This window comes from Clostridium sp. NSJ-145, assembly GCF_021044725.1.
GTDB lineage: Bacteria > Bacillota > Clostridia > Clostridiales > Clostridiaceae > Clostridium > Clostridium disporicum_B.
Genome location: NZ_JAJNOS010000007.1, coordinates 57,672 through 115,342 on the forward strand (window position 1 = coordinate 57,672; position 57,671 = coordinate 115,342).

55 protein-coding genes and 1 other annotated feature (2 of these 56 cut by a window edge) are annotated in these 57,671 nt (G+C 28.4%); of the genes, 7 read left to right on the plus strand and 48 right to left on the minus strand.

Features of this window, described 5'->3' with window-relative positions:
- From LQE93_RS07715 to LQE93_RS07910, 40 genes are all read right to left on the minus strand, one after another.
- On the minus strand, positions 1-600 hold the 5' portion of the coding sequence (locus LQE93_RS07715; RefSeq protein ID WP_186837552.1) for an ATP-binding protein. 1,086 nt of this gene lie to the left of the window's left edge; 600 of the gene's 1,686 nt are visible here — the first part of the coding sequence; the start codon lies at positions 598-600; its stop codon lies beyond the left edge, outside the window.
- A gap of 3 nt (positions 601-603) precedes the next feature.
- Complete coding sequence (locus LQE93_RS07720) at positions 604-1,302, minus strand: response regulator transcription factor (protein ID WP_186837551.1); 699 nt, start codon at positions 1,300-1,302, stop codon at positions 604-606.
- Positions 1,303-1,325: 23 nt separating this feature from the next.
- The gene (gene pgeF, locus LQE93_RS07725) at positions 1,326-2,063 is read right to left on the minus strand and encodes a peptidoglycan editing factor PgeF (protein ID WP_055263199.1); all 738 of its coding nucleotides are present in this window, start codon (positions 2,061-2,063) and stop codon (positions 1,326-1,328) included.
- A gap of 195 nt (positions 2,064-2,258) precedes the next feature.
- Positions 2,259-2,711, minus strand: a complete 453-nt coding sequence (gene nrdR / locus LQE93_RS07730; protein ID WP_055263197.1) for a transcriptional regulator NrdR — start codon at positions 2,709-2,711, stop codon at positions 2,259-2,261.
- Between the two features lie 60 nt (positions 2,712-2,771).
- Positions 2,772-3,050, minus strand: a complete 279-nt coding sequence (locus LQE93_RS07735; RefSeq protein ID WP_055263195.1) for a YlmC/YmxH family sporulation protein — start codon at positions 3,048-3,050, stop codon at positions 2,772-2,774.
- A 90-nt stretch (positions 3,051-3,140) separates the two neighbouring features.
- The gene (gene sigG / locus LQE93_RS07740; RefSeq protein WP_055263193.1) at positions 3,141-3,914 is read right to left on the minus strand and encodes an RNA polymerase sporulation sigma factor SigG; all 774 of its coding nucleotides are present in this window, start codon (positions 3,912-3,914) and stop codon (positions 3,141-3,143) included.
- 80 nt (positions 3,915-3,994) lie between these two features.
- Positions 3,995-4,702 carry an RNA polymerase sporulation sigma factor SigE gene (gene sigE, locus LQE93_RS07745; protein ID WP_055263191.1) on the minus strand — a complete coding sequence of 236 codons (708 nt, stop codon included), beginning with the start codon at positions 4,700-4,702 and terminating at the stop codon, positions 3,995-3,997.
- 8 nt (positions 4,703-4,710) lie between these two features.
- The gene (locus LQE93_RS07750) at positions 4,711-5,514 is read right to left on the minus strand and encodes a sigma-E processing peptidase SpoIIGA (protein WP_055263189.1); all 804 of its coding nucleotides are present in this window, start codon (positions 5,512-5,514) and stop codon (positions 4,711-4,713) included.
- Positions 5,515-5,701: 187 nt separating this feature from the next.
- Positions 5,702-6,826: a cell division protein FtsZ gene (gene ftsZ, locus LQE93_RS07755; RefSeq protein WP_055263187.1), complete on the minus strand. Its 1,125-nt coding sequence runs from the start codon at positions 6,824-6,826 to the stop codon at positions 5,702-5,704.
- 413 nt (positions 6,827-7,239) lie between these two features.
- Positions 7,240-8,295, minus strand: coding sequence for a type IV pilus twitching motility protein PilT (locus LQE93_RS07760; protein ID WP_055263185.1), 1,056 nt, complete (start codon positions 8,293-8,295; stop codon positions 7,240-7,242).
- 101 nt (positions 8,296-8,396) lie between these two features.
- A complete protein-coding gene (gene sigK, locus LQE93_RS07765) occupies positions 8,397-9,092 on the minus strand; it encodes an RNA polymerase sporulation sigma factor SigK (RefSeq protein WP_055263183.1) in 696 nt (231 codons plus the stop codon).
- A 128-nt stretch (positions 9,093-9,220) separates the two neighbouring features.
- Positions 9,221-10,846 (minus strand): penicillin-binding transpeptidase domain-containing protein, encoded by a 1,626-nt coding sequence (locus LQE93_RS07770; RefSeq protein WP_084758924.1) that lies wholly within the window; start codon positions 10,844-10,846, stop codon positions 9,221-9,223.
- Positions 10,847-10,901: 55 nt separating this feature from the next.
- A complete protein-coding gene (gene udk / locus LQE93_RS07775; RefSeq protein WP_055263181.1) occupies positions 10,902-11,519 on the minus strand; it encodes a uridine kinase in 618 nt (205 codons plus the stop codon).
- Between the two features lie 21 nt (positions 11,520-11,540).
- Complete coding sequence (locus LQE93_RS07780; protein ID WP_231072910.1) at positions 11,541-12,776, minus strand: peptidase U32 family protein; 1,236 nt, start codon at positions 12,774-12,776, stop codon at positions 11,541-11,543.
- A 3-nt stretch (positions 12,777-12,779) separates the two neighbouring features.
- Positions 12,780-13,424 carry an O-methyltransferase gene (locus tag LQE93_RS07785; RefSeq protein ID WP_055263177.1) on the minus strand — a complete coding sequence of 215 codons (645 nt, stop codon included), beginning with the start codon at positions 13,422-13,424 and terminating at the stop codon, positions 12,780-12,782.
- 17 nt (positions 13,425-13,441) lie between these two features.
- On the minus strand, positions 13,442-14,455 hold the full coding sequence (gene mltG, locus LQE93_RS07790) for an endolytic transglycosylase MltG (protein WP_231072912.1): 1,014 nt from the start codon (positions 14,453-14,455) through the stop codon (positions 13,442-13,444).
- Between the two features lie 87 nt (positions 14,456-14,542).
- Complete coding sequence (gene typA, locus LQE93_RS07795; protein ID WP_055263173.1) at positions 14,543-16,369, minus strand: translational GTPase TypA; 1,827 nt, start codon at positions 16,367-16,369, stop codon at positions 14,543-14,545.
- A 207-nt stretch (positions 16,370-16,576) separates the two neighbouring features.
- A complete protein-coding gene (locus LQE93_RS07800) occupies positions 16,577-18,244 on the minus strand; it encodes a ribonuclease J (protein WP_055263171.1) in 1,668 nt (555 codons plus the stop codon).
- A gap of 64 nt (positions 18,245-18,308) precedes the next feature.
- The gene (locus LQE93_RS07805; RefSeq protein WP_148315727.1) at positions 18,309-18,773 is read right to left on the minus strand and encodes a Fur family transcriptional regulator; all 465 of its coding nucleotides are present in this window, start codon (positions 18,771-18,773) and stop codon (positions 18,309-18,311) included.
- Between the two features lie 20 nt (positions 18,774-18,793).
- Positions 18,794-19,066, minus strand: a complete 273-nt coding sequence (locus LQE93_RS07810) for a DUF1292 domain-containing protein (RefSeq protein WP_055263167.1) — start codon at positions 19,064-19,066, stop codon at positions 18,794-18,796.
- Between the two features lie 52 nt (positions 19,067-19,118).
- Positions 19,119-19,538, minus strand: a complete 420-nt coding sequence (gene ruvX, locus LQE93_RS07815; RefSeq protein WP_055263165.1) for a Holliday junction resolvase RuvX — start codon at positions 19,536-19,538, stop codon at positions 19,119-19,121.
- A 43-nt stretch (positions 19,539-19,581) separates the two neighbouring features.
- Positions 19,582-19,839: an IreB family regulatory phosphoprotein gene (locus LQE93_RS07820; RefSeq protein WP_032118073.1), complete on the minus strand. Its 258-nt coding sequence runs from the start codon at positions 19,837-19,839 to the stop codon at positions 19,582-19,584.
- A 130-nt stretch (positions 19,840-19,969) separates the two neighbouring features.
- The gene (gene alaS / locus LQE93_RS07825; RefSeq protein WP_055263163.1) at positions 19,970-22,618 is read right to left on the minus strand and encodes an alanine--tRNA ligase; all 2,649 of its coding nucleotides are present in this window, start codon (positions 22,616-22,618) and stop codon (positions 19,970-19,972) included.
- Between the two features lie 64 nt (positions 22,619-22,682).
- Positions 22,683-22,857: a binding site (T-box leader), on the minus strand.
- A 63-nt stretch (positions 22,858-22,920) separates the two neighbouring features.
- Positions 22,921-23,949 carry an AI-2E family transporter gene (locus LQE93_RS07830; protein WP_331000413.1) on the minus strand — a complete coding sequence of 343 codons (1,029 nt, stop codon included), beginning with the start codon at positions 23,947-23,949 and terminating at the stop codon, positions 22,921-22,923.
- Positions 23,946-24,434, minus strand: coding sequence for a PRC-barrel domain-containing protein (locus tag LQE93_RS07835; protein ID WP_231072921.1), 489 nt, complete (start codon positions 24,432-24,434; stop codon positions 23,946-23,948). The genes LQE93_RS07830 and LQE93_RS07835 overlap by 4 nt, the downstream gene beginning before the upstream one ends.
- A 128-nt stretch (positions 24,435-24,562) precedes the next feature.
- Positions 24,563-25,639 (minus strand): tRNA 2-thiouridine(34) synthase MnmA, encoded by a 1,077-nt coding sequence (gene mnmA / locus LQE93_RS07840; protein WP_186837546.1) that lies wholly within the window; start codon positions 25,637-25,639, stop codon positions 24,563-24,565.
- An 18-nt stretch (positions 25,640-25,657) separates the two neighbouring features.
- Complete coding sequence (nifU, locus tag LQE93_RS07845; RefSeq protein ID WP_042395324.1) at positions 25,658-26,101, minus strand: Fe-S cluster assembly scaffold protein NifU; 444 nt, start codon at positions 26,099-26,101, stop codon at positions 25,658-25,660.
- Position 26,102: 1 nt separating this feature from the next.
- Positions 26,103-27,287, minus strand: a complete 1,185-nt coding sequence (nifS, locus tag LQE93_RS07850; protein WP_055263155.1) for a cysteine desulfurase NifS — start codon at positions 27,285-27,287, stop codon at positions 26,103-26,105.
- Positions 27,288-27,740 carry an RrF2 family transcriptional regulator gene (locus tag LQE93_RS07855; protein ID WP_055263153.1) on the minus strand — a complete coding sequence of 151 codons (453 nt, stop codon included), beginning with the start codon at positions 27,738-27,740 and terminating at the stop codon, positions 27,288-27,290.
- A gap of 186 nt (positions 27,741-27,926) precedes the next feature.
- Positions 27,927-29,195 (minus strand): replication-associated recombination protein A, encoded by a 1,269-nt coding sequence (locus tag LQE93_RS07860; RefSeq protein ID WP_231072922.1) that lies wholly within the window; start codon positions 29,193-29,195, stop codon positions 27,927-27,929.
- A 152-nt stretch (positions 29,196-29,347) separates the two neighbouring features.
- The gene (locus LQE93_RS07865) at positions 29,348-30,157 is read right to left on the minus strand and encodes a CAP domain-containing protein (RefSeq protein WP_231072924.1); all 810 of its coding nucleotides are present in this window, start codon (positions 30,155-30,157) and stop codon (positions 29,348-29,350) included.
- Between the two features lie 287 nt (positions 30,158-30,444).
- Entirely contained in the window at positions 30,445-33,096 is a 2,652-nt protein-coding gene (gene adhE / locus LQE93_RS07870) for a bifunctional acetaldehyde-CoA/alcohol dehydrogenase (RefSeq protein WP_055263149.1), read from the minus strand.
- Between the two features lie 303 nt (positions 33,097-33,399).
- Complete coding sequence (locus LQE93_RS07875) at positions 33,400-33,984, minus strand: hypothetical protein (protein ID WP_055263147.1); 585 nt, start codon at positions 33,982-33,984, stop codon at positions 33,400-33,402.
- Between the two features lie 141 nt (positions 33,985-34,125).
- The gene (locus LQE93_RS07880; protein WP_055263145.1) at positions 34,126-34,587 is read right to left on the minus strand and encodes a MarR family winged helix-turn-helix transcriptional regulator; all 462 of its coding nucleotides are present in this window, start codon (positions 34,585-34,587) and stop codon (positions 34,126-34,128) included.
- Positions 34,588-34,722: 135 nt separating this feature from the next.
- A complete protein-coding gene (locus tag LQE93_RS07885; protein ID WP_231072926.1) occupies positions 34,723-35,640 on the minus strand; it encodes a tetratricopeptide repeat protein in 918 nt (305 codons plus the stop codon).
- Between the two features lie 43 nt (positions 35,641-35,683).
- A complete protein-coding gene (locus LQE93_RS07890; RefSeq protein WP_231072928.1) occupies positions 35,684-36,013 on the minus strand; it encodes a hypothetical protein in 330 nt (109 codons plus the stop codon).
- A 14-nt stretch (positions 36,014-36,027) separates the two neighbouring features.
- Positions 36,028-37,155, minus strand: a complete 1,128-nt coding sequence (locus tag LQE93_RS07895) for an SEC-C metal-binding domain-containing protein (RefSeq protein WP_055263139.1) — start codon at positions 37,153-37,155, stop codon at positions 36,028-36,030.
- Between the two features lie 122 nt (positions 37,156-37,277).
- Positions 37,278-37,658 (minus strand): zinc ribbon domain-containing protein, encoded by a 381-nt coding sequence (locus tag LQE93_RS07900; RefSeq protein ID WP_186838902.1) that lies wholly within the window; start codon positions 37,656-37,658, stop codon positions 37,278-37,280.
- A gap of 176 nt (positions 37,659-37,834) precedes the next feature.
- Positions 37,835-38,779: an SPFH domain-containing protein gene (locus LQE93_RS07905; protein WP_231072930.1), complete on the minus strand. Its 945-nt coding sequence runs from the start codon at positions 38,777-38,779 to the stop codon at positions 37,835-37,837.
- 1 nt (position 38,780) lies between these two features.
- Positions 38,781-39,209, minus strand: coding sequence for an NfeD family protein (locus tag LQE93_RS07910; protein ID WP_055263133.1), 429 nt, complete (start codon positions 39,207-39,209; stop codon positions 38,781-38,783).
- Positions 39,210-39,536: 327 nt separating this feature from the next.
- Between LQE93_RS07910 and LQE93_RS07915 the strand changes: the two genes are divergently transcribed.
- Positions 39,537-41,441, plus strand: coding sequence for an NAD(+) synthase (locus tag LQE93_RS07915; RefSeq protein ID WP_055263131.1), 1,905 nt, complete (start codon positions 39,537-39,539; stop codon positions 41,439-41,441).
- 21 nt (positions 41,442-41,462) lie between these two features.
- Here the strand turns inward: LQE93_RS07915 and LQE93_RS07920 are convergent, their stop codons facing one another.
- The 6 genes from LQE93_RS07920 to LQE93_RS07945 form a co-directional block, all read right to left on the minus strand.
- Positions 41,463-42,059, minus strand: a complete 597-nt coding sequence (locus LQE93_RS07920) for a hypothetical protein (RefSeq protein ID WP_231072932.1) — start codon at positions 42,057-42,059, stop codon at positions 41,463-41,465.
- A gap of 39 nt (positions 42,060-42,098) precedes the next feature.
- A complete protein-coding gene (locus LQE93_RS07925; RefSeq protein ID WP_055263127.1) occupies positions 42,099-42,749 on the minus strand; it encodes a deoxynucleoside kinase in 651 nt (216 codons plus the stop codon).
- A 51-nt stretch (positions 42,750-42,800) separates the two neighbouring features.
- Positions 42,801-44,714, minus strand: coding sequence for a hypothetical protein (locus LQE93_RS07930; protein WP_231072934.1), 1,914 nt, complete (start codon positions 44,712-44,714; stop codon positions 42,801-42,803).
- Positions 44,715-44,803: 89 nt separating this feature from the next.
- On the minus strand, positions 44,804-45,667 hold the full coding sequence (locus LQE93_RS07935) for an NAD(P)/FAD-dependent oxidoreductase (RefSeq protein ID WP_231072936.1): 864 nt from the start codon (positions 45,665-45,667) through the stop codon (positions 44,804-44,806).
- A gap of 14 nt (positions 45,668-45,681) precedes the next feature.
- Positions 45,682-45,996, minus strand: coding sequence for a thioredoxin (gene trxA, locus LQE93_RS07940; protein ID WP_032118049.1), 315 nt, complete (start codon positions 45,994-45,996; stop codon positions 45,682-45,684).
- Positions 45,997-46,146: 150 nt separating this feature from the next.
- A complete protein-coding gene (locus tag LQE93_RS07945; RefSeq protein WP_186838899.1) occupies positions 46,147-47,856 on the minus strand; it encodes an ABC transporter ATP-binding protein in 1,710 nt (569 codons plus the stop codon).
- Between the two features lie 177 nt (positions 47,857-48,033).
- Here LQE93_RS07945 and LQE93_RS07950 point away from each other — a divergent pair, with 177 nt between their 5' ends.
- From LQE93_RS07950 to LQE93_RS07960, 3 genes are all read left to right on the plus strand, one after another.
- Positions 48,034-50,646 carry a cation-translocating P-type ATPase gene (locus LQE93_RS07950; RefSeq protein WP_231072938.1) on the plus strand — a complete coding sequence of 871 codons (2,613 nt, stop codon included), beginning with the start codon at positions 48,034-48,036 and terminating at the stop codon, positions 50,644-50,646.
- A 132-nt stretch (positions 50,647-50,778) separates the two neighbouring features.
- Positions 50,779-52,107, plus strand: a complete 1,329-nt coding sequence (locus LQE93_RS07955; RefSeq protein WP_055267576.1) for a putative DNA modification/repair radical SAM protein — start codon at positions 50,779-50,781, stop codon at positions 52,105-52,107.
- Between the two features lie 2 nt (positions 52,108-52,109).
- Positions 52,110-52,850, plus strand: coding sequence for a TIGR03915 family putative DNA repair protein (locus LQE93_RS07960; protein ID WP_070205703.1), 741 nt, complete (start codon positions 52,110-52,112; stop codon positions 52,848-52,850).
- Between the two features lie 42 nt (positions 52,851-52,892).
- Here LQE93_RS07960 and LQE93_RS07965 read toward each other — a convergent pair whose 3' ends face one another.
- Positions 52,893-53,273, minus strand: coding sequence for a hypothetical protein (locus LQE93_RS07965; protein ID WP_055267574.1), 381 nt, complete (start codon positions 53,271-53,273; stop codon positions 52,893-52,895).
- A 268-nt stretch (positions 53,274-53,541) separates the two neighbouring features.
- On the opposite strand from LQE93_RS07965, the gene LQE93_RS07970 reads away from it, so the two are divergent.
- From LQE93_RS07970 to LQE93_RS07980, 3 genes are all read left to right on the plus strand, one after another.
- Positions 53,542-54,951: a cation:dicarboxylate symporter family transporter gene (locus LQE93_RS07970; RefSeq protein WP_055267572.1), complete on the plus strand. Its 1,410-nt coding sequence runs from the start codon at positions 53,542-53,544 to the stop codon at positions 54,949-54,951.
- A gap of 110 nt (positions 54,952-55,061) precedes the next feature.
- Complete coding sequence (locus LQE93_RS07975; protein ID WP_055267570.1) at positions 55,062-55,643, plus strand: restriction endonuclease; 582 nt, start codon at positions 55,062-55,064, stop codon at positions 55,641-55,643.
- Complete coding sequence (locus LQE93_RS07980) at positions 55,633-56,154, plus strand: restriction endonuclease (RefSeq protein WP_055267567.1); 522 nt, start codon at positions 55,633-55,635, stop codon at positions 56,152-56,154. Before LQE93_RS07975 ends, LQE93_RS07980 begins: the two co-directional genes overlap by 11 nt.
- A gap of 27 nt (positions 56,155-56,181) precedes the next feature.
- On the opposite strand, the gene LQE93_RS07985 is transcribed toward LQE93_RS07980, so the two are convergent.
- Positions 56,182-57,671, minus strand: the 3' portion of a protein-coding gene (locus LQE93_RS07985; protein ID WP_055267565.1) for a sensor histidine kinase. Its footprint extends 496 nt past the window's final position; 1,490 of the gene's 1,986 nt are visible here — the last part of the coding sequence; its start codon lies off the right edge, out of view; it ends in the stop codon at positions 56,182-56,184.

A 57,671-nucleotide genomic window follows, 5' to 3' on the forward strand; every position in this document is an offset into this window, starting at 1 on the left:
CTTAGCTCTATTGTATAAGTCTCCATTCAAAATCTTAGCAGTAGCCTCTTCTAATTCCTTTATTGGGTATATTATAATCTTTGTTAATTTAACAGATAACCATAAAGCTAAAATAGCTACTATAATTATAATAAATATATAATATTTATAAGTTCCTGATAAAAATACCATTATTGCACTTGTTGGCACAGAACTTCTAACTACAGTATTTTCATCTATTTTGGTCGCGTAATATACTAGATTAACTGTAGAGGTACTACTATACCTTACGCTTGAACCCTCATTATTAATAAAAGCCTGATGAATCTCTTCTCTATCAATATGATTATCAGAAAGTGATCCCTTACTTTCTGAGTCATACAAAACATTACCTTGTCTATCTATTATAGTAAATCTAACTTGATTATTATCTATTCTAAATTTACTGAAATCAACATCATTCTCTTTAATTTCTTTAATAAATAACTCATTATATACAGATAAAATACCCTTAGTTCTATCTATCTCTTGTATATTTATTAATTCTTTAAATGCTAAACATACTAATACTAGAGAAAATATTACAGTTGCAAGAGATGAGATTATAATTCTCTTTTTCATATATTATAGATCTGGGTTAAATCTATACCCTACTCCTCTTATAGTCTCAATAAATTTAGGGTTTTTATCATCATCTTCTATTTTCTTTCTTAAATATCTAATATGAACATCTACTGTTCTAGTTTCCCCTATATATTCATAACCCCAAATCTTATCTAAAAGCATTTCTCTTCTTAAAATTTTACCTCTATTTTTAATTAACATTTCTAATAATTCAAACTCTTTTAATGTTAAATCTATTTTTTTACCCTTTATTCTTATTTCCCTTTTTTCAAAATTTGCAGATAAATCCCCGAACACCATAATATCGCTTTGTTCTTCTTTAGCACCTACTCTTCTTAATACAGCCTTTACTCTTGCCAAAAGTTCTCTTACTGAAAACGGCTTTGTTATATAATCATCCGCCCCTAACTCTAGTCCTAAAATTTTATCAAACTCTTCACTTTTAGCAGTAAGCATAATAATTGATATATTTTTCACTTCACTCTTTGTTCTTATCTCTTTACATACATCATACCCATCTTTTCCTGGAATCATCAAATCTAAAAGTATTAAATTAGGTCTTTCATTTATAGCTAAATTAACTGCATCTATTCCATTATTACATGTTATTACATCATACCCTGAAGATAACAAGTTATATTTTATAAGTTCTACAATATGTTCTTCATCATCTACTACTAATATTTTTTCATTAGCCATTAAGTATTCCCCCTGAACTTTTATTATTTCTTGTAAGCAAAAGTAAATAACCTTCCATACGTTCCAACACTTTTTCTATAAGAAAATAATTTTATGTCTTTTTCACAATAAGTACACAGATTAATTGTATAAATATTATCTTCTTTAATATTTATATTTCTTAAATCTTCTAAGATACAACGCTCCATACTAAGATTTCTACCTTTAAATAGCTCATTTTCATTTATTTTAGTCTTATTTAAAAAGCTTTCTTTTAACTCTTCAGATACCTCATAACAGCACTGTCTTATATGAGGTCCAATATAAACTTTAATATTCTCTATTTTAACATCATATTCTTGAATCATTTTTTCAATAGTCTTTTTTGTTATCGAGTTAAAAGTTCCCTTCCAACCACTATGAATCGCAGCTATGACACCTTCTCTTTCATCTACTAAAATTACCGGAACACAATCTGCTGTAAAGGCTCCAATAATAACTTTTTCTTCTTTTGTTATTATAGAATCCCCTTCATACTCTCTAAATTCTTCTGCATCACCTTCAAATACAAATACATTATCACTATGTATTTGATGAAGATACACAACTTCATTAACATTAAAATCTTCCTTTAATGAATTTATATTTTTTTGCCCTTCTTCAGTATTTCTATTAAAACTTCTAGAATCCTTAGCTGTTGAAAATACAACATCAACCTTCTCCCCTTCAATAACTAAAAAATCCTTAAAAACTTTTAAATTATTTATATTTATTTTTTTCATAAAAATCCTCACTTTTAATATACTTGTGCATATTTTAACATTTTTTATATTTGTTTTCTATTCAATTATATATTTTTTACTTAATTTTAACTTTAAGTAAAAATGATAATATAAATTTTAATTTATATATAATTATTATCTTTGCCATAAACAATATAAAAATAGACTTTCTAAATTGAGAAAGTCTATTTTTTATTATTTAGTCATTAAATTTTTTATTTCTTCTAAAAATGTATTTATATCTTTAAACTGTCTATATACAGAAGCAAATCTTACATATGATACTTCATCTATTTTTTTCAATCTTTCCATTATCATTTCACCAATCAACTTTGTCTCTACTTCTGTCAGCATTTTATTAGATATAGACTTTTCTATATCTTCAGCTATATCCTCAATTTGCCTTCTAGAAATAGGTCTTTTTTGACATGCAATAATTAGCCCATTGACGATTTTTTCTTTATTAAAGTTTTCTCTTGTTGAATCTCTTTTTATAACTAAAATTGGAATATCCTCAATTTTTTCATAAGTTGTATACCTTTTGCTACAGTTTGCACACTCTCTTCTTCTTCTAATAGTTGTATTATCATCTGTAGATCTAGAATCAACTACCTTGCTTTCGTCAAATCCACAAAAAGGGCACTTCATATTTATCAAACCTTTCTCATATGTACTTTACTATATTATATTATCTTTTAATAAAATTTGCTAGATTCTATTTTGCTCTAACTCCCTTTGAATATCACTTCCATCAATCAATAAAACATCAACACCTAATTTAATCACTTTTTCCCATGGCACTTCTATATCTTCTTCTTTTCCAAACCAACTTTTAGTAGGCGATGGTAATGTTAGTGATATAACTCTTTGCTCATTTACATCCACCCTAAAATCTTTAACATATCCTAGCTTAGAACCTGTAGATATATCGATAACCTCCATACTTCTTATAGCATTTGTTGAAAATAAAACTAAATCTTCATCCATAATTACCCCTCCTATTCTACTTAATTATTTATATGATTACTAATATAAATTTATTATAAAAATAGCGAAAAAATAGGACTCAAAAGAGTCCTAAATATATTTTCTCATATGTTTTAATGCAGTTTTTTCTAATCGTGAAACCTGAGCTTGAGAAATGCCTATTTCATCTGCAACTTCCATTTGAGTTCTTCCATTAAAAAACCTTAATGTTAAAATTAATTTTTCTCTATCATTTAACTTTTTCATAGCCTCTTTAATAGATATATTTTCTAACCAACTGTCATCACTATTCTTTGAATCACTAATTTGATCCATAACGTATATAGCATCACCACCGTCATGATAAATCGGTTCAAACAATGATACTGGATCTTGGATTGCATCAAGTGCAAAAACTACATCTTCTCTAGGGATATTAAGTTCCTTTGCAATTTGAGAAATAGTTGGTTCTTTATTATTATCTTTAACTAATCTATCTCTAACTAATAAAGCTTTATATGCTATATCCCTTAAAGATCTACTGACTCTTATAGCATTATTATCTCTAAGATACCTTCTAATTTCTCCTATTATCATCGGAACTGCATAAGTTGAAAACTTAACATTTTGTGATAGGTCAAAATTGTCTATAGCCTTCATAAGTCCTATGCATCCGACTTGGAATAAATCATCTACATTTTCGCCTCTATTATTAAATCTTTGTATAACACTTAATACTAACCTTAAATTTCCTTTAATAAATGTTTCCCTAGCAGTTTTATCGCCTTCTCTCATCTTTAGAAGGAGTTCCCTCTTTTCTTTTTCTTTAAGTACTGGTAACTTCGAAGTATTTACTCCACAAATTTCAACCTTGTTAATGATCAAAATCTTCAACTCCTCTTTAAGAAATAACATACTGCATTTTTAATTATTTCCGATAGAGGTATCTTTTATACTAAGACAAACTATATCATTTTATTGATTTCTTTTTTTAATCTATTTATAATCTTCTTTTCTAGTCTAGAAATATATGACTGAGATATTCCAAGCATATCAGCTACTTCCTTCTGTGTCTTCTCTCTATAACCATCTAATCCAAATCTTAATTTTACAATTTCTTTTTCTCTTTCATTTAAATTTTTTAAAGCTAAAAATAATAATTGTTTATCAACCTCATCTTCAATTAAGTTGTAAACAGTATCATTTTCAGTTCCTAAAATATCTGATAACAATAATTCATTTCCATCCCAATCTATATTCAGAGGTTCATAAAATGATACTTCAGCTTTCACTTTACTGTTTCTTCTCAAGTACATAAGTATTTCATTTTCAATACATCTTGAAGCATATGTTGCTAATTTTATTTTTTTATCAGGATTAAAAGTATTAACTGCTTTTATTAATCCTATAGTTCCAACTGATATCAAATCTTCTACACCTACACCTGTATTTTCAAATTTTCTTGCTATGTAGACTACAAGTCGCAAGTTTCTCTCAATTAATATATCTCTTATTTCACTCCCACCGGTCATTAATTTTTCAACTAATTCTTCCTCTTCATCTTTCTTTAATGGTGGTGGTAATGCATCGTTTCCACCTACATAAAATACTTTTTTAGCAAATAAATTAAACTTAGATAAAATTTTATTTAATAGTAAAATTATTTTTCTCATACTTCCTCCTATATAACCCCTCTTGATAATAACGCTTGATAATCATTGTCTTTACTTAAAACCATTGGACTCTTGCAAATTATTGCATCAATTCTTTGCCACTCATCATTTAAACTGTTCCTTATCATTATCTTATCGCCCTTAATTCCTTCAAGTTGTCCACATTCTGTTATCGTATTATAATTTATTATATATTTATCATTTTCTTTAATATCAATTTCTTTTAAATACCTATCCTCAATTATTATACACGGTAAATTACTTACTACTTCTCTAAGTTCATTTCCAGTATCTAAAAATGCTTTTAAAATTAATATATTTCCACCAATATTAATATATATATCATATATAAAATTATTAATTGTAGCTCTATCTTTCAAGTAGTCATTAATCCTTACTAAAACTATATAAAATACCATAATAGATAATAGTATCCACTTAATAGAATAGTTGTTAATACTAAAGCCTTCTCCTAATACATAAGTATTTTGCATCATTACAAGTCCAAAACATAAACCACATAACATAAAAGAATTAATGAAAAACACTATAGTTCCTTTAATTATATTTGTAATTCTTCTTGGTCTTATAACCATTGCAATCATCAACATAGCAACTAATATTTTGAATACTAAAGATGATAACATTTTAATATCTATAAACAACACTAGGGTATATATGGCTCCTATTATTGCCGCTAGATAAATATTAATATTTCTATATTGATATTTTAATAACTTGGTAGTAATCAATAATAAAAATAAGTTTATTATAAAATTTTCTACAACTATAACATCTACATAAATTTCCATACCACCCCTCCTCATTTAATAAAATTATACTTCTAAGTTAATTATTTTTTTGTCATAATTAAGTTCAAATATTAATTTTTTAGTCTAATTTTTTTTACAATAAAGCACATTATTTTTATTACATAAAAATAAAAAGCTACCAAAACTTAATTTGATAGCTTTTAAACACTTCATTTTATTTATTATATTATCTTCTTGATCTTAAGAAACTTGGTATATTAACACTTTCTCTGTCAATATCTAATAATGGATCCACCTTTGAAACGACTTCTTCTTTAACAACTTCCTCTACTTTTTGAGTAATTGGTGTTTTTATTTCCATTTTTGGCTCGCTAGCTTTTAATGATGATTTAGCATTATCATCCTCAAAACCTGTTGCAATTACAGTTAATCTTATTTCATCATTTAAAGTTTCATCAATAACTGCCCCGAATATAATATTTGCATCCATATCTGCAGCTTCTCTAACAATTTCAGCAGCTTCATAAACTTCTATAGCTCCTAAATCAACTCCACCTGTAAAGTTAATTATTACGCCAGTAGCCCCATCAATTGATGTTTCTAATAATGGTGATGATATTGCTTGTCTTACTGCATCTTGAGCCTTATTATCTCCTTTACCATATCCAACACCCATATGAGCTAACCCTTTATTCTTCATTACAGTTTCAATATCTGCAAAGTCAGCATTTACCACACCAGGAATTGTTATTAAGTCAGAAATAGCTTGTACCCCTTGTCTTAATACATCATCTGCTAATCTAAATGAATCTAATAATGTTGTTTTCTTATCTGCCATAGCTAATAACTTTTCATTAGGTATTATAACTAATGTATCAACTTTTTGCATTAAGTTTTCTATTCCCATTTCAGCATGTCTCATTCTTCTTTTACCTTCAAATGGGAACGGTTTAGTAACAACTCCAACAGTAAGTATATCCATAGACTTAGCTATTTCTGCAACCACAGGGGCAGCACCTGTTCCTGTTCCTCCGCCCATACCAGCAGTTATAAATACCATATTAGCGCCTTTAATCGCTTCAGCAATTTCTTCTCTACTTTCTTCAGCAGCTTTTTTACCTATTTCAGGATTAGCTCCAGCACCTAATCCTTTTGTTAACTTTTCTCCAATTTGGATTTTAGTATTAGCATGAGATAACAATAATGCTTGTTTATCTGTATTAACAGCAATAAATTCTACATTTCTTAATCCTTCAAGTACCATTCTATTGACAGCATTACCTCCGCCGCCACCGCAACCTATGACCTTTATATTAGTTAATTCTTGCATATCTAATTCAAAATCTAACAAAACAATTCCTCCTTTAAAAATCTCTATTAGTAAAGTTTAAATAATTCCATAAAAATACTCAACAGCATAAGTTAAATTATACCTATATTAACTTTAAAAACTTATCCTATTATAATTTTACATCATTTTATATACATTTAACAATAGAAAAAATATATTTATTGAAGAATTTTGTAGGTTTTAGCAGACTTTAAGTATATCTTACCAATTTAACAAAAAACTCCACGAAAATTACTATAAACTATTCTTTAATTAAATACATTAAGTAGTTCTAAAATACAATTTAAATGAATATATTTTTCTACTCAATTAATTTATTCAACATACATTATTTATTTCCTTTATATTTTTTCAAAAAATTTCAAAAAAATAAAGGAGGAACAACTCCCTCCTAATATTTTACTTTTTAAATTTTAAATTATCATAAGCCTTTTTAACGTTTCTCTATCAACTGCGTAACTAATAGCTGACTCCGATGTTATTTCACCTCTTTTATATAAATCTGCTAAAGCCATATCCATTGTTTTCATTCCGTATTTACTTCCTGTTTGAACCGCAGATTCAATTTGATGAGTCTTTCCTTCTCTTATAAGGTTTTGAATACCCGGAGTAGTAACCATAACTTCTAAAGCTGCAGTTCTTCCACTTCCATCAGCCTTCTCTATAAGTTGCTGAGATACTACTGCTTGCAGAACTGACGCCAATTGAACTTTAACTTGTTGTTGTTGATATGGAGGAAATACATCTATTATTCTATCAATAGTCTTTGCTGATCCTATTGTATGAAGCGTTGAAAGAACTAAATGTCCAGTCTCAGCTGCTGTGATAGCAATAGAAATAGTTTCAAGATCTCTCATCTCACCTACTAAAATAACATCTGGATCTTCTCTTAATATCGCTTTAAGAGCATTTTTATAGCTTTTGCTATCCTTTCCAATCTCTCTTTGATTAATTATACAAGATTTATGTTTGTGTAAGTACTCAATAGGATCTTCTAAAGTTATTATATGTCCTTGTCTTGATGAATTTATTTCATTTATCATAGCTGCTAAAGTTGTGCTTTTACCACTTCCTGTTGGTCCTGTAACTAAAATCAATCCTCTTTGTTTATTTGAAATATCTTTTAATACCGATGGATATTTAAGTTCATCAAGAGTCGGTATTTTCAAAGCTATTACTCTTATTGCTATCGCATCACTATTTCTTTGTTTAAATATATTGGCTCTAAATCTTCCTACTCCAGTTAAAGAATAGGATATATCATATTCTCCAATCTCCAGGTATTCTTCGTATTTCTCTTCTAATATCTCTCTTGCAAATTTCTCTATATCTTCAGGCAATAAATTTTCATTACCTATTTTAATTAACTTACCATTTTTTCTTACAGTAGGAGGTACTGCTACAGTTAAGTGTAAATCTGAAGCTCCCAACTCTAATGTATTAACTAATAGTTCTTTTAAAAAATACATATAACTCCCCCTTATAGGCTTAAAATATCTAGCCGTTATATATATTCTATAAAATATATGGTAATAATTCAATGTATTTTAATTTTTTATAATATTTTGTATTATTTAGTTGATAATTCTTTTTTTAACTTCTTTAAAGCTTTTTTCTCAATTCTAGATACATAAGATCGTGAAATTCCCAAATCTCCAGCTATCTCTCTTTGAGTTCTACATCTTCCATCAATCAATCCATATCTCATTTTTAAAATTTCTGATTCCCTATCGGTTAATACTGTACTCATTTTAGTATATAAAGCTTTTATCTGTAAATTAACTTCTACTTTATCAAGAACAGAGTCTTTATCACTACTTAAAACATCTATTAAACATATTTCATTTCCTTCTTTATCCACTCCAATAGGGTCTTGTAATGATGTTTCACTATTCTGCTTTTTATTATTTCTAAATAGCATTAAAATTTCATTTTCTATGCATCTAGAAGCATATGTAGCTAATCTGGTCCCTTTTGATGCATCAAAAGAATCTATAGCTTTAATTAGACCCACTGTTCCAATAGAAATTAATTCATCAATATCTTTGTTTGGAAAAGAATATTTTTTTACTATATGAGCTACAAGTCTCAAGTTTCTTTCTATAAGAATGCTCTTTGCTCTTTTGTCCCCTTCTTTCAACAACTCTAAATACTTCTCCTCTTCCTTTTCGTCCAAAGGCTTTGGAAATGTATTATTTCCCGAAATATATCCAGTTAAAAGAATATTGTTAGAAAAGAATTCCATAATATTAGAAAATAATATCACTCCATTTTCCTCCTAGCAGTGCTTATTATATAATATGATGTTTTCTAAAAATATTGCTTCATTTAATTTTAAATTTTATGAATAAATAATAGACGGCTTAAATAAGCCGTCTATTATACTATTTTTATTTAATTATTTGAATTCAGAGAATTAATTATTTGCCTAAAGATTGGAGCTCCAGTATTACCTCCACCAAGTTCTCTTCCATCTGGATGACTATCTCCAATATTAGGTGCAACTACGAGCAAAGTATATTTTTTACCATCCATTTCAAAGTATCCAGCAAACCAACCATGATTAGTTTTTCCACCTTCACCTGTAGAAGTACCAGTTTTTCCACCTTGTTTTATTCCTTCTACCTTAGCTTCATAACCAGTACCTTTCCAAATTACATTTGTCATACTATCCTGAACTATTTTTGCTGTTGTCTCACTAAATACTCTATTTCCTTCAATATCAATATGCTCAACCTCATTATCATCATTATCTATAATTGAATCTATAATTGTTGGTTTAATATAAATACCATCATTTACAACCGCATTTATAGCTCCAGCTATTTGCAATGGAGTAACTGTTACACATTGTCCTATTGAAAAATTACTTATTCCATCTTCATAAGTGGCTTTAATCCCTGCTGCCTCTTCTTTATTTTCACCTGAAAGACCTAATACCTTTTGATATAAGCCTAACTTTTCAGTGTATTTTATCATATTTTCATAGCCTGCTAATTCTCCAACCTTAGCAAATATATCATTACAAGATACTTGTAATGCTTCATCTACTGTTAAAGTTCCATGTGCATATGGTTCACCTAGCTTAGTACAAATTTTACCTTCACAAGTAAACGTACTTGACGAAGAAATCTTTCCTAAATCTAAACCTATAGCTTCTGTTAATACTTTAAATATTGAACCTGGTTCATATCCTATGGTGCCTATTCCCAAGTTTACATTTGCTTTACTTTCATCCTTTTGTACCATAGCTCTAATTTTTCCTGTTTCACTCTCTAATAAAACAACACCTATATTATCTAAAAAACTATAAGAATCATCTAGAATTACTTTTCTTATTTTTTCTTCCCACTCTTTATTTATTGTAAGTTTTAAGTTTTTATTATTTTCTCCATAATTTAATACACTTTCAGTGTAATTTGCTTTTTGATCTAAATTAAAGCTAATTGAAGGATATTCATTATTCTCAACTATATCTAATATTTCTCGTTGAAATGATCCTTCCACTGCATTATCTTCAGTAATATTAGATATAAAATTTTCTATTCTCCACCCCTCATCACGATCTATCATATCATAAACATATAAATATATACCCTTAATATTATCTAACTTTTTAATTTTATTATATGTCTCTTCGGTTATTTCATCATAATAAGTTTTACCATTTAAAGCTATTATATCTGAATAATTAAAATCAGGATCCTCTGATTTCATAATAAAATTTAATGCTAATAAATCTTCTAGTGTTTCTTCATAATTATTAAGTTGAAAAGGCTTAGAATCAATTACTAAAACATATTTTTTCTTATATCTTAATAAATCTTTTCCATTTGTATCTAAAATTCTATAATTAAGTTCTGCTAATGTTTCTATCTGGTGATTTTGTAACTCCCCTTGAACTTGGGTAGATGGTCGTACTTGAAGAAAATATAATCGTACTGATAATAAAATTAGTACTGATGCATATATAATTAAAATAAAAATTATTCTTCTCTTATCTATAACATGTTTATACAAAAATAAAACACCTCCCTTTGAATAAATTCTATCCAAAAAAAGGTGTTTTATACAATTACTTCAATATATCCTTAATTTTAGTCATAAGAAGGTCTATAGCCACATAATTATGTCCACCTTCTGGAACTATGATATCTGCATATCTTTTACTTGGTTCAGTAAACTGCATATGCATAGGTCTAACCATAGTTAAATATTGATCTATAACTGACTCAACAGTTCTTCCTCTTTCATTTATATCTCTAACAAGTCTTCTTAATATTCTTATATCAGCATCAGTATCTACATATACTTTTATGTCTAATAAATCTCTTATTCTCTCATCTTCTAAGATAAGAATTCCTTCAACAAGTATAATATCTCTTGGAGCTATTGTTGTAGTTTCTTTTGCTCTATTATGTACAGTAAAGTCATAACTTGGTTTTTCAATAGAATCACCATTTATAAGTGACTTTAAATGCTCAACTAATAAATCATTGTCAAAAGCCATTGGATGGTCATAATTTGTTTTAACTCTTTCCTCCATTGATAAATGACTTTGGTCTTTATAATACATATCTTGTTGTATCATCGCTATACAATCTTCTGAAAAAGTAGAATATAACGCGTCAGCTATAGTACTTTTTCCGGATCCTGTTCCCCCAGTAATCCCTATTAACACAGGTCTTCTCATTAATAGTCCTCCTCTATGATTCTACAAAGTAAGTTTCTTACTTGCTTTAACTAGCATATCATTTTTCTTAAGTGGTTTATTAACCTTAGCTTTAAACATCATATGTGCTCTATTAGCTACATCAGTCTTTACGTTCTTATCCATATCAAACATTTCTGTTAGTGTTACTTTAAAGTATGGATCTTCAGCTCTTAGAACTTCAACTTCATCATTTTCAAAAACTCTATTTTTTTGAAGTATTGTTGCTACCCCAGTTTCTTCATCATATTCCTTTACCATACCTACTAAATCATAATCTCTTAAATATGATGATTCATCATAATTTTCCTCACCATTTATCCCAAGATAGAATCCTGTATGGTATTTTCTATGACTTATTTTTGTTAAGATATCCATCCATTCATCTTTAAATTCATATTCATATGGATTTTTTAAATATGAATCAACAGCTTCTCTATAAGCTTTAACAACTGAAGCTACATAAAACTCACTTTTCATTCTTCCTTCTATTTTAAAAGAATAAATTCCACTTTCAATAAGTTCTGGTATATGTTTGATCATACATAAATCTTTAGAATTCATTATATAAGTTCCATTATCATCTTCTACCACAGGATAGTATTCATTTGGTCTTGTTTCTTCAACTAAATAATATTTATATCTACAAACATTACCGCATATCCCTTTGTTCGCATCTCTACCTAACATATAATTAGATATTAAGCATCTTCCTGAATATGCTACACACATAGACCCATGAACAAAGGCTTCAATATCACATCCATTAGGCATATAAGATGTAATAGTCTTTATTTCCTTAAATGTTAACTCTCTTGCTAAAACAATTCTTTTAACTCCAAGTTCATACCAAAACTTAACAGCTCTCCAATTTACAGTATTAGCTTGTGTACTTAAGTGGATTTCAAGTTCTGGTGCTACTTCTTTACATATAGCCACAAGCGAAGGGTCTGCAACAATTACTGCATCTACGCCTATTTCATAAAGTTCTCTAATATAGCTTTCTGCCCCTTCTAAATCATGATTTCTTGGGAAAACATTTAAAGTTACATATAACTTTCTTCCTCTATCATGACAATATTTTATACCTTCCATTATTTGTTCTGTAGTAAAATTATTTGAAAAAGCTCTAAGATTAAGCCTTCCTCCACCTATGTAAACTGCGTCTGCACCATAGTCTACAGCAATTTTTAATTTTTCTAGATTACCAGCCGGAGCTAGTATTTCAGGTTTTCTCATTTTTTACCTCCTTCTAGTAATAGCAATTCCATCTCCCATAGGTATTACTGATGTTACTAAATTTTTATCATTTGAAACCATCTCTAAATATGTTCTCATTCTTTTAACTATAGTTATTTTTCTACGTTTAACTAAATCATCTGATGCAACCATACCTCTAAATAACACATTATCTGCTATAATAATTCCATCTTCTTTTAAAAGTCTTAAACAGTGAGGAAGGAAATGGTTATAATGACCTTTCCCTGCATCCATAAAGATAAGGTCATATGGCTCTTCTAGTCTTTCTAAAACATCTAAACAATCTCCAGCTTCAATAGTTATATTCTTCTCTAAACCAAAGCTTTCGATATTTTTCTTAGCGAACCCAATCATTTCCTCGCTTCTCTCAATAGTTGTTATATGTGGATTAGTTCCTGCAGCTTCATACATTAATATAGCAGAATAACCTATAGCGGTACCAAGCTCTAATATTCTTAAAGGCTTTTTCATCCCTACCATAAATTCAAGAAATTTTATTGTTTCTTTCTGTGCTATAGGAACTTTATTTTCCTCAGCAAAATCTTCTAATTCTTTGATTTTGCCTTCACTTTCAGGTATTAATGACCTTATATATCCTTCCATGTAATCATAGGTAATTCCACTCATTATATTCCTCCTACTAGTTAATATCCAAGTTCTTCTTGCTTCTTCATAAAATCTTCATCATTATTTGTAAAATAATGCTTATTATCACTTTCTAAAACATAAAATAGATAATCTGTATCTTCTGGCTTTAATGCTGCAATAATAGACGGTGCTCCTGGATTACTTATTGGTCCAATCGGTAATCCTTTGTAAAGATATGTATTATATAAAGAATCTATCTCTAAATCTTTATAATAAAGTTTATCCTTATGATATCCGTGAGCATATAATACAGTTGCATCAATACTCAATGTCATATTTTCATTTATTCTATTGTATATAACTGATGCAATAGTAGGTCTTTCTTCATCTACTCTTGCCTCTTTTTCAACCATTGATGCAACAGTAATTATGTTTTCAATATCATCATTATTGACTTCAACACCCAGGTTTGTTATTATTTCATTCCAAACCTCATCAAATCTATTCAATAAAGTTTGAACTATCGCTTCTGGTTTTATACCTTTTTCAAATTTATATGTATCTGGAAATAAGAAACCTTCTAGGTTATATCTTTTTTCACTATTTTCTTTTATGTATGATGGTAGAGGATATTCTTTTACAGCATTAATAAACTGGTCACTTTTACATATACCCTCATTTTCTAATTTTTCTGCTATGTCATCAATTGTAAAACCTTCAGGTATTGTAAAGTTTATGTAGCTATCTTCTGATTCTCTTTTTAATAGTTCAATAATATCCTTAATAGACATATCTTTATTCATTATGTACTGACCAGGTATAATATCTAAATTAAGTCTATTAATTTTAGTGTAAGCTTTTATAATTACTGTATTTTTAATAACGCCTTCTGATTTTAGTTCATTTAATAAGCTATAAAAACTTTCACCTTCATCTATCGTTACCTGATAATCTGAAACTATTTTTAAAGGTTTATCTATTACAGATTTAAATGCAACTATACCTACGATAATAAAACATAAGATTGTTACCATTGCAATCTTAATTAACCTTTTAGATTTAAAATTCATAAATACCCCCTATATATAAGTAAATAGCCCCTAAAGGCTATTCACTATTATAATACTTTTTTATGAAATTTTAAAGAAATTTAGCTATTATTTTTTACTTCTGCTTATTAATCTCTTTCTTTCAGCAGCATTTAATGCTCTTTTTCTCATTCTTACACTAACAGGAGTAACTTCAACTAATTCATCATGATTTATAAACTCTAATGATTGTTCTAATGTTAATTGAGTAACTGGTACAAGTTTAACTGCATCATCTGAACCAGACGCTCTTGTATTTGTTAACTTTTTACCTTTACATACATTTATATCTATATCTTCTGCTCTTGAACACTCTCCAACAATCATACCTTCATATACTGGTGTTCCAGGAGTTATAAATAACTTACCTCTTTCTTGAGCATTAAATAATCCGTAAGCAATTGCTTCCCCTTGTTCAAATGAAACTATTGAACCTCTGCTTCTTGTTGGAATATCTCCTTTGTATGGACCATATCCATTAAATACGTGGTTCATTATACCATTACCTTTTGTATCAGTCATAAATTCACTTCTGAATCCGATAAGACCTCTAGCTGGTATATTGAATTCTAATCTAGTATAACCATTTACAGCTGATGTCATATTAACCATTTCACCTTTTCTTGGTCCCATCTTTTCCATAACAGGTCCCATGAACTCTTCTGGTACATCTATAGTTAAGTATTCCATTGGTTCCATCTTTTTACCGTCAATAGTTTTAAATATAACGTTTGGTTTAGAAACTTGAAGCTCAAATCCTTCTCTTCTCATTGTTTCTATAAGTATAGATAAGTGTAATTCTCCTCTTCCTGAAACTTCGAAGCAATCAGGAGTTATCTCATTTACTCTTAAACTTACATTTGTTTCAAGCTCTTTCATTAATCTATCTCTTAAATGTCTTGATGTAACGAAGTCACCTTCTCTACCTGCAAATGGTGAATCATTTACCATAAAGTTCATGTTTAATGTTGGCTCATCAATTTCTATGTATGGTAAAGCTTCTGGATTTTGTGAATCTGCTATAGTTTCACCTATATTAGCATCAACAACACCACTTAAAGCAATTATATCTCCTAAAGATGCTTCTTGAACCTCTTCTCTTTGTAATCCATTATATCCAAATACACCTGATACCTTATAAGTAGAAGTTGTACCATCTTTTCTTACTAATGCAACTTGTTGATTTTTTCTTACTTTTCCTCTGTGGATTTTACCTATAGCAATTTTCCCTAAGTACTCATTAGTATCTAAACTTGTTACAAGCATTTGGAAAGGTCCATCAATATATCCTTTTGGACATTCAACATTTTCTATAACAGTCTTAAATAATGGTTCCATTCCCATATTTGTATCTTCAACATTGTATCTAGCAAAACCTTCTCTTGCTGATGCGTATATTATTGGGAAATCTAATTGCTCATCATCTGCACCTAATTCTAAGAATAACTCAAATACTTCATCAATAACCTCTTCTGGTCTTGCATTCGGTTTATCTATTTTATTTATAACAACGATTGGTTTTAATTTTAATTCTAATGCTTTCTTTAAAACGAACTTTGTTTGTGGCATAGGTCCTTCATATGAATCTACTACTAATAAAACTGAGTCTACCATATCAAGTACACGCTCTACTTCTCCGCCGAAATCAGCATGCCCTGGAGTATCTACAATATTTATCTTTATTCCATTGTACATAACTGCAGTATTTTTAGAAAGGATTGTTATACCTCTTTCTTTTTCTAAATCATTTGAATCCATAACTCTTTCATCAACTTTTTCATTAGATCTAAATACGTGACTTTCCTTAAACATAGCATCAACTAATGTAGTCTTACCATGGTCAACGTGAGCTATTATAGCTATATTTCTAATATCATCTCTACTTATTAATTCCATATATATTTCCTCCAAATTTGTAATAATAATTTTAAATTATATTGTCAGAAGTTTTAAAAGAGTAACTTCAAATTATTTAAATTATTATCTTTGCTTTAATGTAAACCTATAAATATTTTACCCAAAAAGAAAATTGGATACACATGTATCCAATTTCCAAATCTATAAGCTATTCTACTATCTATTTGACCTCTTGTCAACTTCCAGTTATATTTCCATTATTATTGGTAAAATCATCGGTTTTCTCTTAGTCTTTTCATATAGATAACTTCTAAGTTCATCTCTTACTCTCGACTTTAATGTAGCCCAATCATTTATCTTCTTTTCTTCACACTCTAATAATATAGATTTAACTATATCTCTCGCTTCATCCATCAATGGTTCAGATTCCCTTACATAAACAAATCCTCTAGATATAATGTCTGGTCCTGCAACAATTGCTTTATTTTCCTTTGATAATGTTACTACTACTGTTAAAATACCATCTTGAGATAAATGTTTTCTATCTCTTAAAACTATATTTCCAACATCACCAACGCCTAATCCATCAACAAACACTTGCCCTGCAGCCACTGATCCATTTTTCTTTATAGAGTTTCGTGTAACCTCGATTACATCTCCTATATCAGCAATAATAAGATTGTTTTCTGGCAATCCTACTGACATAGCAAGCTCTCCATGCTTCTTTAAATGTCTATATTCACCATGAACTGGTATAAAGAACTTTGGTTTTACTAATGCTTGCATTAACTTTAACTCTTCTTGATAAGCATGACCTGATACATGAATTTGTGCTAAAGATTCGTAAATAACATCTGCACCGTTTTTGAAAAGCTGATTAATAACTCTAGATACAAGCTTTTCATTTCCTGGAATAGGTGTCGCAGATATAATCACTGTATCTCCTTGTTTTATATTTACTTTTCTATGATCTGATGAAGCCATTCTTGAAAGAGCTGACATCGGCTCACCTTGACTTCCTGTAGTAATAACAACTAATTCATTATCATTATATTTGTTAATATGATCTATACCTATAAGTGTTTCTTTATCTACATCTATATAACCAAGATCCATAGCAACTTGCATATTATTTTCCATACTTCTTCCAGAAACAGCAACTTTTCTGCCGTAAATTTTACCGGCCTCTATTATTTGCTGAATTCTATGGATATTTGAAGCAAAAGTTGCTATTATAATTCTTCCTTTAGCTTTACCAAATATTTTAACTAAACTTTCACCAACCACTTTTTCAGACATAGTATATCCAGGTCTCTCAACATTTGTTGAGTCTGCCATCATTACAAGTACACCCTTTTTACCTAATTCTGCAAACCTTGCAAAATCCATTGGTTCACCATCAATTGGTGTATAATCAACCTTAAAGTCTCCTGTATGAAGCACCACTCCAAGTGGTGTATGAATTGCTATAGCAACTGAATCTGCTATAGAGTGATTTGTTTTGATAAATTCTACTGAAACAGAATTTAGTCTTATGACATCTCTAGGTTTAACCCTAATCAATTCTGTTGTGCTTAATAATCCATGTTCCTTAAGCTTTGTTTCTACTATCCCTAAAGTTAGTTTTGTTCCATATACCGGTACATTTAATTGCTTTAAAAAGTATGGTAATGCTCCTATATGGTCTTCGTGCCCGTGGGTTAGAAAAATCCCTGTAACTCTTTCTCTATTTTTAAGAAGATATGTTATATCTGGAATAACTAAATCAATTCCAAACATATCTTCATCTGGAAATCTTAAGCCACAATCTATTATAACAATATCATTTTTGTATTCGATAGCTGTTAGATTTTTTCCTATCTCGTTTACTCCGCCTAAAGGAATAATCTTAACTTTAGCTTTTTCGTTTTTCATATGTCCCCTCCTTCATCTCTTTCTTGTATATGTATCAATCACGCTTTTAAGCGAGAGTTCCCCCTTATTTTAAGTCTTCGTTACAGTCGCAACACTCTGAACAAATTCCAAAAAACTTTACACTATGATCTAATATCTTGAATTTATAAGTTTTTTCTATTCTTTCTTCAAGTTCTTCTAATAAATCATCTTGAACTTCATAAACTCTTTTACACTTATTGCATACTAAGTGATGATGTCTATGCTCCTCATCACTATGAACTAATTCATATCTACTACATCCATCATTTAAATCTAATTTATATATAACATTAACTTCTTCTAAAAGTAATACTGTTCTGTATACTGTTGCTAAACCTATATCAGGACATCTTTTCTTTACTTCATCATAAATCTCTTCTGCAGTTAAATGTTGACCTTCTTTTTCTATTATTATATCAAGTATAGCTCTTCTTTGAGGCGTTAATTTATATCCCTTTTCCTTTAAATTTTCTTTTAGTTCATTTATATTAATACTTATTCCTCCCATCATAACACCTCTTCATATATTTATTCATCAATAAAAATAGTATTATATGCTTCTTCTACAGCTGCTAGTTCTACTTCATTATCTATTAGTTCAAAAGCTTCTTCTCCATCTTCATCCTTAGTTACTTTTAAAGCAAATGGATTTTCATCTGGATATGCTTCATCTTCTACTATAACATATTCACATTTCTCATCGTTATCTGGATTAACCACATCAAAAAAAGCTATTACCTTTAAGTTTATTTCATTTCCATCTTCATCGTATAATTTAATGTTTTCTAATTCTTTTTCCATTTTTTTCTCCTTTGAATCATTTTAAATTTTATTTTAATGTATTGTCATTTTTTTATTTACTAAGTCTTAACTTGTCAAGATAACCTTGAAGTATGTATATTGCAGCTATCTTATCAACAATCTTTTTTCTCTTTCCTCTTGAAAGATCTGCTTCTAGCATTGCTCTATGTGCAGCAACAGTAGTTAGTCTTTCATCCCACATTTCTATAGGCAAGCCAGTTTTCTCTTTAATTACTTCTGCTAGAGCAATAACTCTCTCCCCAGACTCTCCTATAGTTCCATTCATATTTTTAGGTAATCCAATAACTATAGTTTCTACACCATATTCCTTACATATCTTATGAACTTCTTCTATATCTTGTTCTTTTTTTGTCCTTCTAATAGTTGTAATTCCTTGTGCTGTCCATCCTAGGGGATCACTTAAAGCTACTCCTATAGTCTTTGAACCAACATCTAGCCCTAATATTCTCATTAAAAACTCCTTAAATTAAAAGTGCCCGATTAACGGGCACTTTCTACTTTATTTCTAAATAAGATTTTATTACTTCTTCTAGTATTTCATCTCTTTCAAGCTTTCTAAGTAAAGCCCTTGCTCCGTTGTAACTTGTAATGTAAGAAGGGTCTCCTGAAATTAAATATCCAACTAATTGATTTACAGGATTATAGCCTTTTTCTTTTAATGCCTTATATACATCTGTTAATATAGACTTTGTTAAATCTTCTTTATCAACACCTAAGTTGAATTGCATTGTTCTGTCAAGATTGTTTTCCATACTGTGCTGCTTATTTGCAGCTCACCCCCTTACGTTTTTTACAACTATTAATAGTATTATCACTTTTAGATTATTTATTCAAATATTGTTAACTTAATTATATAACAAAACTTTATAAAAGTATACTATTTTACTTAACTAAATTTTCTATTACTTCGTAAGCAACTTCGATAGCTTGTGAAATATTACTTGGATTCTTACCACCAGCTTGAGCCATATCCGGTCTTCCTCCACCGCCGCCACCAACAACAGCTGCAACTTCTTTTATAATCTTTCCACAATGGATTCCATTAGCTAATACATCTTTAGTTGCCATAGCCACTAAATTAACCTTATCTCCACCATTACTTAATAAGATTACCACACCACTACTCATCTTACTTCTAATTTTATCAGCTAAATCTCTTAAAGCATTTCCATCAACGCCTTCTAATCCATAAGCTATAGCTTTAATTCCAGATATATCTCTTGCAGAATTTAATATATCATCTTCTGCACCTGAAGTTAGTTTAGCTTTTAATTCAGCTATTTCCTTATCTTTTTCCTTTATTTCATTTCCTTGAGATGCAATCTTCTTTAAGATATCTTTCTCATTACATTTTAGTGTTGAACACGCTTCTTTTAATAGTCTTTGTTTTTCTTCCATATATCTTATAGCATTTTTACCTGTTAAAGCTTCAATTCTTCTTATTCCAGCTGCAACACCAGTCTCAGATATAATTTTAAAGAAACCAATCTCTCCAACATTACTAACATGAGTACCACCACATAATTCTTTTGAGAACTCACCAGCTGATACAACTCTTACCTTATCTCCATACTTTTCATCAAACAGTGCAGTTGCACCTGATGCTTTAGCTTCGTCAATTGTCATTAACTTAGTGCATACAGAATCAACTTCCATTATCTTTTCATTAACTAAATCTTCAACTTTTTCAATTTCTTCAATTGTTAACCCTTGGAAGTGAGTAAAGTCAAATCTTAATCTTTCATTATCAACATATGAACCTGCTTGATGTATATGTGATCCTACTATTTCCTTTAAAGCTGCTTGTAACATGTGAGTTGCAGTATGGTTTTTACAAACACTATTTCTTCTAACCTTATCAACCTTTAAAGTTACAACATCATTAATTTTTATAGTTCCATTTTTAACTTCAACATAATGAATAGTTTTTCCACCAACATTTTTCTTAGTATTATAAACTAATGCTGTTCCATTTTCTCCTTCTATTATACCTGTGTCACCTATTTGACCACCCATTTCTGCATAAAAAGGAGTTTTATCTGTTAGAATATAACCTTTATTTCCTTCTGATAATTCTTCAACAAACTCTTCATCTGTTGCTAGAACTACAACTTTTCCTGTTCCTATAGTATCAGTATATCCAATAAATTCAGTTTCTACATCTGCTTTAACTTTATTTATTGGAACTTCTTCACTTCCCATATACGAAGTTTCGCCTCTTGCACTTCTAGCTCTTTCTCTTTGAGCTTCCATTTCCTTCTTAAACTCTTCTGAATCAACAGTCATCTCTTTTTCTTCTAAAATCTCTTCTGTTAATTCTATAGGGAATCCATAAGTATCATAAAGCTTAAATGCTTTTTCACCACTTAAAACTTTAGTTCCTATCTCTTCTAACTCCGCAATATAACCTGATAATATATTCATACCAGCATCAATTGTCTCATTAAATCTTTCTTCTTCTAAAGTTATTATCTTCGTAATATACTCTTTATTTTCTACTAGTTGAGGATATGATCCACCGTAATTTTCTATTACAGCATCTACAACTTCCTTTAGGAATAAGCCTTTAATTCCGATAAGTCTTCCATGTCTAGCAGCTCTTCTAAGTAATCTTCTTAAAACATAACCTCTACCTTCATTACTTGGTTGAACACCATCAGATATAAGCATTGTAACAGCTTTAACGTGATCTGTTATAATTCTTAAAGATACATCAGTGTTACTTTCTTTTCCGTATTCAACACCAGATAGCTTAGATACTCTATTTAGTATATTTTTAACTGTATCTATTTCAAATATGTTATCAACACCTTGCATTATAGTTGCAATTCTTTCTAATCCCATACCTGTATCTATATTTTTATTCTTTAATGGAGCATAGCTTCCATCTTCTTGTTTATCAAATTGAATAAATACTAGGTTCCAGAATTCAACTATTCTATCTGCATCAGATGCAGCTACGAAATCTTCAACATTTGTAACTGGTGCTACGTCTACACCTCTATCAAAATGTATTTCAGTACAAGGCCCACATGGTCCAACAGTTCCAACTTCCCAGAAGTTATCATCCTTACCTAATCTAAAAATTCTATTTGGGTCTATATCAGTTTTAGAAGTCCAAATATCATAAGCTTCATCATCTTCTAAATAAATAGTTACGTATAGTTTTTCTTTAGGTAACTTTAAAACTTCAGTTACAAATTCCCATGACCATGGAATAATTTCATTTTTAAAATAGTCTCCAAAGGAGAAATTTCCTAACATTTCAAAGAAAGTACCGTGTCTTGATGTCTTACCAACATTTTCAATATCACCGGTTCTTATACACTTTTGACATGTAGTTACTCTCTTACTTGGTGGGGTTTGTATACCTGTAAAATATGGCTTAAGCGGTGCCATACCAGCATTAATCAATAATAAACTATTATCGTTCTTAGGTACTAATGGAAAACTTTCCATTCTTAAGTGTTCTTTAGATTCAAAGAACTTTAAAAATTGCTCTCTTAAATCATTTGCTCCTATGAATTGCATATAATTTCCTCCATTTTTACTATTATTATAATTTTATAAAATAAAAAAGTCTTCATCCCTAAAAACAAGGGACGAAAACTTGAATTCCGCGGTACCACCCTAATTATGTACTAAATTGCACATCACTTAAAGCATAAAGACTCCAAGATAGCTTCAATATGATAAATAAGAAGTTTGCACCAACCACTTCCTCTCTTTATATTTATTACATACCTACTCATTCTTTTCATCGTCTTTTATATTTATTTGTTTATTCCTAGGCAAATTATAGTTTATTTATAGCATTATGTCAATTCTTATCCTTAAAATAAGTAATAATTAATATCATCATATATCACTTTTATTATAACCAATATAGGAACAGCTAAGATCATTCCAGCAGCTCCTCCAATTTTACCACCTAATATAAGCAATATAATAATGATTATAGGATGAAAATTTATACATACCCCAGTAATTTTAGGCGCAAGCAAATCTCCTTCAATCTGTTGAATTACAAATGCGCCTATTAGAGCTAATATAGCTTTTGTAGGTGATTGCATTAATGCTATAAATACTATAGGAGCTCCCCCTATAATTGGGCCGAAATAAGGGATGATATTAGCTATTGCATTAAGTATAGCTAATATAAGTGGCAATTTTATTCCTAAGATTATTAACATTATAAAAGTTAGCACACCAATAATTCCTGATAATAATAACTGACTGATAATATACCTACTTAGAACCTTGTCAATATTAGCATTTATTTTTCTAATTAATATCCTTTTATCTGTTGGGAATATTAATAACAATTTGTTATATATAAGCTCCCCATCAGCCAAAAAATAATATGCCACTACAGGAACTATAGCAAATCCAACTAAATTTTCTAAAATAGAAGCTATATTGTCTATTAAATTTCCTGATAAAGATGCTAAAAACAAATTTATTTTTTCATTTATTTGAATGTATGCAGTTTCAAACAAACTCAAATCACTTAAATTAAGTTTATTAGCCATATTCATTAAATACAATTCAACATTATCTAACATAACTCCAAAATTTCCACTTTCATAAATTATAGTAGGAACTATAAAATATATTATAGTAGTAAATAAACCTATGGATAAGATAATTATAATTAAAGATGATATTCTTTTAGAAATTTTAAACTTATCACAGAAATAGTTTCTTAGAGGCTTTATTGCATAAGCTATAATAAAAGATATTAATATTAAATTTACAACAGAACGTACTGGATCATAAAAAAAATAAATTGATAAAAGTAATATAAAAATAAGTACTATACATATTTTTATTAATATAGATTTATATTTTCTTTTAATCACGATATTATTCCTCCTAAGTTATGAGGTAATGTTTTAAGCCTAATATAGTCCTTCCCTTTATAGAGAATAAACTTTTCGCATAAAACACATCCACTAGATAAAATGATTTCTTTCCCTTTAAACATTGTATCTATAACTCCAGAGCTTATTATCATACCTTTAACAGTAAATGTATCCTTATCTATTATAAGATCCTCCAAAACACCCTTCATAACATTTTTATTATCTATAACATCCATAAATTTAATATTATTAAATGTTAGACCTTTATAACTTTCAATAGAAGAAACTATAAGTACATCCTCTAAAGAGAGTATACTTTCTTTTTTAATAAAATTCTTTTTACTAAAAATAGATAAACTTGAGATAATAAAACCTATAATACTGCCCTCATAAAAATCTATAGCTATATCACTTATTGCCCCTAGATACTTTCCATTTGTATCATAGACTTTCATCAAATAAAAATCTCTAGTTTTAAACATAGATTTTCTCCTTTTAAATATTATTTTTTTATTATTGCCTTATCTAAATAATATTATTACTAACAACTAGCTATTTTTTCTAATAAAAAAAGAAGTCATATAAAATGACTTCTTACAAGCTAAATGTATTATAGAATCTCTTCTATTATTCCACCACCAACAACTATATTACCTTGATAGAAAACAACAGATTGACCTTTAGTTATAGCTCTTTGTTTATCTTTAAAGCTAACTTTAACCCTATTACCTTCTAATTGTGATATAACGGCTTCTGCTGGTCTTCCTGAATATCTAACCTTCGCTTCAACAGTTAGTTCGCCCTCTAATTTATCAAAAGGAATAAAATTAACATCTTTGGCAACAAGATCTGTTTTAAATATATCTATCTCTGGTCCTAGAACTACTTCATTAGTTTGTGGATTTATATCAGTTACAAAAACCGGTCTTCCAAGTGCTATTCCTAACCCTTTTCTTTGACCTATAGTATAATAAACTATACCTTTATGTTTACCTAATATATTACCATTCTTATCAACAAAATTTCCTGGAACAACCTCTAAAGGTCTAGCTTCTGAAATATATCGTCCGTGATTATTGTCTGGAATAAAACATATTTCTTCACTATCCTTTTTATTATGTACCGCTAATCCGATTTCTTTAGCGATCTCTCTAATTCTGTCTTTTGTATATTCTCCACAAGGCATTAATGTATGTGCTAATTGATCTTGAGTAAAATTATATAATGCATATGTTTGATCTTTTCTATCATCATCAGAACGAATTAAAAGATACCTTCCATCTTTCTCTTCTATCTTTGCATAATGACCTGTTGCTACATAATCAGCACCAATCCCTTTTGCTTTTCTTAATAACTCATCAAATTTCAAATGTTTATTACAAGCTATACAAGGATTAGGAGTCTTTCCATCTATATATTCTTGAACGAAATAATCAATAACTTTTTCCTTAAAACTATCTCTAAAGTTCATTACATAGAAAGGAATACCTATTTTATCCGCAACTCTTCTTGCATCATCAACAGCAGAAAGTGAACAGCATCCACCTTCTCTCTCTGTATACTCATTATCTTCTTGCCATATTTGCATTGTTACACCAATAACATCATAACCTTGCTCTTTTAAAAGGTAAGCAGCAACGGAACTATCTACTCCGCCGCTCATACCTATAACTACTTTCTTTTTCATTAACTCACACCTTAAATTTTATTCATGACCATGAACAGCATCATGTAATTCATCGTGATCTGTTTCTTCAAATTCCCATCCTTCTGTGCTTAATCCAGCATTTTTTCTGTAGTCATTTATAGCTTTATGAATAGCTTCTTCAGCTAACACTGAACAGTGCATCTTAACTGGTGGAAGTCCATCTAACGCTTCAGCAACAGCCTTGTTTGAAAGTTCCCAAGCTTCTTCTAAAGTTTTACCTTTAATCATTTCAGTTGCCATTGAAGATGAAGCTATAGCAGATCCACAGCCAAAAGTTTGGAACTTAACATCTTTTATTATATTATCTTCAACCTTTAAGTAAACTCTCATTATATCTCCGCACTTAGCATTTCCTACTTCTCCAATACCATTTGCGTCTTCAATTTCTCCTACATTTCTTGGATTTCTAAAATGGTCCATAACCTTATCTGTATATATCATATTATTTTTCTCCCTTCTTCACAAAATCACTCCATAATGGTGACATATTTCTAATTCTTTCTATAATTCCAGGTAATACCTCAATAACATAATCAACATCCTCTTCTGTTGATCCATCTCCTAAAGTTAATCTTAATGATCCATGAGCTTTTTCATGTGGTAATCCTATCGCTAATAATACGTGCGATGGATCTAATGATCCTGAAGTACAAGCACTTCCACTTGATGCACATACACCCTCAAAATCTAGAGATAAAAGTATAGATTCACCTTCTATAAATTCAAATCTTACATTTACATTACCAGGTAATCTTTTATCTCCTCTTGGTCCATTTAAATATGAATATGGAACTTTTTCTAATATTCCGTCTATTAGTTTATCTCTTAATGAAGATAATTTCTCCATATGACATTGTAAATCTTCAGTTGCTAACTCTATAGCTTTTCCTAATCCTACTACAGAAGCAATATTTTCAGTACCAGCTCTTCTAGCTCTTTCTTGCCCACCGCCATGGATTAAGTTGTCAATCTTTATTCCTTTTCTTATGTATAATGCACCTATACCTTTAGGACCGTATATCTTATGTCCTGCTAAAGATAATAAGTCTATATTCATTTCTTTAACATCAACAGGAATATTTCCTACTGCTTGAACTGCATCCGTATGGAAGAATACCTTTCTTTCTCTACAGATTTGACCTATTTCCTTTATAGGTTGAATAGTTCCAATTTCATTATTAGCAAACATAATTGATACTAAAATAGTTTTATCAGTTATTGCATTTTTTAATTCTTCTAAATCTATAAATCCTTCTTCATTTACATCTAAATATGTTACATCAAAACCATTTTTCTCTAAATATTCACAAGTGTGAAGAACAGCATGATGTTCTATCTTTGTAGTTATTATATGATTACCTTTTTTTCTATGTGCTGAAGCAATTCCTTTTATCGCCCAGTTATCTGCTTCAGATCCACCTCCTGTAAAGTAAACCTCATTAACATCACAATTAAGAGCTTTAGCCACTTGACCTCTAGCCTTATCTATAGCCATCTTCGTTTCTCTTGAAATCCCATAAAAAGATGATGGATTTCCAAATTTTTGAGTAAAATATGGCATCATTTCTTCTAAAACCTCTGGCTTAACATATGTAGTAGCCGCATAATCCATATATACTGTTCTCATTTACTGTTCACTCCTCTTTAAAACTAAAGTTTCATTCTTTTCTTTTATTCTATTGTAGTCATCTACTATATCTTGTAATGTTATGTTTTCCATAACTTCATCTATACTATTTTTAATCTTTGTCCATAAAAGCCTTGTAGCACAACAATCAATGTTATCACAAGATACCCCTTCAATACAATCAGCAATTTCTATAGGTCCCTCAAGAACATACATTATATCAGAAACTTTTATGTCTTTTGGCTCCCTCCCAAGGACGTACCCCCCTTGAGCACCTCTTATACTATTTATAAGCTTTGCCTTTCTCAAAGGAGAAAAAAGTTGTTCTAAATAATATTCAGAAATACCTTGTCTCTGAGAAATAGTTTTTATTGATAGAGGGGATTTACCATGGTTTATAGCAAGTTCTACCATAGCTTTTACTCCATATCTTCCTTTTGTAGATAGTTTCATTTTCTCACCCCTTATTCTGACTCTTTTGCTCTGCTTTATATTTATATCATACTAACTTACTCTGCTTTTGTCAACTATACTAATTAGTTTTTTAAATTTTTAATTAATAATAAGTTTTTCATATACTTTTTTGTCAAAACTTTTATTTTAAATATAAAAAATGCTTATTTTATTAATCTATAGCCATTATTTTTCCTTAATCGCTCTCCAATAATCTTTAGTAGCTTTTTCAAATTTATTATCTCCATATTTGTAATAGCTTCTATCTTTAATGTTATCAGGAAGATATTGTTGTTCTACATAATGCTTAGGATAATTATGAGGATATTTATACTCTAACCCTCTCCCCAACTTAGAAGCCCCACTATAATGAGCATCCTTCAAATGCATAGGTATATCCCCTATAGTAATATCTTCTAAATCTCTAAGTGCAGCATCTAATGCCAAATACGCCGAATTTGATTTAGGACTTGTTGCCAAAAGTATAGTTGCTTCAGCTAATGGTATTCTGGCTTCTGGAAAACCTAGCTCCCTTGCTGAATCTACTAATGATTTTACAATTAAAGCTGCTTGTGGATAAGCAAGCCCTATATCCTCAGATGCTATAACTTGAAGCCTTCTACAAATAGAAATCAAATCACCTGCTTTAACTAATCTAGCTAAATAATGAATAGCTGCATCTGGATCACTACCTCTAATTGATTTCTGAAAAGCACTTAAAACATCATAATGAGCATCTCCATCCATATCATAGGATATAACTTTATTTTGTGTAGAATCTTTAACTACATCAATATCTATTAATATAACCTTATCTTCATTAGGTTTAGTAGAATTGAGAGCTACTTCTAACCCATTTAAAGCTTTTCTAACATCACCATTACAATATGATGCAAGGTACATCTTCGCCTCATCTGTAACTTCCAACTTTATTTCGCTATAATCTTTAATTTTAATATCTATAGCTCTATTTATAGCTTTTTTGATATCCTCTTCACTTAAAGGTTTAAATTCAAAGATAGTCGATCTAGACAACAACGCTTTAAATATGTAAAAATACGGATTTTCTGTTGTTGATGCAATAAGGGTAATTCTTCCATCCTCTATATACTCTAATAAGGATTGTTGTTGCTTCTTATTAAAGTTTTGTATCTCATCTAAATATAAAAGCACTCCATTTATCCCCATGAATGTATCCAATTCTTTTGTTATATCTTGAATATCCTTCAAGGATGCATTTGTAGCATTTAATTTATAAAACCTTTTACCAGCTTTCTCTGCTATAATATTGGCTACTGTAGTTTTCCCAACACCTGGTGGCCCATAGAAAATCATATTAGAAATACGTCCACTTTTTACTATTCTATCTAAAATCTTGTTTCCACCCAATATATGTTGTTGTCCATAAACCTCACTTAACTTTTTTGGCCTAACTAAATCCGCTAACGGTTTCATTCTAACACCTCAAATTTATTTAAATTAAAAATTTTAAACTCCTATCATCACAAAAGTATAACATAATTTATATTATATATTAAAATCTATAATAAAAAATAGGAGCTATTACAAAATGTATAGCTCCTTAAATAATTAAAGTTAATATTTATCTATCTATAAAACTCTTGTGTTGCATAAACTGTATTACCAATCTTATATACCCCTACTCCAATAGAAGTAAAATTAGTTGATAATATGTTAGCTCTATGACCTGATGAATTCATCCAGTTAGTCATAAATTGATTAGCTAATGTAGCTGCATCAGAAACGCCACCTATATAAGCTATATTTTCTCCCCACGAACTATAACTTACACCATCCCTTTGCATTTGAGCTGTTATAAGTTCACCTTCTGGATTATTATGGTCAAAGTATCCCCTATCTCCCATATCTTGAGATTTTATTCTTGCATAACGCTCCATCGTACTATTATAAGCTAGTGGAGCAAGTCCATTTTTACTTCTTTCTTCATTCACTTTATTAAAAATCATACTTTCTACTTCAGCCATAAAATCAGAAGAGTAGCTTGGAGTTTGTGTTTCAATGTTTGGTTCAGAGAATTCAATAGTATTCTGCTCTGATTCTACTACTTGTGTGGATTCCTCAGTATAATTCTCTATAGCATCATTAGATGCTTCCATTTCTTTTTCTACATAATTTTGGATTGGCTGCGAATTTTCTATCATTGCAGTTTGGACATCACTATCATTGGTAATTTCTACACTTTCAACCTCTACATTTTCTTGAGATTTATCATCATCTTTTTCTATCGAATTATTTTCTTCTATACTTTTCTCTTGAATAACTTTTTTATCAGCTAAATTGCTTGAATCATCAACCTTTGAACCTAATACAATAGCAGCACCCAATCCCCCTATTATACAAATCGATATAATCGCGGCTATAAGTTTATTTTTCATTGTACCACCCCTTTATATTTTTTCGAACAACATAATACTTGTCCAATATTTTATTAGTAAAGTACTTTTACTTCACTTAACATAGCCAATTACATTTATACCATAAAGCTGCTATTATCTTAATAGTAGATTCCTGTTTAACATTGAATAATCTCTCTTTATTTTCATAACTTTCTTTAATTACTATATGTAACCTCTATTCTTTTACAATAAAAATAGGACCTTAGCATTTCTACTAAGATCCCTATTGAAAGTAATAAATTTTTTACATCATTATTTATAAAGTACTATTTTTGTTTCTTTTCTTTTTTCTTTGTATTTTCTACTGCTGCTTCTGCCATAACATTAGCCTTTTCTCCATAATATGAAGTAATATACATTTCTTTTAACTCACTCATTAATGGATATCTTGGATTTGCACCTGTACATTGATCATCAAATGCTTGCTCTACCATTTCATCTAATGTTTCCATAAATTTAACTTCACTTACTCCAGCTTCTTGAATTGTCTTTGGCATATTAACCTTTGCTTGTAATTCGTCTATTGCCTTTAATAATAATTCAACTTTTTCAGCTTCAGTATTTCCGCCTAATCCTAAGTGATCAGCAATTCTTGCGTATCTCCATGCTGCATTTGGATACTTATATTGAGCAAATGCTGCTTGCTTAGTTGGTGCATCAGTAGCATTAAATTTGATAACTTCTTTCATAACTAAAGCATTAGCCATACCGTGTGGTAAGTGATGGAATGCACCTAGCTTATGAGCCATTGAGTGATTAATTCCTAAGAATGCATTACTAAATGCCATACCTGCCATACATGAAGCATGAGCCATCTTTTCTCTAGCTTTAACATTAGTAGTTCCCTCGTTATAAGCATCTGGTAAATATTTAAATACTAATCTTATTGCTTCTAACGCTAATCCATTAGTATATTCTGAAGCCATAATTGAAACGTAAGCTTCAATTGAATGAACTAATACATCTATACCAGCACAAGCTGTTAACCCTTTTGGTGATGTCATCATTAATTCAGCATCAACTATAGCCATATCAGGTGTTAATTCATAGTCAGCTAATGGATATTTAACTCCAGTTTCTTCATCAGTTATTACTGCGAACGGTGTTACTTCTGATCCAGTACCAGCTGAAGTTGCTATAGCAACCATCATTGCTTTTTGTCCCATTGTTGGGAATTTGTATATTCTCTTTCTGATATCCATAAATGTCATAGCCAAATCATGGAAGTTAACTTCTGGATGTTCATACATAACCCACATAATCTTTGCAGCATCCATAGCTGATCCACCACCTAATGAAATAACAACATCTGGTTGGAAGCTTGTCATTTCTGCAGCTCCAGCTCTAGCACATCTTAAAGTTGGGTCTGGTTCAACATCTGAGAATATTTTATATTGAATTCCATTCGCTTCTAATATTTCAGTAACTTTATTTGTATATCCTAATTCAAATAACACTCTATCTGTTACTATGAAAGCTTTCTTTTTACCCATCTCTCCTAATTCTTGTAAAGCAACTGGTAAACATCCATATTTGAAGTAAGTTTTTTCTGGAACTCTAAACCAAAGCATATTTTCTCTCCTTTCAGCTATACTCTTAACGTTTATTAAATGCTTAGGACCAACATTTTCTGAAACTGAGTTTCCACCCCAAGAACCGCATCCTAATGTTAATGATGGTGCTAATTTGAAGTTATATAAATCTCCGATTGCCCCTTGAGCTGCTGGCATATTTATTAAAGTTCTAGCAGTTTTCATTCTTTCGCCAAATACTAATACTCTATCTCTATTTATTATTTGATCTGTATAAAGGATTGAAGTATGTCCCATACCACCTAATTCAATTAATCTATCAGCTTTATCTAAAGCTTCTTCAAATGTAGTAGCCTTGTACATAGCTAAAACTGGAGATAATTTTTCATGAGAGAATGGTTCTTCTAATTCAACAGATGTAACTTCTCCAACTAATACTTTAGTTGTTTCTGGAACATCAACACCAGCCATTGTTGCTATCTTATGAGCAGTTTGTCCAACTATATCAGCATTTAAGCCGCCTCTTTCATTTAAAATAACTTTTCTTACTTTATCTATTTCTTCACCTTTAAGGATATACGCTCCTCTTTCAGCTAATTCAGTTCTCACTTCATTATAAACTTGTTCTAAAACTATTATTGATTGTTCTGATGCACAAATAACTCCGTTATCAAATGTTTTTGATAATAAAATTGAATTTACAGCCATTTTAATATGTGCACTTTCATCTATAATTGCTGGTGTATTACCTGCTCCAACACCTAAAGCTGGTCTTCCTGATGAGTAAGCAGCTTTAACCATTGCTGGCCCACCTGTTGCAAGAATTATATCTGACTCTCTCATAACATTTTGTGATAATTCAACTGATGGTTCATCTATCCATCCAATTATTCCTTCTGGAGCTCCAGCTTTTACCGCTGCATCTAATACTATTCTAGCTGCTTCAATTGTCGCTTTTTTAGCTCTTGGATGTGGTGATATTATTATTGCATTTCTAGTTTTTAAGGCTATTAAACACTTAAATATCGCTGTTGATGTTGGGTTTGTTGTTGGAACTATTGCTGCAATAACTCCGATTGGCTCAGCGATTTTAGTAATACCATTTGTTTTATCTTCTTCTAAAACCCCACAAGTTTTTAAGTTTTTATATTGATTATATATATATTCAGCTGCAAAGTTATTTTTAATTACTTTGTCTTCAACTATTCCCATTCCTGTTTCTTCAACAGCCATCTTCGCTAATTTAATTCTATTATGGTTAGCTGCTAAAGCTGCTTGTCTAAAAATTTCATCAACTTGTTCTTGATTAAATTTTGAAAATTCTCTTTGAGCCTTTCTTAATTCTTCAATTCTTTTTGTTAACTCTTGAGCATTTGTTACTATCATTCTATTTCCTCCTAAATATATATGAATTTTACTTATTTACTTATTTTAGTTATTTAACTTATACTGTGTTTGTTATTTTTTTAACATCTCCTATGTCTTTATTTTATTCTATTGTTTATTTTTTGTCAATCTTTTTTTATGGTAATTTTTGAGTTTTATTTTTAAATACTTCTCCCCCTTGTAAAACCTTTATATTTACAGATATTTTTATTCATTATTTCCTTTTTATCCTTTTTTTACTTTTAAAGCACAAAAGCAATTGTTATATAGATAACAATTGCTTTTGTGTATGTATTATCAATCCTAATTAAATTCTGTTACTATTTCCTTATTTACTATACCAGTTTTATTAAATATTATTTCTTTTACTTTATTACTCTCACTATTAGCTACTCTAAGGTATATTTCTTTGTTAGCCGTATTAATAACTATAAACTTTCTACTACCTATCTGATTTTGTACGGTAGTTATTGATTTTATCTTATCCCATGATAAAAAATTTCCATCATAACATACAATTCCTTCTTCATACATAATAGGTTTTACAAGTATACTTAAAATAAAATTTATTATTAAAAAAAGACTCAAAATACCTATAGTCAGCTTATTTAAAGTTCCAGATTTACTATAAAGTTTCTGTACCATTACACTTAACATATATTTACTAATAATTATTTCCTCATCACTTTTTTTGGTTAATCCAATTAAATTACTCATAAATATAATTAATCCAAGTAAAGGATAATATCTAATTTTACCTTTAAAACTATATATCTTTTTAGATATTTTTGTATTATTTATAATCTTTTTAATTATCATAGAACCAAAATCATATATACTATATACAGATAACCCTATCGCTATTATCATAAGTACATCTTGCCACATTTCTTCACCTCGTAATAATTTACAATTTTAATATTATATAAATATGATTCAACATTAAGCATATATTTATTCATTTTTCATATTAAGTTATCTTAATTATAAAAAAATAGACATCAAATCAGATGTCTATTTAAACACTTATTATTTTATAAGATGGTATTTTTCTTCAAAGAATTCAGATACTCTCTTTAATGCCGATACTAAAACTATCTCCTCTTCTTTAGAGAAACTATCAATAGTGCATTTTACCATGTCATTATGAAATTCTTCATGATACTTAAATACTTCTTTCCCTTTATCAGTCAACATAACTAATACAACTCTTCTATCTTCTTCAATTCTTCTTCTATCTACATATCCTTTTTTTACAAGTTTATTTATAGCTGTAGTTAAAGTCCCAACGGTAATGCTTAAATCATAAGCTACTTCACTCATAGTTCTTTCTTTATCTAAAGATATTGCTTCAATGACATGAATTTCTGTCACCGAAAGATCCGAAAATTCACTATTTTGTAACCACTTTTCTTCAATATCTAAAATATCTCTAAACAACTGAACTAATAATTTATTCAGTACGCTTTCTGATTCACTTCTATTAGTCATCAATTTCACTCCTACTTAATTACTAATCCTATTCTAATAATAATAAATATTAGTTAAACTTTCAATCAAATTTTGATTTTTTTCTACAATTCTTTTATAATATTTATTTTATATATACACTATATAAGTATTACCTTAATCTCCATATAACTGTATATACTCATTTAGCGTTCTTATTGGATTTAATTCTTCATCATTTCTCATGTATTCTTCGAAAATTTCATCAAGCTTTATAGACATATGTAAATCTTCAAAAGCTTTATCATATTCTTTTAAATTAACATAAAAGCATGCTCTATTATAATATAAAAAACCTTGTTTCGGATTTTCTTTTATTCCTTCACTTATAATATCAATAGCCTCTTTAAATTTATTCTTCTCTCTATATAATACTGCATAATTTAAATAGCTATATGGAAATTTACTGTTTTCTAAAATAGATTTTTTATAAAACTCTTTAGCTTTCTCTTCATCTCCACACTTGGCCATGAACACTCCCATATTAAATAGTATTCTAAAATGATTTGGTGCTATCTCCAACGCATTCATCATATATTTTAGTGCTAATTTGTTTTCTCCGATTTCATCATATATACAGGCTAAATTCGCATTTGCCCATAAATCTTCTGGATTTAAATTTATTACTTTTTTATAGCAATCTATCGCTTTCTCTTTTTCTCCAATCTCATCATAACAATTAGCCAAAAAGAAATATGCTTTATCATAATTCTCATCAATAGAAATTGTCTTTTTATAATATTTTATAGCTTCTATAAAATTTTCACTTTCATCATAAAGTACTCCAATTCCATAGTATGCTCTAGCTTCATTTTCATCTATATTCAAAACCTCTTTGTACATTTTCTTAGATAGTACAGGATTACCAAGCTTATCATATAAAAGTGCTATATCTAAAATTAATTCTACATCTTCTTTTCCTTCTTCACATTCATAAGCCTTCTTAAGAAATTTCAATGCTTTCATATTATTCTTTTCAGCTAAAAAACCTCTAGCTATACTTATATAATTATTAAACAAATACGACTTATCCAACGCTAACCACTTCCTATAGCAAAATTCACAATAAGTATAATACCTATTGTGAATTCTTTATTATATCTTTAATTCCTTTATTTATCCTTTTATAACTTAAAAATTCTACTATTGATATTTCTAAGATTAACATAAACCAATCTACATTAAATGCTATAGCTATACTTGCAAGAAATACATACATACTTCCCACAATACCATAATTCTCACCTATCCATTTATTTAATATTGATTGAATCTTTCCTTCTTCATCTTCAAAATCATAAAGAAATTTGATAAATCCATTTATCTTTTTAGATTTTGAAAAAACACTTATGGTTACACCTATACAAAACTCAATTATTCCAATTACTATAATGGCCATATTGAACATAATTTATAACCTCATTATTTTCCACAACACTTTTTGTACTTCTTACCACTTCCACAAATACAAGGATCATTTCTTCCAATTTTAACTTCATTAACTACTCTTTGCTCATTCTTCTTTATCTCGTTTTCATTATTTCCTTTTAGAGTCCATCTTCTAATACTTCTAGCAAAAACATCTAATTCATGTTTAAAAATATCTTTTTCTTCATCAGATTCAATTTCGTAAGCTTCTAAGAAAGCTTCTATAGCTTCATCTTTTGACATTTCATTCTTGATAGCTATTATGAATGAATCCATTTCTTCTCTTAAAATATTATTATCTATAACAAATAATTCTCTAAAAACTTTTTTTAGTTTTTCAGCCTGTTTATTTTCTTCAATAAAATCTGGTTCACCAGCCTTAATTAAACTTTTCTTATCAAATTTATAATAATCATTCTGACATAAACTTTGATCTTTTATTAATTTTTCAACATCTTCAACATCTATATGGTATAAGACTTCCTCATCAACCACATAATCATATCCTAATTCTTCCCCAGTTAGCGCTATAGTCTTTATAAAACCTAAATCAAATTCACATACGAATACTCTTTCTAAATTTTCCTTAATAGAAGTTATATCCATAACTCCATAATAATATATCATCCCTGCTATAGCTCTTATTATCTCTCTATTTAGTCTAGCTTTTTGATATAACTCTTTATTTATTTTTTCTTTAAATAATTCTATAAGTTCTTTTGGTAATATTACAAAAAGTTCGTCATCTACAGTTCCTGTAAATACTAATCCTCTATTTCTTAAATAATTTGAATATATTATATCATTACAGCTATATAATTTTTGTCCATTATTCTCTATTAACTCTTCAATAAATTTTAAAGTATCTTCATCGATAACATCTAAAGCTTGTTCATATTTTTCTAAAATACCATTTTTTATTCTTTCAACAACATCTGCTTTCTTTAAAGATGTTAGTCCTTTAATGGAATACTTTTTAGCAACTTTAACTAATTCTTCCTTTGTCATTTTTTCTAATAAAGACTCCAATAAGTTATCTTGAATGCTATTTTTCCACAGTCTCTCTACCGCTTTAATATCTGCCTTTATTATTTCTTCTTGTATTTTATTATTATCTGCCATATTATATTAAGTCACCTCATATCATATTCTGAAAAATCACATATACAATTATATATGTTTTTTTGATATAGTCAAAATTTTTTACTTATTATGTAATTAAACTTGACAATCACTTCAAAATTCTATTTTAATTTTTCACCACAATATGGACAAAATACAAAACCTTCTTCTATTTTTCTTCCACAATTAATACATATATTACCACCATTATAACTATATCCATCTAAGTCTTTTAAATCCCAATAATTTATCTCTATTTTCTCACCACCTTCTATACGTTTACCTTTTTCTTTTGATATACCATAAATATGATTACACTCATTATAAATAACATAATATTGTTCATTCCACTTAAATAGTGGAATGAAGAAGAAATGAAAAAAGCTATACTTTTTAATAACTTTCCCTAATTCGTACTTATTACATCCTTTACAGTATATATTCTGACTTTCATTTATTACTCTTTCTTTATTATCAACTCCAAATATTCCAATAAAAAACATATTAACCTCCACTATTTTCTTTCATTAACTCTATTATATCATAGTAGTTCTCCTTCTTATGTCAATTAATAATCAAAATTATACAAAAAAAAGAATTGCCATATGAAAATTCATACGACAACTCTTCCTACGTAACCCTGTTGGGTTATTTATAATATTTCCTTATTTCTTTACTTTTATTCTTTATTACCTTTTAACATTTCTCCTATAGCAGCAATGCTTCCTAAAGATGATAATGTCTCATTAGGTAAAATTAACTTGTTAGCTGGATTATTTGCCATTTCTTTAAGAGCTTCTACTTGTTTTAATGCTATAACTGTTTCATTTGTACCTGATTCAATAATTGCTTGGTTAACTTTTCTGATAGCTTCTGCCTCAGCAATAGCTATTTGTTCTATAGCCTTAGCTTTACCTTCAGCTTCTAATAATTGAGACTCTCTTAAACCTTCTGCTCTTCTTATATTAGCTTGTTTTTCAGCTTCTGCTGATAAAATCTTAGCTTGCTTTTCCCCTTCAGCTCTTTCAATTTGAGATTGTCTTTGCCCTTCGGCTTCAAGAATAGCTGCTCTCTTATCTCTTTCAGCCTTCATTTGTTTTTCCATCGCTTGTTGTATTTCAGCTGGTGGAATTATATTTTTAATTTCAACTGATAGAATTTTAATACCATACGCATCTGTAACTTCATCAATTATACTTAAAAGATCTGAATTTATCTTATCTCTTCCTGATAATACTTCATCTAAAGTCATGTTACCAATGATATTTCTCATATTAGTTGTTGCTGAGTAAACTATACCTGATTTAAAATCTTCTATATTATATACAGCATCCCTTGCATTTAACATCTTATAGAAAATAACATTATCTACAGAAATTTTAACATTATCCTTTGTGATAACTGATTGAGGTGGTACATCTAAAATTTGTTGTTTAGTTGATACCTTTTTTCTTACAAAATCTACTCCAGGAATCATAAAGTGCCAACCTGGTTCTAAAATTCTATGAAATTGCCCCAATCTTTCTACTACGTATAAATAACCTGTGTTTACTACCTTAATAGATGATAGTAATACTAATAATACTATTAGTAATAAAACTCCAATAACAATTAATTTAATCATACTAATTCTCCTTTAACTCAACTATTAATTTATTACCTTCTATTCCTACTATAACGAATTGATCGTCCTTACTTATCTTCTTTCCTTTGTTATATGCTGTCCAATATATTCCATCTACTTTAATCTTAGATTTTTCAACTATATCTTCATTTGCTTTCATAACTCTTCCTATATATGCTTGTTCCATAGTAAGTGTATGATTTTTTTCTACCTTAAATTTCTTCTTAGCCCAAGGATACCCCACAGCAATTAAAACTATTCCCGTTATCAAGAATACTATAAACTGCAAAGCCATACTTATGCCAAAGAATGATAAAATTATTGCTACTAATGCTCCTATTGAAAACCACATAAATATAAAACTACTTGTAACTATATCAACTATTATTGCGACAACTGCTACTACTAACCAAATAATAACATCTAACATAGTTCTCCCCCTTTCATTAATAATAAAAGTATTTTACCATGAAATATATAGATACAACTTTGTGGATAAGTTTATTATATAACACTTTCCAATAAATTGATATTTATATATTTTATTCTTCATGCTTACAGTATATGCTATTTTTTATTTTATTGCAAGTTATTTTTTATTATTTTATAAGTTATTTTAAACCATTTAATATCGTAGTTTTAATTTTCCTTTTCTTTTCGTTGATTTTATAGCATTTTCCTTTTATTATTGTCTTATATGTATTATATTAACTTTTTAATCTAATACTAAATAATATTTATTTACGGAGATGATAAAATGGATTTTATAAAAGTCGGAGCAGCGTGCCCTAAAACTAGAGTTGCAGATATAGTTTATAATATAGAAAATATATGTCATTGTATTGAAGATGCAAAAAATAAGAATATAAAATTCTTAGTATTTCCTGAATTATGCGTTACTTCTTATACTTGTGGAGATTTATTTTTAAATTCTTCACTTATAAATGCATCTATAAAAGGTTTAGAGTCTATTGTGAAAAGTAGCATAGATAAAGATATGTTAATAGCAGTAGGTGCACCACTTTTACATAATAACGTATTATACAATTGTGCCTATCTAATTTTTGAAGGAAATATCTTAGGTATCGTTCCTAAGTCATATATTCCCAACTATAGTGAATTCTATGAAAAAAGATGGTTTACTCAAGGTGTCAACATAATAGACCAAAAAGTTAACCTTTCATTCCAAAAAGATATTCCTTTCGGTACAAACTTAATATTTAATGCTGGAGATTATAAATTTGGAGTTGAGATTTGTGAAGATTTATGGGTAACTATTCCCCCTAGCTCTTATCTTTCTTTAGCTGGTGCCAATATTATAGGTAATCTTTCAGCCTCTAACGAACTAGTTAGCAAGAAAGATTACAGAAAATCTTTAATTTCTAACCAAAGTGCTAGATGTATGTCTTCTTATATCTATTCTTCAGCCGGTGTATATGAATCTACAACAGATTTATTATTTAGTGGTCACCTTATTATAGCTGAAAATGGATCTATCTTGGAAGAAAACTCAAGATTCCAAAGAGAAAATGAAGTTATTTCCTCTTGTGTAGATGTATTTAAATTAAACTCTGAAAGATTAAAGAATTTAAGTTTTAGAGATTCTTCATCTTTTTTACTACATCAATTTAAATATATTAATTTCGCTTTTAAAGATGTTAAAATAAATGAATTTACTAGATATATAGATAAGCATCCTTTCGTTCCATCAAATATTCATGAGCGCGATGAAAGATGCAAAGAAATCTTTAATATACAATCATCAGCTCTTGCAAAAAGACTAGAGCATGTTGGCTTAAAAAAAGCTGTTATAGGAATTTCCGGAGGACTTGATTCTACTTTAGCATTACTAGTAATTGCTAAGACATTTAAACTTCTTGGCATTGATAATAAAAATATTATTACTATTACAATGCCAGGCTTTGGAACTACAGATAGAACTTATAATAATGCTTTAACTCTATGTAAGGAACTTAACTGTGACCTTAGAGAAATAAACATAGTTGAAGCCTCTCTTCAACACTTTAAAGATATAGGCCACGATAAAGATATACACGATGTAACATATGAGAATGTTCAAGCTAGGGAAAGAACTCAAATACTTATGGATTTAGCAAATAAAGAAGGTGGATTACTTATAGGTACTGGAGACCTTTCTGAATTAGCATTAGGTTGGTGTACTTATAATGGAGATCATATGAGCATGTACTCCGTAAATCCTTCAATTCCTAAAACTCTTGTAAGGTATTTAGTTAAGTATGTAGCTGAAAATGAATCTAACAAAGATGTTTCTGAAACATTATTAGATATTTTAGATACTCCAGTAAGTCCTGAATTGCTACCTAAAGATAGCGAGGGAAATATCTCTCAAAAAACAGAAGATATAGTAGGTCCTTACGAGCTTCATGACTTTTTCCTATATCACTTTATAAAACATGGTTCTTCAAAAGAGAGAATATTATTCTTAGCAGAAAATGCCTTTAAAAATGACTATTCTAAAGAAGAGATTGAAAAATGGTTAGATAAATTCATATATAGATTTTTCACTCAACAATTTAAACGAAGCGCATTACCTGATGGTCCAAAAGTTGGAACTATTTCTTTAAGCCCTAGAGGTGATTGGAGAATGCCATCTGATGCATCATTTGCTTCATTTAAATAATAAGAAGAAAAAGAGTGGAATTTAATTTCCACTCTTTTTGTTTAATTCTAATTTAATTTCAATATTAGACTTTGGTATATACTCTATAACAACACTTTTCTCATTTAATTCATTAATATTAAAATCTTCTTCTGAAATATTTTTTAAATCTATTTCTTCCAATATTTTATTCGTTGACTTATTCACTATATTTATACTATCAAAATCATCTCTATTTAAACTAGATAGTATTATATACTTTTTTCTATTATTCTCATAAATATCTATCATAGCAATAGAATTATCACTTTTAACAATTCTCTCGAGATTATAAACATTATGCTTGCCAAATTTCCCTTTATTTTCATAACTCACAATTATATTTTCTTGACAATCTGCTTCATAAAATATCAATGTTCTATTATTATAATCTCTTTCCCCAATAATAGTTATATTCTCATTGTAACCTTGTCCACTATCTCTACTTAAAAAATCCTCCAGTTGCACCTCTAAGTAATTCTCAGTAGCATAAGTCAAAAATTGAAATCCTCCAGAAGCTAATTTAAATAGCACTACTGAAATTAACATTATTACTCCTAAACTAATTGAAAGTAATATTATTTTTGCTTTCTTCGTCATCCCCTCACATCTCACTCTCTAATACTCTTATACCTTTTATTATCCTCTTACTTCTCTTAACTTTTCTTCTACTAATTTTATAAGTATTTCTTTATCATCTTCATTATTAACCACGTCTAAATTGTCCATATCAATTACCACAACTTCTGACGCATTATAATAATTATTTATCCAATTATCATAATCCTCCCATAAAAAATGATAATAATCTCTTAAGCTATCATCAATTTCAAAATCTCTTCCTCTTAAATTTATTCTTTTCATTACAGTTTCAAATGAACCTTTTAAATATACCATAATATCTGGAGCCTTCTTAGGAAGTTCTTCTAACTCACTCATCATGTTATTTAATAAACCTTCGTATATATTCATTTCTAATTCTGATATTCTTCCTAACTCCATATTTTTCTTTGCAAAATACCAATCTTCATAAATTGATCTATCAAGAACATTATTATCATAATGAAGTGCATCCTTTATACTCTTAAATCTTGTATTTAAAAAATATAATTGTAATAAAAATGGATATCTTTTTTTTGCTATTTCTTCCTCTGTTTCACTATAAAATAGTGGTAAAATCGGATTATCATCTACACTTTCATAAAATACCTCTGATTTAAAATGTTCCCCTAATATTTCTGCTACAGAACTTTTCCCAAGCCCTATCATTCCACCTACTACTATCACCATATTTCACCTATCCTTCATCTTTTGTGCTGATTATACTTATTATTCAAATTATTAATTCAAGTATCCATTAGGATTTCTAATAACCATATTAAAAGCGTTAGAAACTTCTTTTATAACATCTTCATAACTTAAATAAAGCGCCAATTCTATTTCTTTATAATCTTCACTTATATTTGCAATTTTGCCGTATATTATTTTACCCCAATCCATAAGATTTTTCAAAACAATATTTTCTTTACTTTTTATATAACCAATAAAATAACCATCATTATTAAAAATTGATATTTTGTCACCTGTATCATTATTTTTATCAACTTTTAAATACACGATGTCCTCTTCATACAATTCTCTTCTTAACTTTATAATTTCTATATTTTCTGTTTTTTCAACCCATATATTAGTTAAGTATATATCTTTTACATGAATTTTCACTCTATACTTATCTAAATTCTCTTTCTCATTATTTATAGTTTCTTCGTCTAACAACAATAATAGTGATCTCAAGTTTTTCTTCTGATAACTATCAATTTCTTTTTCATACGTTAACTTAATCTCTTTAATAGCTTCGTCATCTAATCTATCTTTAATACTTTTTAAATTATTTAAGGCTTCTATTTTTGTTTTTATATATCTTGATTTAAGAGCTAATAAATTTAACTTTAAAAAGTCCTTATAATTTCTATCCATACAAACTATTATCAATAAAAAACAATAATCTTCTATATACTCTTCATCAAAATCTTCATCGTTTATGAGTTCATTTGTGTTAATTATTTTATCAAAATTTATTTTATCTAAAGCAAACTCAATTAAATCACTTCTATCTTTATCACTTCCACAGTTCATAACATAATTATATATTGAAATATCAAGAGGATTATCTTCAAGCGTACTTATTAATTCATCAAAACTTAAATAAACATCCAAAGCCATGGCTACATCAATAATTTTACTTATTTCAGCACTCTTTAATTTAATACATTTTTTTAAAATATCAGTATAATCACTCTTTATAAAATTTTCTATTTCATAATCTATAAACTCCTCTTCTTCTTTTGATAATTCTAATTTATCAATTACGCTACTCTCACCATCAACCTTATAGAATAGTGAAAATAATGCACACATAACATACAAACTATCAAATGAACATTTATATTTTTTAAACCAACCACAATAAATATCAATTAGTTCAAAAGAGATACTATTTACAAAACTTTCTCTAAGTTCATAAAGTAAAGATAAATTTCTAGTTAAAATTTTAAACATTTTATTTGTTTTTTCTTCTTCACTAAAGTATTGAACATAATCAATCTTATTAAATGAAATAGCAACTAAAAACTCTTGTAAAAATATATTGTTTACAGCGTCTCCTACTATCCATTTTTTTATTTCTAAAGTTATTGGCTCAATTTTAGACAATGATATAACTCGTCCATACCCAGTAGATCTTTTTGCAATCTCAAAAATTATAGAATTACATTTTTCATATCCCTTTATTCCTTCTATAGAATAAAAAATAAAATCATTATGATTAGAAAAAATCTTTAATATATTTAACCCTTCTTCATTAGAGCTAAATCTTAACATCAATAACCCTAACTTTATTACCTCAAAGTCATCATATCTTTTTACAAAAGAAATAGCCAAATTATGCAATTCATCTTTTACAACAATTCCCTCTTTAATTAATATATCTAACTTTGATAAAAACTTATCATAGAAGTCAAGTAACTTATATCTTGTTATATAGTTTAATATTGGCTCTATATCATCTCTATAATCAATAATTAATTCCAATAATGCATCTGCAATTTCAGACTGTATATTTTCAGTATAATAATCATTGCTGTAGATCCTATCACATTCATCTTTGCCTGCTATATTAATATTCTGCTTTTTATAAGGTTTATGACCATTTTTATTCCAATGATTTTCTAAATTACTATATAATTCTGTACTCATAAATAATACCCCTTAAACACTTAGTCATAATAATTATATCAAAATATATAAGTAAAAAAAAGGAAACTACTTTGTGTAGTTTCCTTTTTTTACTTAACCTTTAAATTATCTAAATGCTTAACTGCACTCAACGCTGCTATATTACCTTCTCCAGCTGACTTAATATATTGATATGGCTTTCCAACACAATCTCCGGCAGCAAAGCAACCTTCTATATTAGTTTTCATTTCTCTATCAACTTTTATATGTCCATCTTCAATTTCTAATCCTGGAACTAGTTGCCCAGGTGAAATAGTATCTTTTAAGACAAATACTGCATCAGTTTCTAATTCAGTATTTTCTAATTTAAGTTTATTAACTTTTAACTCTCCACTTATTTCAACAGGTTTATCATGAATAACTTCAATACTATCATTTAATTCATATTCACCTTTATACATAGGAACATAATAAAGCTTACTTGCAAGCTCACTAACATATCTAGCCTCTTCTTCAGCCTCTTTATTATATCCTATTATTGTAACAACTTTATTTTTATAAAGAGGTGCATCACAAGTAGCACAATATCCTACACCTCTACCTAAAAATTCAAGTTCACCCTTTATAGCTTTTGTGTATTCCATACCTGTAGCTAAAATCAAGGTTTTCGCCTCATACATTTTTTCATTTACCATTAAAGCAAAATAATCACCCATAGCATAAATATTATTTACTCTCTCATATGTTATATTTATATTCATAGCATCTAAATGTTCTTGAAATTTATTTTTAATCTCTTCACCATTCATGCCATAAAACCCTAGGTAATTATTTACTTTAGGAGCTTTAACTAACTTATTAGTTAAATTCTTATTTCCAAAGATAATAAACTTCTTATTACGAATTTTTGCATTTAATGCAGCGGATAACCCAGCTGGGCCACTTCCTACTATAGCAATATCATATCTCTCCACCTATATCACGCTTCCTATACGTGCTTAGCAATAGCATCCTTTAATTGTGGTTTAGGCATAAAACCAACTAAAGTATCTACTGGTGCACCATTTTTCATAATTAAAATAGTTGGAATACTAGCTATTCTAAATTGATTCGCTAAATTTGGATTCTCATCTACATTAACCTTTACAAATTTAGCATTAGTTATTTCTCCAGCAACCTCTTCAAATATTGGAGCAATCATCTTACAAGGACCACACCATGAAGCCCAGAAATCTACTACTGAAACTCCATCAAAATTTAAAACCTCTGCTGAGAATTCATTTTCTTGTACATGTTTAACCATAATATTTCCTCCTAGTGTACCCCCACGGGGTATATTGTTTAAGTTCATTTTACTCTTTTAGATATTTTTAGTCAATACGAACTTAATATATTAACATCCTTATTTTGTCCCACTATCAACTATTTTATATTAACTTCTACCAGATAACTATTAGCTAACAACAGCATATCTATTTAACTCTGCATAAATTCCACTTTTCCTTATTAACTCTGCATGACTACCTTTTTCTTCTATGCCATTCTCTGTTAATACTATAATTTCATCAGCATTTTTAATTGTAGATAATCTGTGAGCTACTACTATTGTTGTTCTTCCCTTGCAAAGTTCCTCTAAAGATTTTTGTATTAAATACTCAGTAGTATTATCTAACGCAGAAGTTGCTTCATCTAATATTAAGATTGGTGGATTCTTAAGAAATACTCTTGCAATAGATATTCTTTGCTTTTGTCCTCCAGATAGTTTAACACCTCTCTCACCTATAAACGTATTATATCCATCCTTCAAGCCAATTATATAATCATGAATATTAGCCTTTTTAGCTGCCTCTATAATTTCAGCATCTGTTGCATCTTGCTTTCCATATTTAATATTTTCTTTAATAGTTCCAGTAAATAAAAATACTTCTTGTTGTACTACACCTATATTATTTCTTAAAGATGATAAAGTTATATCATAAATGCTTATACCATCAATTTTTATATCTCCACTATCTACATCATAAAACCTAGGTATTAAATTACAAAAAGTAGATTTTCCTCCACCTGATGGGCCAACAAGTGCTAACATTTTTCCCTTTTCAATTTTTAAAGATACATCTTCTAATATTTTATTATCTTCGTAACTAAAATTAACATTACTGAATTCTATTTCTCCTTTGATATCCTTAATTTCAATTGCAGTATCACTTTCTTTTTCTATATCTTCTTCTATTATTTTAATAAATCTCTTAAATCCAGTCATACCACTTTGATATTGCTCCATAAAATTTACTAGCTTTTTAATAGGCTGAGTAAATAGCTTAATATAAAGCATATAAGCAAGAAAGTCTCCTATATCTATAATATTATAAAATGTAAATATTCCTCCTGCTATTAATACAACGTAATCTAAAAAGTCTATTCCAAAATTAACTCCTGCAAAATATTCAGCCATTACTTTATATGCTCTTTCTCTCGCAGCTTTAAATTTTTCATTTCCTTTGTTAAATTTCTTCTTTTCATAATTATGTGATACATATGATTTCGAAATTCTTATTCCTGAAATTGAATTTTCCAAATTTGAATTAACTTCTGATGTTTCCACTCGTGTTTCCATAAAAGCATTATTCATTCTTGTTCTTTGTTTCCAAGTAAACATAACTATAAATGGAACAAATGCAAAGATTATTAATGTAAGTGGAAAGTTTATTGTACTTAAAACTATAAATGATCCTATAAGCATTACTACAGATATAAATATATCTTCTGGTCCATGATGCGCAAGCTCCGATACTTCCATAAGATCATTTATCATTCTACTCATTAAATCACCAGTTTTATTATTATCAAAATATGAATTAGGTAACTTCTGAAGATGATCAAACATATCCTTTCTCATATCAGCTTGCATTCTAACCCCAACAACATGTCCATAGTAATTCATAAAGTAACCACAAGCTGCTTTTATTAAATAAATAATTAAAAGAGTAATTGCAAAAACTCCAATAGTTCTAATATCTCTATTAGGAACAGCTTCATTTACTAGTTTTCTAGTCATCATAGGATAAAATAAATCAACACCTGATGCTATGGCTGCTACAATTAAATCTAAATAAAATAGTTTTTTATATGGTTTGTAATATGATATAAATTTTTTTATCATCAAACTCCCCCTCTACCGATAATTTATATCTTAATTAAACATTATACATATTTTTGCTTTTTATAACAATATACGAAAATCATTCCTATCAATAGTTCCCTTTAAAGTCATTATTATTAATTTCTCTTAATAACATATTTATATAAAACTTTTTATTAATTATTAGAGGTGATAACTATGTATTCTAATGAGCCTATCGATAAAGTTATATCTATGCTTAATGCAGATATAACAAATGGCCTTTCTTCTAAAACTGCAGAAGAACTTCTTTTAAAAAATGGTAAAAACAAACTAATTACAAAAAAGAAAAAAACGCTTCTAGAACTATTTCTTTCACAAATTAATGATGTGATGATATATATACTTATTGCAGCTGCTCTTATATCAGCTTTTCTAGGAGAAATAAGTGATTCTATAATCATTGTTATAGTTATTCTTTTAAATGCCACTATAGGAGTTATTCAAGAAAATAAAGCTGAAAAAGCTTTAGAAGCTTTAAAATCTTTATCAACACCTAAAGCTATTGTAAAAAGAGATGGGGTAATACTTGAGATTCCTTCTGAAGATGTTGTAGTAGGTGACCTAGTTATAATAGACGCTGGTAGATACATTCCTGCTGATTTACGATTAATAGAATCTATCAATCTGAAAATAGATGAATCTGCTTTTACTGGTGAATCATTGCCTGCTGAAAAAGATTCAACTATAGTTTTATCTCATGATGATACTGCAATAGGAGATAAAGTTAATATGGCTTTTATGTCAACCTTGGCTACCTATGGTAGAGGAACTGGTATTGTAGTATCTACAGGTATGAATACTGAAATAGGTAAAATTGCTAAAATGCTTGATAGCGAAAATGAAAATATTACGCCTCTTCAAAAAAACTTAGCTCATCTAGGTAAAATTCTCGGTATAGGGGCAATATCTATCTCTATATTAATGTTTATAATATCAATGTTACAAGGTCGAAATTTTCTTCAAATGTTCATGACATCTATAAGTTTAGCTGTTGCAGCTATACCAGAAGGTCTACCTGCTACTGTTGCTATAGTTCTTGCCCTTGGTGTACAAAGAATGAGTAAAGAAAATGCAATAATAAGAAAATTACCCGCTGTTGAAACTCTTGGTTCAGTAAATATTATATGTTCCGATAAAACCGGCACATTAACTCTAAATAAAATGACTGTTAAAAAGGCTTTTGTAAATAATTCTATAATCGATATTGATAAATTAGATATTAATCAAATTGAAAATAAACTTTTAATTGAAGGAATGGTCTTATGTAATGATGCAACTTCAACAAATGATTCTAAAAGTGGCGATCCTACAGAAATAGCTTTAATAGATGTAGGCAATACTTTCAATCTTCTAAAAGACACTTTAAATACTACTCATAAAAGAGTATATGAAATCCCTTTTGATTCTGACCGTAAACTAATGAGCACAGTACACTTATACCAAAATAAATATAGAGTATTTACTAAGGGTGCTATAGATAATATCCTTAAAATCTCAACAAAAAAATTAGTAGATAACGAGATAGTACCTCTAAGTGATGAAGATAAAAACTATATATTAAATGTTTCAGACAAAATGTCTGATTCAGCCTTAAGAGTTTTAGCCCTTGCTTATAAAGATATAGATGGTCCTTATGAAAATATTCCAATAGAATCTGACCTAGTTTTTATAGGTTTTATGGGCATGATTGATCCACCAAGAAGTGAAGTTAAAAATTCAATAGCCATAAGCAAAAAGGCAGGAATTAGAACTGTTATGATAACTGGTGATCATAAAAATACAGCTTTTGCCATAGGTAGCGAGCTTGGCATAGCAAGTGATATTTCTGAAGCTTTATCAGGAAGTGAAATAGATTCTTACTCACAAGATGAATTTAATAAAATTGTTAATAATTATAATATTTTTGCAAGAGTTTCTCCTGAGCATAAAGTAAAAATTGTTAAAGCTTTAAAATCTCATGGTAATATTGTTTCTATGACGGGTGATGGCGTAAATGATGCTCCTTCACTAAAATTTGCTGATATAGGTGTAGCCATGGGAGTTACAGGAACTGATGTTGCAAAAGGTGCTGCAGATATGATTCTTACTGATGATAATTTTTCAACTATTGTAAAAGCAATAGAAGAAGGTAGAAATATATTTAACAATATAAAAAAATCTATAGTATTTTTACTTAGTAGTAATTTAGGAGAAGTACTAACTTTATTCGTTGCTATACTTCTTAATTGGCCTTCTCCTCTATTACCTATCCATATATTATGGATAAATCTTATAACTGATAGTTTACCTGCTTTAGCACTTGGAGTAGACCCTAAAGATCCTAATGTTATGTTAGAAAAGCCTCGTAACCCTAAAGATAACCTATTTTCTAACGGTACTGCAACAACTTTAATATTACTAGGAGTAATAATAGGCTTTACAACTTTATTTGCTTTTAAAGTAGGTGAATATCTATATCCTAACTCTTTAGTTCATGCTCAAACTATGTCATTTGTGGTCTTAAGCGGTTCGCAACTTATACTCTCTTTAGCTATGAGAAGTGAAAAAGTATCTGTTTTCAAAATTGGTCTATTTAAAAACAAAAAATTGCTAGGAGCTGTTTTAATAGGTATCATTCTTCAGATATCTATAGTTTCTATCCCACCAATTGCTAAAATATTTAGTGTTTTCTCTTTAACATTAAAAGATTGGCTTTTTGTATCCTTGCTATCCATAATACCATTTACCTTTTTTGAAATATCAAAGCTTTTTAGAAAAACTACTTATTAATAATATTACAACCACATTTTAATATTTGTGGTTGTATTTTTTATATTTTCCTTTTATTACACAATGCCACCCCTTGCAGATAAACATACGTTCTGATAATATAAATATATCAATATATTTGAAGGTGATTTTATGGATATAAATGAAAAATTAAGAATATTAAGTGATGCTGCTAAATATGATGTATCTTGTTCATCATCTGGTTCAAATCGAAACTCAAAAAAAGGTCAACTAGGTTCAGTGAGTACTTCTGGAATTTGTCACTCATTTACTCCAGACGGAAGATGTATTTCTCTATTAAAAATCCTATTAACTAACTACTGCATTTACGATTGTACTTATTGCTTAAATAGAAAGTCTAATGATATAGAAAGAGCAGCTTTTACAGTGGACGAGATTGTATCTTTAACTATTAATTTCTATAGAAGAAATTACATTGAAGGGCTTTTTTTAAGCTCTGCCATATTTAAAAACGCCAATCATACCATGGAAATGTTAACTAATGTTGTTGATAAACTTAGAAATAGTTATAACTTCAGAGGTTACATCCACTTAAAAGCAATTCCTGGTGCAGATGAATCATTAATAAAAAAAGCTGGAACATTAGTAGATAGAATGAGTGTTAATTTGGAGTTACCTTCAAACGATTCACTAAAGCTTCTTGCCCCTGAAAAAAACAAAGAAAGTATTTTTACTCCTATGAAATCCATAAAAAATAATATTATTCTATACAATGATGAAAGAAAAAAGTTCAAATCTGCTCCACTTTTCGTTCCTGGAGGACAAAGTACTCAACTAATTGTTGGTGCTACTAAAGAAAGTGATTATAATATATTGAAGTTAAGTGAAAACCTTTATAATAAATTTTCATTAAAACGTGTTTATTACTCTGCATATGTACCTGTTAATACTGATAAAAATTTACCTAGTATAAAAAATCCGCCCACATTAAGAGAACATCGTCTATATCAAGGCGACTGGCTTCTTAGACTTTACGGTTTTAAAGCTGATGAATTATTAGATAATAAAGCTCCTAACTTCGATATAAATTTTGATCCTAAAACAAATTGGGCAATTAATAACATTCACCTATTTCCTGTAGAAATAAATAAAGCCCCTTACGAAACTCTTATAAGAATTCCTGGTATAGGAATACGAGGTGCAAAAAAAATTCTTAGCTCTAGAAGAATATCTTCTTTAGATTTTGAAGATTTAAAAAAATTAGGAGTAGTTTTAAAAAGAGCTCAATATTTTATAACCTGTAAAGGAAAATATTTTGGTTCTGTAGATATAGATGGTGATAAAATAAAGAAAGTTTTATCTCCAAAAGTTGATTTGAATATAATAGATAACAATTATGAACAACTTAGTTTTTTTGATAATAACATTGCTTTATCACCTTCTTTTAACAAGTTATCTTTATTGAAAGATAAAAATTCTTCAATTATAGGAGAAATATAATTATGATAAATGAGTATTTATATGACGGTACATTTGAAGGTTTATTAACATGTATATTCTATTGTTATTCATCTAAAACAGAGGTGAAAATAACTAAAACTAAAAATTATTTACCTAATCTTATTTCATCTCCAATAGAGATTGTAACTGAAATAGATAAATTTAATAGAGTTTATTCAAGCATACGTGACAAACTTAGTTATACTACATTAAAAACTATTTATTATCTCTACTTAAGTGATGTTAATAATATAGAAACATTAATATATAAATATATTAAACTATGTTATAACTATGGAAATAATATAAACTTAGCTAAGAACAATGAGATAATCTCTCTAGTTGATAAATATTATAGAAAAGTTTCTTTAGAATCTCATAGGTTTACTGGGTTTGTTAGATTCAAAAAAATTAAAGCCCAATTATACTATAGTACTATTGAGCCTGACCATAATATTTTGCCTATAATATCTACTCACTTTATAGAACGTTTTTCCGATCAGAACTTTATAATTCATGATTTGAAAAGAGAAATTGCTCTTTTCTATAATAAAAATAATAGTATAATAACTGAACTTTCTAAGGATGAAACAAAAAATTTATTAAACTATTCTAATGATGAATTTGAATCCTTATGGAAAACATTCTATAATTCTATAAATATAAAAGAACGAGAAAACTCAAAGCTTCAAAAAATGCATATGCCTACTAGATACTGGCATAACTTGACTGAAATCAAATAATAATTTTAAACATAAAAAGATGAAGCTTAATTGCTTCATCTTTTATATATTAAAAAAATCCTTAAGAATCTTTATATCTTCTTGGTTAAATTCATATTTATCTATATCATTCTTTCCAATCCATTTAACTTGATTTATACTTTTATGGCATGTTATGTACTCTTTTATACTACCTATAAATACTTTAAGCCCATTATCTTTTTCATCAAAATATTCTTTAAAAGGTTTTAAATCAAATATATTACACTTTATATCTTTATCAACAGCTTTTGTAATACATTTTTCTTCATCTTCTTTTCCTTTAATTTCTTTTCCAAATAACCCCCAAGTTTTAGTTGCACCTTTTCCTTTTCCTCTTTCAGCTACTAAAACATTATTAAAATCATCAACTATTAGAATACTACATCTTAATACTTTTTCCATATTAGACTCCCCCTTAATTCTTAGTTATAAAATTTCTACTTATATATTATTATAATATTATATTTTATTTATTAAAATACCTTTTTTCCACATTTTGAATAATAAAATGTAAAAATTCTCATTTTTTAAATCGTTTACTTATAACTTTAAAGCATTTTTAGAAAGTATTCAAGATTTTTTTATCTATTTTTGTTAAATTTTGTTGAATTAATTTTTATTGAAATATATAATACTAAATTAAAGAGTTATTTACGAAAGGAGAAAAAAAATGAATTCAACTTTTTTTCAACAGTTTTTAATGATTTCAGATTTTAAAACTGTATTATTTATAGGAATTTTAGTATTAATTTTCTTTGGAATCAGTTTTTTAGGTAAAGGCAAAACTAAGCTTAAATTTTCTACTAGAATGATTCTATCCACTATAATAGGTTTATTATTAGGACTATTAATCCAACTTGTAGCTAAATTCCCTGCAAATCCATCTGAAATAACATGGATTAGTGAAGTTTCTAAATGGTATGGACTTATAGGTAATGGATTTATTGATTTATTAAAAATGCTAGTAGTTCCAATAGTATTAATATCTATCATCAGAGTAATTATGAATATGACTCAAGATGATAATATAGGTAAACTTACAGGAGTATCTATAATAAGTCTTTTATCTATTACAGCTCTATCTGCAATAATAGGTGTTATTGTAGCAAATATAATGAAACTAGGTGTCGGTGCAAATGTTATTGCTGGCTCTGCTACAATTAAAGAAATCGAGCCTATAGCAGATACATTAAGAGGTTTATTACCTTCAAACATTGTAGATTCAATGGCTAAAGGAAATGTTATAGCTATAGTTATATTTGCAACTTTTATAGGTCTTTCTATAAGAAGATTAAAAGTAAAAAAATATGATAAAGTTAAGGTTTTTATAGATTTCATTGAAGCTTCTTATACAATCATAACAAGTGTTGCTATAACAATTATTAAATTTATGCCTTATGCCGTTGTTGCATTACTATCAAATGTAATAGCTTCACGTGGTATAAGTTCATTAAAAGAAGTATTTGGTTTCATAATTGCAATATATATTTCTACAGCTATTGCATTTATATTACAAATGCTTATAGTTTCACTGTTCAAATTAAATCCATTTAAATATGTTAAAAATGTTTTAGAAGCACTTGTACTTGCTTTTACATCTCGTTCAAGCCTTGGAACTTTACCTGTAACTATTAAAGTTCTAACAGAAAATGCTGGCATAAAAGAAGGTACTTCTACTTTTGTTGGCTCACTTGGTTCTAATATGGGTATGAATGGATGTGCCGGTATCTATCCTGCACTTATGGCTGTAACTTTAGCAAATATGGTAGGAAGACCTTTAGATATATCTTTCTATGCAACATTAATAATTGTCATTGTTATAAGTTCACTTGGAATAGCAGGCTTACCTGGAACTGCTATCATGGCTGTTTCAGTTGTTATCAGCGGTGTTGGACTTGGAGAATTTTTCCCATTAGCTGCAGGTATCATAGCTATAGATCCAATTCTTGATATGGCACGTACTATGATAAACGTTAATGGAACTATGGTTTCAGCAGTTATAACAAGCTCTATAACAGGTGATTTAGATAAAAATATTTTTAATAATGATGATAAATCAAATTCTAATATTGAAGAATAATTAGATATTTATTTTTTCAGCTAGTTTATAAGATTCACTCTTATAAACTAGCTTTTTTTGTATATACATAGATATATTTGTCAATACTCTATAAAGAGGTGAATTACTATATGAGTTTATTAAAATATACTCCTTTTATAATTTTAATATATTTCTCATTAAAACTTCTTTCTAAGTTTATTGAAGAAAATATTATCTCTCTTAAAGAGCAAATATCAAATGAAAAAATTGAAAAAGGAATTCTTTCTATAAAAGATTTACAACAAAGTAATTATGATAGATTTCTTAAGGCAATTAAATTTTATCTTTCTACTCATAATTATGAAAATATTATTATTTTTAAAGATAACTCTCCTGAGTTAACAAATCTTAAAGGTATATTAAATGGAGAGAATATCTATATAACATGTATTCAAAATGAAACAGCTACTGATTCTACTAATGAAACTTTATTTACACTTACTACAAAGAAAGACATAGAATCATTCTTAGGAAGAATGATTTCTAATGGATGTAAAAAGGGTATTTTAATTAATAATAGTTCATTTTCTGAAGATGCCTGTAATTTTGCCAGAGAATTAAACGAATCATCTAACTATGAAATTAAATTAGTTGATGGTTATGAGCTTACTAAATCAATTAGATTATATAAAAATTGTAATATTGAATTGGAGGTAAGTAATGAGTTTTAATAATGTTTATTTTTTTATTATAATTATCTTTTTTTGTCCGTTAATCGGCAAAATAATTTTTGAAGCATTAGAGCTTTACAATTTATCAAAAGAATATAAAAATGGGAATTCATTAATTAATTCATTGATAAGACTAACTGCAAAAGAATTTCAAATCTGGTGTGGTGAATATTTAGTTTATTTAGGATATAGTAATATAATATTTTCTGATGTATCTAACTCAAATTCTTCAATAATATGTACTTTAGATAATACAAGCTATTATGTTTATTGTAAAAAGACTCCTAAAGAAAATATGGTTAGCGAATTCGAACTAGAAAGCCTTTTAGGCATTTTAATATCAAAATCATTATATAATGGTATATTAATTACCACTTCTCCTTTAAGTTCTAAAGCGCTTGATTTTTTAAAAAATCTTCCTCATCCATATACAATAAAAATATTATCACTAGATACAATTATAGAAAAAGATTTAGGCACCTACCCCTTACAACTAAATAACTTAAAATAAGCTAATCTAATAAAAGATTAGCTTATTTTAAAAGTATATATCTGAAAATTCTATTTCCACTTTAGATACAAGTGTGTTTTCAAAGGTAAATTCGTCTTGTAATCTATAATAATCTTCTACATTATATTGTACTACAGGAAATTCTACTTTTACTGTTGTGCCTTTTCCTATTTCACTATCTATAACTATATTTCCGCCATTAATTTCTACCATAGATTTAACAAGGTTTAATCCAATTCCACTTCCTTCTGTTTTCCTATACAAAGTAGTATCTCCTCTTTCAAATCTATTAAATATAGATTCTATTCTCTCATTTTCTATTCCACAACCATTATCCCTAAAAAATATCTTTACTTTATCATTATCTTTTTCTATATTTATAAAAATAAAACCCCCATATTCATTATATTTTATAGCATTAGATATTAAATTTAATACTATTCTTTCTAACGAATCTTCATCACAGTAACAAAAAATTTCTTCTTCAGTTGTGTCAAAAATAACCTCTATCCCTTTAAAAGAAGCATAATCTATTATAGATTCTGTAATATTCTCAACTTTTTCCACTATATTTACTATCTTTTTAGCAGGAGAATAGTACCCACTCTCTATCTTGTTTATATCTAATATATTATTAATTAATCTTATAAGTCTAAAACAATTTTGTCTTATTGATGATGTATATTTTCCACAACCTGTTAAATTACCTTCTTCTATACACTTTTCTTGCATCTGCATAGCAGAATATATTACGTTTACAGGTGTTTTAAATTCATGAGATATATTAGTAAAAAATTGATTTTTCAACTTTTCATCTTCTTCCTTTTGCTTTAATTTTACTATCATATTCTCATATTCTTTTCTATACTTTATATCTCTCAATATAAATAAATATAAATCCTTATATGTATCTTTTAATTTAACTCCAATCTCTTCACACTCTATCGTTATTCCATTTATAGTATATGTATTATGTCTTGGTTTCAAAATATTTTCCTTAGATAGTATTTTATCTTTTTCTTTAATTTTTTCATAAGAGGCGCTATCTACAATATCATATATACTCTTTCCCATAAGATCATTTTTATTTTTAATATTAAAGAAATTTTTATAACTATCATTTATGTATATTATTTTATCATTTTCTCTTATAGTTACTGCATCTGGCATATTCTCAAATATCCCTTCATACCAGGATAATATATATCTTAACTTTTTATTTAAATTATTTTCTGTATTTATTAAATTATTGATTATCAATACTTTTAAAAGTGAGTATTCACCTACAATAAAAACTAATAAGATTAAATAGAATTTATAATCTCCTAAATCATATCTTTTGAAATACATAAACAATAAATATATTACTTTTGAAATTAAATAAATTAAAATACCTTTATAAGCCTCTTTTTCAAAATTTTCCTTAGCTCTATATACAAGAAAAACTAAAAATATAAACCCACATATAAAAAATATAGTTCTAATGGAATAAGCTATTGTCCCAACACTTACTTTAA

What these genes read in the sequence shown, in the direction of transcription:
- LQE93_RS07800 (WP_055263171.1), bottom strand. Translation starts at nt 18,244, where the DNA reads ATGAAAAACGAAAAAGCTAAAGTTAAGATTATTCCTTTAGGCGGAGTA.
- LQE93_RS07945 (WP_186838899.1), bottom strand. Translation starts at nt 47,856, where the DNA reads ATGATAAAAAAATTTATATCATATTACAAACCATATAAAAAACTATTT.
- LQE93_RS07910 (WP_055263133.1), bottom strand. Translation starts at nt 39,209, where the DNA reads ATGTTAGATGTTATTATTTGGTTAGTAGTAGCAGTTGTCGCAATAATA.
- LQE93_RS07890 (WP_231072928.1), bottom strand. Translation starts at nt 36,013, where the DNA reads ATGTTCAATATGGCCATTATAGTAATTGGAATAATTGAGTTTTGTATA.
- mnmA (WP_186837546.1), bottom strand. Translation starts at nt 25,639, where the DNA reads ATGAAAAAGAAAGTAGTTATAGGTATGAGCGGCGGAGTAGATAGTTCC.
- LQE93_RS07780 (WP_231072910.1), bottom strand. Translation starts at nt 12,776, where the DNA reads ATGAGAAAACCTGAAATACTAGCTCCGGCTGGTAATCTAGAAAAATTA.
- LQE93_RS07900 (WP_186838902.1), bottom strand. Translation starts at nt 37,658, where the DNA reads ATGTTTTTTATTGGAATATTTGGAGTTGATAATAAAGAAAGAGTAATA.
- LQE93_RS07980 (WP_055267567.1), top strand. Translation starts at nt 55,633, where the DNA reads ATGAGTTTTAATAATGTTTATTTTTTTATTATAATTATCTTTTTTTGT.
- typA (WP_055263173.1), bottom strand. Translation starts at nt 16,369, where the DNA reads ATGGAATTAATAAGTAGAGATGATATTAGAAATATAGCTATAATAGCT.
- mltG (WP_231072912.1), bottom strand. Translation starts at nt 14,455, where the DNA reads ATGAATTTTAAATCTAAAAGGTTAATTAAGATTGCAATGGTAACAATC.
- nifS (WP_055263155.1), bottom strand. Translation starts at nt 27,287, where the DNA reads ATGAGAACAGTATATATGGATTATGCGGCTACTACATATGTTAAGCCA.
- LQE93_RS07950 (WP_231072938.1), top strand. Translation starts at nt 48,034, where the DNA reads ATGTATTCTAATGAGCCTATCGATAAAGTTATATCTATGCTTAATGCA.
- LQE93_RS07915 (WP_055263131.1), top strand. Translation starts at nt 39,537, where the DNA reads ATGGATTTTATAAAAGTCGGAGCAGCGTGCCCTAAAACTAGAGTTGCA.
- LQE93_RS07805 (WP_148315727.1), bottom strand. Translation starts at nt 18,773, where the DNA reads ATGGGAGGAATAAGTATTAATATAAATGAACTAAAAGAAAATTTAAAG.
- LQE93_RS07835 (WP_231072921.1), bottom strand. Translation starts at nt 24,434, where the DNA reads ATGTTTAAAACTAGAGATTTTTATTTGATGAAAGTCTATGATACAAAT.
- LQE93_RS07735 (WP_055263195.1), bottom strand. Translation starts at nt 3,050, where the DNA reads ATGGATGAAGATTTAGTTTTATTTTCAACAAATGCTATAAGAAGTATG.
- LQE93_RS07960 (WP_070205703.1), top strand. Translation starts at nt 52,110, where the DNA reads ATGATAAATGAGTATTTATATGACGGTACATTTGAAGGTTTATTAACA.
- trxA (WP_032118049.1), bottom strand. Translation starts at nt 45,996, where the DNA reads ATGGTTAAACATGTACAAGAAAATGAATTCTCAGCAGAGGTTTTAAAT.
- LQE93_RS07750 (WP_055263189.1), bottom strand. Translation starts at nt 5,514, where the DNA reads ATGGAAATTTATGTAGATGTTATAGTTGTAGAAAATTTTATAATAAAC.
- LQE93_RS07895 (WP_055263139.1), bottom strand. Translation starts at nt 37,155, where the DNA reads ATGGCAGATAATAATAAAATACAAGAAGAAATAATAAAGGCAGATATT.
- sigE (WP_055263191.1), bottom strand. Translation starts at nt 4,702, where the DNA reads ATGAGAAAAATAATTTTACTATTAAATAAAATTTTATCTAAGTTTAAT.
- udk (WP_055263181.1), bottom strand. Translation starts at nt 11,519, where the DNA reads ATGAGAAGACCTGTGTTAATAGGGATTACTGGGGGAACAGGATCCGGA.
- LQE93_RS07975 (WP_055267570.1), top strand. Translation starts at nt 55,062, where the DNA reads ATGAGTTTATTAAAATATACTCCTTTTATAATTTTAATATATTTCTCA.
- nifU (WP_042395324.1), bottom strand. Translation starts at nt 26,101, where the DNA reads ATGATATATACAGATAAGGTTATGGACCATTTTAGAAATCCAAGAAAT.
- alaS (WP_055263163.1), bottom strand. Translation starts at nt 22,618, where the DNA reads ATGCAATTCATAGGAGCAAATGATTTAAGAGAGCAATTTTTAAAGTTC.
- LQE93_RS07810 (WP_055263167.1), bottom strand. Translation starts at nt 19,066, where the DNA reads ATGGAAAAAGAATTAGAAAACATTAAATTATACGATGAAGATGGAAAT.
- LQE93_RS07970 (WP_055267572.1), top strand. Translation starts at nt 53,542, where the DNA reads ATGAATTCAACTTTTTTTCAACAGTTTTTAATGATTTCAGATTTTAAA.
- LQE93_RS07760 (WP_055263185.1), bottom strand. Translation starts at nt 8,295, where the DNA reads ATGTATTTTTTAAAAGAACTATTAGTTAATACATTAGAGTTGGGAGCT.
- LQE93_RS07920 (WP_231072932.1), bottom strand. Translation starts at nt 42,059, where the DNA reads ATGACGAAGAAAGCAAAAATAATATTACTTTCAATTAGTTTAGGAGTA.
- LQE93_RS07820 (WP_032118073.1), bottom strand. Translation starts at nt 19,839, where the DNA reads ATGGAAAACAATCTTGACAGAACAATGCAATTCAACTTAGGTGTTGAT.
- LQE93_RS07875 (WP_055263147.1), bottom strand. Translation starts at nt 33,984, where the DNA reads ATGTGGCAAGATGTACTTATGATAATAGCGATAGGGTTATCTGTATAT.
- LQE93_RS07880 (WP_055263145.1), bottom strand. Translation starts at nt 34,587, where the DNA reads ATGACTAATAGAAGTGAATCAGAAAGCGTACTGAATAAATTATTAGTT.
- LQE93_RS07720 (WP_186837551.1), bottom strand. Translation starts at nt 1,302, where the DNA reads ATGGCTAATGAAAAAATATTAGTAGTAGATGATGAAGAACATATTGTA.
- nrdR (WP_055263197.1), bottom strand. Translation starts at nt 2,711, where the DNA reads ATGAAGTGCCCTTTTTGTGGATTTGACGAAAGCAAGGTAGTTGATTCT.
- ruvX (WP_055263165.1), bottom strand. Translation starts at nt 19,538, where the DNA reads ATGAGAATATTAGGGCTAGATGTTGGTTCAAAGACTATAGGAGTAGCT.
- LQE93_RS07860 (WP_231072922.1), bottom strand. Translation starts at nt 29,195, where the DNA reads ATGAAACCGTTAGCGGATTTAGTTAGGCCAAAAAAGTTAAGTGAGGTT.
- LQE93_RS07865 (WP_231072924.1), bottom strand. Translation starts at nt 30,157, where the DNA reads ATGAAAAATAAACTTATAGCCGCGATTATATCGATTTGTATAATAGGG.
- LQE93_RS07965 (WP_055267574.1), bottom strand. Translation starts at nt 53,273, where the DNA reads ATGGAAAAAGTATTAAGATGTAGTATTCTAATAGTTGATGATTTTAAT.
- LQE93_RS07905 (WP_231072930.1), bottom strand. Translation starts at nt 38,779, where the DNA reads ATGATTAAATTAATTGTTATTGGAGTTTTATTACTAATAGTATTATTA.
- adhE (WP_055263149.1), bottom strand. Translation starts at nt 33,096, where the DNA reads ATGATAGTAACAAATGCTCAAGAGTTAACAAAAAGAATTGAAGAATTA.
- LQE93_RS07930 (WP_231072934.1), bottom strand. Translation starts at nt 44,714, where the DNA reads ATGAGTACAGAATTATATAGTAATTTAGAAAATCATTGGAATAAAAAT.
- LQE93_RS07855 (WP_055263153.1), bottom strand. Translation starts at nt 27,740, where the DNA reads ATGAAACTATCTACAAAAGGAAGATATGGAGTAAAAGCTATGGTAGAA.
- LQE93_RS07925 (WP_055263127.1), bottom strand. Translation starts at nt 42,749, where the DNA reads ATGGTGATAGTAGTAGGTGGAATGATAGGGCTTGGGAAAAGTTCTGTA.
- pgeF (WP_055263199.1), bottom strand. Translation starts at nt 2,063, where the DNA reads ATGAAAAAAATAAATATAAATAATTTAAAAGTTTTTAAGGATTTTTTA.
- LQE93_RS07785 (WP_055263177.1), bottom strand. Translation starts at nt 13,424, where the DNA reads ATGAGTGGAATTACCTATGATTACATGGAAGGATATATAAGGTCATTA.
- LQE93_RS07955 (WP_055267576.1), top strand. Translation starts at nt 50,779, where the DNA reads ATGGATATAAATGAAAAATTAAGAATATTAAGTGATGCTGCTAAATAT.